Below are 57,671 nucleotides of genomic sequence, written 5' to 3' on the forward strand. Positions count from 1 at the left end.
ACTCTTTTAAAAAGAGTTGGACTTTACGACAAAAAAGATACTTATCCAGCACAGTTATCAGGTGGTCAGAAACAGAGAATTGCTATAGCAAGAGCACTTGCTATGGAACCAGATATGATGTTATTTGACGAACCTACATCAGCACTTGACCCAGAAATGGTTAAAGAAGTTCTTGAAGTTATAAAAGAACTAGCACAGGATGGTATGACAATGGCAATAGTAACTCACGAAATGGGATTTGCTAAAGAAGTAGCGGATAGAGTTATATTTGTAGATGAAGGAAAAATAATAGAAGATAATACTCCAGAAGAGGTATTTAATAACCCAACACATGAAAGAACAAAAGAGTTCTTTGCAAAAGTATTATCTTAATGATCAGTTAATTACTCTCTTGAGTTAATTATATAAAATCAGCTAGGAGGACAGTATCAAAGATACTGCCCTTCTTTTTGTATATATCAGAATGAAAGAACTAAAAAATTCTTAAATGTATTAAAAAATAGAGATGAATTAATATAATTAAAAATTTAAAAATAGGCATGAAAAAAGAAGCTCGGGGTAAGCTTCTTTTTTCTTGTGTGAAAACTTCCGTAATTTTCACACTAAATTCAATAAACATAAAATATATCCCTTTGAAAGGGTACTGGGAATAGATATATTAACTAACTGGGGTTACCAGGGGGATAACCTTAATTAAATTTTAACAAAAAATCATTAAAAAATCAATGAATATTTATTATAAAGTTAAATAAATATAAATTTGTCAATTAGAGTAAGAAAAATTTAATATTGTATTTATCTATAGATGATAAAATACAAATAGTATATTTGTATAATAATGTATACAAGATTAACGTTTTCTTGTAAAGAATTTAAAATTTATATCTAAATGTTGAAATTTAAACAAATTTAGTATGAAAAATTTAAAAAGGTATAGGTTGTAACAAGAAAATTATCTATAATAAAATATTATTATATACGTTTTAAAAGATATAAAAATACCTGTAATTATGTTAAAAAAATAACTCTTTTAAAAATGAATTTAATAAGAAGAAATTTAATTGCATTAAAAATAAAATTCAAATAAGAAAGTGATAAATATTATAATCGTATATTTTTAAAAGTAAAAATATGCTATAATAAAATGATATACGTTTTAAATACTTTTTAAGCGAGGAAAGGTGTTATCAATGGGAATATATTTAGATAATAGTGCGACTACAAAACCATATCAGGAAGTAGTTGATAGTATGGTTAAAGCACTTACAGAAGACTATGAAAACCCATCTGCAGCGCACAGAATGGGTATGAAAATAGAAAAGAATATAAAAGATATAAGAAGAAATATCGCTAAGACTCTTGGAGCTAAGGAAAAAGAGATTGTGTTTACTTCTGGTGGAACAGAATGCAACAATATGATTATCAGAAGTTGTGCAAATCTCAATAAGCAGAGAGGAAGACATATAATATCTACTTCTATAGAGCATCCATCAGTTTTAAACACTTTAGAGGATTTAGAAAAGGATGGATTTGATGTTACATATCTACCTGTAGATTCTGAAGGAAAGATAAGTATAGAGGATGTAGAGAAGAGTTTAAGAGAAGATACTATTTTAGTCAGTGTTATGTTTGTAAATAACGAGGTTGGAAGTATTCAGCCGATAAAGGAAATAGGCAACTTACTAAAAAATAGAAAGAATAAAGTATTTTTCCATGTAGATGCTGTTCAGGGATATGGAAAGGTAGAATTTAGACCATCTAGGTACAATATAGATTTTATGAGTGTCAGTGCCCATAAAATACATGGTCCAAAGGGAATAGGATTTATGTATATGAAGGATGGAAATAATTTTAAGCCACTTGTAACTGGTGGAGGTCAGGAAAGTAATTTAAGATCTGGAACAGAAAATGTGCCTGGAATATACGGCATGGGAGCTGCAGTATCAAAATTATTCTCTGATTTAAATGGATCTATAGAAAAAATGAATTCGTTGAAGAATCTTTTAAAAGAAGAGATATTAAAAAATATAGAGGGTGTTAAGATAAATTCTCCAGAAGATGGAGTTTGTCATATATTAAATGTATCTTTTGAAGATGTAAGAGGAGAAGTGCTTTTACATTATCTTGAACAGAAGGAAGTATATGTTTCTACAGGTTCTGCTTGCTCATCAAAGAAAAAGGGAAGTCATGTGCTAAATGCTATGGGACTTACACCAGATGAGATAGAAGGAGCAATAAGATTTAGTTTATCTGATATGAATACAGAAGAAGAAATAGTTAAGGCTGTAGAGATATTAAGGGATTCTGTTGAAGATTTAAGAAAGATAATCAGAATAAGAAAATAATTAAAATACAAAGGTTAGAGAGAATATAAAAAATAATTGAAAAGAGGTGCCGATTTGTACAATATATTAATAGTTAAATACGGAGAAATAGGAGTAAAAGGAAAAAATAGATACCTTTTCGAAAATAAGCTTATAAAAAATATAAAAAATATGCTTAAACCACTAGGTGAATACAATGTTTACAAAGAATATGGAAGAATATACGTTGATGTAAATGACGACAATTATGAAGAAGTAATGGAAGAAGTTAGAAAAGTTTTTGGTATAGTAGGAGTTTGTCCAGGAGTAAAAGCTGAAAAAGACTACGATGTACTAAAAGCTACAGCTTTAAAATTAATCGAACAGAAGATAGAAGAAGGTGCTAAGACTTTCAAAGTTGAATCAAGAAGAGGAGATAAATCTCTTCCACTTACATCTCAGGAAATGAGTATAGATATCGGAGGATATATACTTTCTAATGTTAAGGACAGAATAAAAGTTGATGTTAGAAATCCAGAAGTTAAGGTTAGATGTGAATACAGAGAGTTAAATACAATGGTTTATACAGACTCTGTACCAGGTTATGGTGGATTACCAATGGGAACTGCTGGTAAAGCTATGTCACTTCTTTCAGGAGGGATAGACAGCCCAGTAGCTACTTGGATGGTTGCTAAGAGAGGTATGGATATAGAATGTATACACTTCCACACATACCCATTCACTAGTGAAAGATCTAGAGAAAAAGTTTTAGACTTAGCTAGAACTCTTTCAAGATACTGTGGACCAATAAAAGTACATTGTTGCAATATACTTGAAATAGAAAAAGAAATAACTGAAAAATTAAATAGAGAAGAGACTACTATACATTCAAGAAGATTTATGATGATGATAACTCAGAGATTAGCAGAGCAGAGACATTGTCAAGCTATAGTTACAGGTGAAAGTATAGGACAGGTTGCATCTCAGACTATATATGGATTAACTTGTACTAATGCAGTTTGTAGTTTACCAGTGTTTAGACCACTTATAGCTATGGATAAATCAGATATAATAGATATAGCTCAGGAAATAGGGACTTATGATATATCAATAGTTCCAGAAGAGGATTGCTGTAGTGTATTTGCTCCTAAGAAACCTATAACAAAACCTAAATTAGAAAGAATAGAAAAATCAGAAGAAAAATTAGATATAGAAGCACTTATAGAAGGTGCTATGGCAACTATTGAAACAATAGTTTGTGAAGTAGAATAATATAAAAATAAAAGACTCATCGTCCAAAATTAATTGGATTGATGAGTCTTTTTGTAATTATTTAAAAGAAACTAAATCTTTAACTTCTAATCTTTCTGGAGCAGCTTTAGCTTCACCATCTCTGTATCCAACAGCTATAAGTGCCATTACATTTTCTTCTTCTGGAATTTCGCATATTTCTTTAACTTTTTTATCGTCAAATATTCCAAGAACAACACTTCCAACACCTTCATTATAAGCAGATAAGCAGAATGTCTGACAAGCTATACCTGCATCAAATACTTCCCAACGGTCTTCTTTAGAAGTAGAGAAGCTACCATCTTCTTCGTATCCGCTTTTTTTACCTACAGCAGTAAGTACTACTAGAGCAGGAGCTCTTTTTATTGTTTTCTCGTTAAATACAAAGTTCATAACAGCTTCTTCAGCTACTTTAGTTTTTATATCAGTATCTTCTATTATATGATATCTTGCAGTCTGAGAATTTTTCCATGATGGAGCAAATCTAGCTAATTCAATTATTTTTTCAAAAGTTTCATGAGAAATCTTTTCTTCAGTAAATTTTCTGACACTTCTTCTTTCTTTTACACAGTTTTCAAAGTTCATATAAATATCCCCTCTCTATTTTAAATATATAATTGTTTACTTCTAATTATAATTATATTATAAATTTCTGATAAAAACTATTATTATAGATATAAAAAATCCCCAACCAAAAGTAGATTGGGGATTAAAATTAATCAAATTTGTTGTATACTTCGACACCATATTTTTCTATGATATCTTTAGCTCTTTTTACATCTTCATCCTCAGCCTGAGGAACTCCCTCAAGAGGATATTTTAGTCCAAGTTCTTCCCATTTGTGAACACCTAAAGTGTGATAAGGAAGGATTTCAAAACGGTCTACATTGTGTAGAGTAGATACAAATTCACCCATTTTGTTTAGGTTTTCTTCTGAATCTGTAACCCCTGGAACAAGAACATGTCTTATCCAAACAGGGATGTTTTTTTCATCAAGATATCTAGCAAATTCTATAGCTGAATTTATATCGATTCCAGCAAGTGATTTTGCATCTTCAGGAATCATATGTTTTAGATCTAAAAGAACTGTGTCAGTTAGTTCTAGTATATGTGCTATATCAGTTGCTTTAGTGCATCCTGATGTATCTAAACAAGTATTTAATCCATTTTTCTTTGCTTCTTTAAAGAGCTCATATAGGAATTCAGGCTGTGCAGTAGCTTCACCACCAGAGGCAGTAAGTCCACCACCAGAAAACTCCATATATGTTTTATATTTTAAAGCATCTTGAACAACTTCTTCGGCTGTCTTTTCAGTACCGCCATTTTTATTCCATGTATCTCTATTGTGGCAGTATTTACATCTTAAAGGGCAGCCCTGTAAAAATACTATATATCTTATTCCGGGACCGTCTACGGTCCCGAAAGTTTCTATTGAATGTATTCTTCCTTTTACCATTTAAACCAAGCCTTTCTGCCAATCAGAAAGGATAAGTTACTTCTGATTAAGCCATTTTGTTGTGGAATGTTCTGTTTATAACGTCTAACTGCTGTTCTCTAGTTAATTTTATGAAGTTAACTGCGTATCCAGAAACCCTAACTGTTAACTGTGGGTATTTTTCTGGGTGTTCCATAGCATCTTCAAGAGTAGCTCTATCAAATACGTTAACATTTAGGTGATGAGCTTTCTGAGCAAAGTATCCATCTAACATAGCTGAAAGGTTAGTTACTCTTTCATCCATGTCTTTACCTAAAGATTTTGGTACTATTGAGAATGTATTTGATATACCATCCTGAGAGTATTCGTATGGAAGTTTAGCAACTGAAGCTAGAGAAGCTAAAGCACCGCTGTTATCTCTTCCGTGCATTGGGTTAGCACCTGGAGCAAATGGTTCACCAGCTCTTCTTCCGTCTGGAGTGTTACCAGTTTTCTTACCGTAAACAACGTTTGAAGTTATTGTTAATATTGACTGAGTTGGGTAAGAGTTTCTGTAAGTTTTGTTTTTCTTTATTTTTTCCATTACGTCTTTAACTATGAATACAGCTATTTCATCGGCTCTATCATCGTTGTTTCCGTATTTTGGATAATCTCCTTCAACTTCGAAGTCAACAGCTATTCCTTCTTCATTTCTTATAGTTTTAACTTTAGCGTATTTTATAGCTGATAATGAGTCAACACAAACTGATAAACCAGCCATACCACAAGCCATAGTTCTAAATACATCTCTATCATGAAGAGCCATTTCTAATGCTTCATAAGAGTATTTATCATGCATGTAATGTATAACATTTAATGTATTTACATATAATTTTGCTAACCAATCAGTGAATAAGTCGAATTTTGACATTACTTCATCGTAATCTAAGTATTCAGAAGTTATTGGTTCGAATTTAGGTCCTACCTGAGCACCTGATTTTTCATCAACCCCACCGTTTATAGAGTAAAGTAGAGTTTTAGCTACGTTAACTCTTGCTCCGAAGAACTGCATCTGTTTACCTATTCTCATTGCAGATACACAACAAGCTATACCGTAGTCATCTCCCCAGTATTCTCTCATTAAGTCATCATTTTCGTACTGTATTGAACTAGTGTCTATAGATACTTTTGAGCAGAAATCTTTGAATCCCTGAGGAAGTCTAGTAGACCAAAGTACTGTTAAGTTTGGTTCTGGTGATGGTCCAAGAGTGTAAAGAGTGTTAAGAACTCTGAATGAGTTTTTAGTTACTAATGTTCTACCATCTATTCCCATACCACCTATTGATTCAGTTACCCAAGTTGGGTCTCCTGAGAATAATTCATTGTATTCTGGAGTTCTAAGGAATCTAACCATTCTTAATTTCATAACAAAGTGGTCCATTAATTCCTGTATTTCTTCTTCTGTTATTGTTCCAGCTTTTAAATCTCTTTCAAAGTATATGTCAAGGAAAGTAGAAGTTCTACCTAATGACATTGCAGCACCGTTCTGATCTTTAACTGCTGCAAGATATCCGAAGTATAACCACTGAACAGCTTCTTTTGAGTTTTCAGCTGGTCTAGATATATCAAATCCGTAGCTTTCACCCATTCTTTTTAATGCTTCTAAAGCGTTTATCTGTTCAGATATTTCTTCTCTTAATCTTATTGTATCTTCATCTATTGTTGATAGCTCTAAAGAATTTTTCTGAGCCATTTTGTCTTCTATTAATTTGTCTACACCATAAAGAGCAACTCTTCTGTAGTCTCCTATTATTCTACCTCTTCCGTAAGCATCTGGAAGACCAGTTATTATACCAGATTTTCTGCATGCTCTCATTTCTTTAGTATAAGCATCGAAAACACCCTGGTTGTGAGTTTTTCTATATTTAGTGAATATTTTAGATACTTCTGGATCTAATTCATATCCATAAGCTTTACAAGAATTTTCTACCATTCTTATACCACCGTAAGGCATTATAGCTCTTTTTAAAGGAGCATCTGTCTGAAGCCCTACTATCTGTTCTAACTCTTTGTCTATGTATCCTGGTTTGTAAGCATCTATTGCTGTTATAGTTGTAGTGTCAACATCAAGAGTTCCACCATTAGCTATTTCTTTTTTACAAAGATCAGCAACTTCATCCCATAATTTTTTAGTTCTTTCTGATTCTCCTGCTAAGAAAGAAGCATCTCCTTCATAAGGAGTGTAGTTTAACTGGATAAAATCTCTAACGTCTATTTCTTTATTCCAGTTTCCAGTTTTAAAACCATTCCAAGCTGTAGTCATTTGGTTACCTCCATAATAAAAAAATTATATAAAAAATAAAATAATCTGCAATTGTTATATTACCATAAATTTTACATATTGTATACACGAAAATACAAATATTTTTATATATTTTTTGAAAAATGTTTACATCGTATATAGAAAAAAGTGATACATATAGTAAAAACATGTATAATTTCAGAAAACTCTGATTTTGATTATAAAAAAATATATAAGTATAAAAATAAAATTATCTGCATAAAATATGATTTTTATTTAGTAATAATAACATTGCTTATGATATACCCCTTTTAAAAAAGACTTAAACAGAAATAAATAAAAATGATAAAAGATATCAAATAATAATATGTTATATGTGATTAAAAAAAACAAAAATAAGATCTAAAAAACAAAAAAAAATAATATTCGATACGTTTCGAATTATATGGAAAACATTTTTTCTAGATATTTTAGAGTGTTATACGAAGTTTATTTTGACGTTTTAGGTTTACATAAGTTCTGTAAGGGTATATAATAGAAAAGTTAGTATTTAGATTAGAGACGGAAAGGAATTATTTATGGAAATAAAAAGATTTGAAGATTTAGACATAAATCAGAATATAAAGAAAGCAATAGCTGAAATGGGGTTTGAAGAGCCATCTCCAATACAGGCAAAGTCAATACCAGTAATATTAGAAGGTAAAGATGTAATAGGACAGGCACAGACAGGTACAGGTAAAACTGCAGCCTTCTCAATCCCTATACTTGAAAAGATAGATCCAAATGATAGATCACTTCAGGCTATAGTACTTTGTCCTACAAGAGAGCTTGCTATACAGGTATCTCAGGAAATAAGAAAACTTGCAAAATACATGCAGGGAATAAAAACTCTTCCTATATATGGAGGACAGCCTATAGATAGACAGATAAAGGCTTTAAAAGGCGGTGTACAGGTTATAATCGGTACTCCAGGACGTACTATAGACCATATAAAAAGAAAAACAATAAAACCAGAAAATGTTAAGATGGTCGTACTTGATGAAGCAGATGAAATGCTAGACATGGGATTCAGAGAAGATATAGAAACTATTCTAGAAAATGTTCCAGAAGAAAGACAGACTACATTCTTCTCAGCTACTATGCCAAAAGCAATACTTGAGCTTACTAAAAAATATCAGAACGAACCAGAACATATAAAAGTTGTTAGAAAAGAATTAACTGTTGAAAATATAAAACAGTACTACATAGAAACAAGATCTTCTAATAAAATAGAAGTTTTATCAAGATTAATAGATGTTTACAATCCAAAGCTTTCTGTAGTTTTCTGTAATACAAAAAAAGGTGCGGACGAACTTGTAGGTGAATTACAGGGTAGAGGATACTTTGCAGATGCATTACATGGAGATTTAAAACAGGTACAGAGAGATATCGTAATGGATAAATTCAGAAATGGTACTATAGACATACTAGTTGCTACAGACGTTGCAGCTAGAGGTATAGATGTTGATGATGTTGAATGCGTATTCAACTTCGATTTACCACAGGACGAAGAGTACTATGTTCATAGAATAGGTAGAACTGGTAGAGCAGGTAGAGAAGGTCTTTCATTCTCATTCGTATACGGAAGAGATATGAGAAAAATGAAAGATATAGAAAGATACACTAAATCAAAACTTGAAAAACATTCAATACCTACGGTAGGCGATGTTGAAGAGAAAAAGGTTGGAGCATTCTTTGAAGAAGTTAAGAGAGTTGCCAACGAAGGAAAACTTGCTAAACAGATACAGTGGTTAGAAAACTTCTGTGAAAATGAAGATGTAGATTATTCAATGGTTGATATAGCTGCAGCACTTCTTAAATTAGCTATGGGTGAAGAAGAAAAAGAAGAAATAGTAGAAGAAAAACCTAAGAAAAATAGAAGAAGAGAAGAATCTTCAGGTGCCAAAGATGGTATGGTAAGATTATTCATAAATGTTGGTAAAAAACAGAGAGTACAGGCTAAGGATATACTTGGTGCAATAGCTGGTGAAGCTGGAATACCAGGAAAAACAATAGGTACTATAGATATATATGACAAATTTACATTTGTTGAAGTTCCTAAGAAAAAAGCAAAAACAGTAATAGAAAAAATGAAAAATAAAAAAATAAAAGGAAACAAATTAAACATAGAAAAAGCTAATAAAAAGAAAAAATAATTAGCAATTAAAAAATTACGATAAATAAAAAAGAAAAATAAAAAACTTATATCAAAATATTAACATTAAAAAAGCTGTTGCAAATCGTGCAACAGCTTTTTATTTTTTTATTTATTTTTAAAAAAAATTAGTTACCTACTCCAGTATTATCGCCGGTATTACCACCATTATCAGGAGCATTATTTCCTCCATTGTTATTATTGGCATTATTATCTCCAGCGTTGTTATCAGAAGGATTATTATTGTTGTTACTATTATTGTTATTATCATTATTTTCAGAGTTTCCGTTATTTCCTCCGCCAGAGTTACCACCAGCATTACCAGTTGTATTATTCTGATTTTCAGCAGCAGTATCTTCTTTCTTTTCTGTAGAAGGAGCTGTAGTTACTCTAGTAGCGCTAGTACCATCGATAAATGCGGCATTAGAACCAGAAGATGATGCTCCTCCATCCTGAAGATTTATTTTAGTGAAGTATATTCCTTCTGGCTTATCAAAGTCTTTTTTCTCTAAATTCCGGTGAATTTTAGTCATTATTTTCTGCCAAAGTAGAACAGAAGAAGTACTTCCTCCACCTATATTTCTAGTTTTAACTATTTTACCTTCAGCATCTCTTACACCTGCGTCGTCAGCTATATATGTAGCACCAACATAGTAAGGTGTATATCCAACAAACCAAGCTTCTTTAGAGCTGTTTGTTGTACCTGTTTTACCAGCTGTAGGCATTCCATTTGGAAGAGCTGCTTTTTTAGCAATACCTTCATTTATAACAGCTTTTAACATGTCTGTCATAACATATGCGACCTGAGGATCGACAACTCTTTTCTTTTCTGGATTGCTATCTACAATTGACTGGTGGTCAAATGATTCTATACTAGTAAATATTGTAGGCTCTATATATTGACCTCCATTAGCTAATGCACCATAAGCAGTCGCCATTTCAAGTGGAGATATACCATAAGTTAAACCTCCAAGTGTAAGTGCAGGGAAACGTCTATCTGTATTATTAGAATCTGTAGTAGCTTTATTATCTGCAAGTGATGTTATACCAAAGTTTTTAAGGTAATCTATCATAACATCAACACAGTCGTCATATGAATCACCAAGAAGCTCAGCAACTTTAACTGCGACTGTATTAGAAGATTTAGCTAAACCTAATCTTAAACTCATAGAACCAGCACCAGCAGTAGTAGTTTTTGGATTCCATTTTCTATTTTCTTCGAATCTATATCCACCTCTGGCATCACTAAAAGCAGTTGCCTGTGTAATAGACATAGTATCTATTGCAGGAGTGTATATTGCAAGAGGTTTTATAGTAGAACCAGGCTGTCTAGGAGTAGTAGCTCTATTTAGAGTCTTTCTACCAGAGATATTTCTACCACCTACAAGCCCTTTTATCTGACCATTTCTATAGTCGATTATTACTGTAGCTGACTGAGGCTGAAGAACGCCATCAGGACCTACAATATTTCCAGGGAAGTTATTTGTATTTTTGTATTCAGCTTCAATAGCTTCTTGGATTTTAGGGTCTATTGTAGTATTTATTATAAGACCGCCATTGTAGTACATATTTTCAGCTTCTTCTCTAGTATTACCCTGATCTATAAGTGCAGAAATAACTTTGCTTTCTATTAAATCTTCTACAGAGTTAGAAACCTTATTAGATTCTTCAGGTAATTTTATAACTATTTCTTCAGCTAAAGCTTCAGTATATTCCTTCTGAGTAATGTACCCTAATTCTTTCATTTTAGCAAGAACAGTTTCCTGTCTTTCTTTAGCGTCTGGGTTATTTACAGCTTTTCTTATAACGATAGATGCTGTTTTAGCCTGTTTGTAAGTTCCTTCGTTTATAAGCCCCCATTCGTATAATTTATCTACCATTTTTAACTCAGCTTCAGTAGGTTCATCAAAGTCATCATCTTCAGTATTTACAAAAGTAAGTATACGATGGTCTAAATCTTCTTTTGTTTCAGTTCCATCTAACTTAGCACTCTTATAAGCTGAGTATTTTGAAGGGTTTTTAGTTGAACCAGCAAGAAGCGCAGATTCAGCTAAAGTAAGATCTTTTGCAGATTTATCAAAATATCCTCTAGCTCCGGCCTCGGCACCAGCTAAACCTTTACCAACGAAAAAGTTGTTTAAATATAACTCAAGTATATCGTCTTTTTTGAGCTTTTTATCCATCTCAATAGCGTAATACATATCTTTTATTTTACGAGACATTGTTTGTTCAGTACTAGTTAAAAGCATTTTAGATACCTGCATAGTTATAGTAGAACCACCCTGTCTTTTACCAAATAGTCTCATAACAACAGATCTTACCAGACCTTTAGGATCGACACCTCCATGCTGATAGAAACGCTCATCTTCTATAGATACTATAGCTTCTTTAAGATAAGGAGACATCTGTGACAGTGGAACAGGGGTCTTCTTATTTACACTAGGTGCAGTAGACATTTTTTCTCCATTTGAGTATAAAAGTGTAGTAGTTACATAAGTTCTTTTGTTTAAATCGGCAAGTGTAACAGGTTTGACATCTCTAAGTGATGAGAATATTAACCCACCAGCAGCTGCACCCAATACAACAAATAGAACTAGGCATGTCATACCAAATAACTTGACCTTAGAAACCTTTCTTTTTCTCTTACTAGATGGAACTCTTCTTTTTCTTTTTACATTTGAAGAAGATGAATTCCTAACACTTCTAGATGAACCGCTAGAACCTCTACTATTATTTGAAGAAGAGCTACTACTGCTAGCTCTAGTAGCAGAAGAATTTCTAACAGACGTCTTTGAAGAAGAACTTGAAGAAGAGGCCTTTCTCCTTCTTATTTTATTATCACTATTATTGTCGTTTTTCATAAGTAGTGTACCTCCTTATTCTAAGACATTATTATAACACAAATATAAAATGTTGGGTATTCTTACAGAAAAACAAATAAAGTGTGTGGAAGTCTTGAAATAAAGCGAAAAAAAATATATTATAATGTAAGTCGGCAATTATTGCTTACAATTATATGTGAATATAAAAATTGATATAAAAAATAAAAAAGTATTTAGAGGAGGAAAAATGTTAGTAGTTGAAAATGTTAGCCATGGATTTGGCGCTAGGGTAATACTTGAAAACGTATCATTCAGAATAAGAAAAGGTGAGCATATAGCACTAGTAGGTGCTAATGGTGAAGGAAAGTCGAGCTTCCTTAATATAATAACTAAAAAATTAATGCCAGATGCAGGTAATATAAAATGGTCATCAAGGGTTACAGTTGGTTATTTAGATCAGCACACAGTACTTGGAAAAGGAAAAACAATAAGAGAAGTTTTAAGAGAGGCATTCCAGCATATGTTCGACTTAGAGCAGGAAATGCTACAGATGTACGAAAAAATGGGAGATGCATCTGATGAAGAAATGGCTGCACTTATGGAAGATACTGCTGAAATACAGACAATACTTGAACATAGTGGATTCTATACAATAGATGCAAAAATACAGGAGGTTGCAAATGGACTAGGACTTGGAGAAATAGGACTAGACAGAGATGTAACTGACCTTAGTGGTGGACAGAGAACAAAAGTACTTTTAACTAAGTTACTTCTTGAAAACCCAACAATATTAATATTAGACGAGCCTACAAACTACTTAGATGAAGAGCACATAGTATGGCTTACTAGATATCTACAGGAATACGAAAATGCATTCGTACTAGTTTCTCACGACATAAGCTTCATAAATGATACTTGTAACGTTGTTTACCACCTTGAAAATGGTGAATTAAACAGATACAAAGGAAACTACGATGAATTTGAAAGATTAAATGAAATCAAGAAAAGACAGGAAGAACAGGCTTACGAAAAACAGGTTAAAGAAAGAGAAAAACTTGAAGATTTCATAGCAAGAAACAAAGCTAGAGTTGCAACAAGAGGTATGGCAAACTCAAGACAGAAACAGCTTGATAAAATGGAAATACTTGAAAGACCAAAGGAAAAAATAAAACCTACTTTCAACTTTAGAAATGCTAGAGCTGCAGGAAAGATAATATTTGAAACTAAAGATCTTGTACTAGGATATAATGAGCCACTTACAAAACCACTTAACTTCCAGCTTGAAAGAGGTAAAAAAATAGCATTAAAAGGTATGAATGGTATAGGTAAATCTACACTTCTAAAAACTCTTTTAGGTATGATAAAACCATATGACGGTGAAGTTAAACTAGGTGACTATCTAGAGGTAGGTTACTTTGAACAGGAAAGTTCAACAGAAAATAACAATACCGCTATGGATGAAATATGGCAGGAATATCCAGGTCTTACAAACTATGAAGTAAGACAGGCACTTGCAAAATGTGGATTAACTAATGAGCATATAACTAGCTTAGTAAGAGTACTTAGTGGGGGAGAAGCAGCAAAAGTTAGATTATGTAAGATAATGCTAAAAGACATAAACTTCCTAGTACTTGACGAACCTACTAACCACCTTGATGTGGATGCTAAGGAAGAGCTTAAAAAAGCAATAAAAGAATTCAAGGGAACAGTGCTTTTAGTATCTCATGAACCAGAATTCTACATGGACTTTGTAGATGATGTATGGAATATAGAGGACTTCACTACAAAAATAGTTTAATAAAAAATATAATAACATAAAATAAATAGATATAAATAAACTAACTAAAACCTGGGTGATAATATGAAAAATATATTTATGTATATATGCTCCTTTTTAGTAACTATATCGATAATCTCTGTAGCTGCGGTAACAGCACTTAATTTTAAAGAAGTATACTATTTAGATATAAAAAGACTTGATATTCCTGCTATGTCTGGATACACAGAGCAAGAAATAATAGAGAACTACAACTATCTAATAGATTATAATACTAGCTTTGATGATGAGGAGTTTGAATTACCGAGTATGAGATTTTCAAAAGAAGGAAAAATTCACTTTGAAGAGGTTAGAAATATTTTTCATTCGCTGTACTACATAATGGTAATTGGCTTATTTGCATTTATAGTAATTATTTATGAGGCATTTAAGGGTAGAACTAAACCACTAAAAAACGTATTGAGGATGTTGATAATTCTTCCTGTTATTGTGGCAATACCTATGCTTGTAGTATTTGATAAGGTATTTGTACTTTTCCACAAGATAATGTTTAGAAATGATTACTGGATATTTGATCCAGTACTAGATCCAGTAATAAACATACTTCCAGAGGAATTTTTCTATCACGAAGCTCTACTTATAGTCAGCTTAGTTGTGATTATGTGGATAGCATTACTTATAGCATATAGGATTTTTTCTGATAGAACTGAAAAATAGGGATAAATTTAGTAAAAATACAAAAATTGTTGATAAAAATTATGGGATTGTTGCAAAAACGCAACAGTCCCATTTTTATATATTTACAAAAGTAAAAACAAAAATTTATTTTTTTCTTGCAAGTTCAGATATTTCACTGAATTTTTTCATTATATAATCGAAATTCTTTTTATTGTGTGGCAACATACAGTTGCTACAGTCCTTTATTCCTTTTTCTGTGTATTTAAAATTTCCACCGCAGTTTTCTCCAAGTGCATAAAGTGGACAGTAGCAGAAAAGACAGTTAAACTCATCAGGTTTGTCTGTCTTATGGCATGGGAAAAATTCACAATTCTTGTGGCAGAAAAACTTATAATTTTCGCTCATAATATCCTCCTAATTAATTTATAAGATAATAATTATTATAGATTTAAAGTTTGATAATTTACAACGCTATTTTATAAATTTGTTGACATTTTATACTATCATAATATATACTTATCTTAATTTTGAAAATGGAAGGAGGCTTACGAATGTTCATTTTTGTACGCTAATAAACAACAAAAGTCGGTTTACCGCTCTACTCTGTAGGGATTTTTTGTCGTGCGTACATATGCTACACGTAAGTCAGATATTATATGATTATTGATTTTGTAGTACTATATTAGATAATTTAGTATACAAGAGTATCATATTTTTTAGCGTGTCTTTTATGATGCAGGTAAATATCCTTTGTGGAGCATTTACCTGCTTTTTTGTTGTCAAAAATTACAATAAAAATAAAGGATAAAATTTACATAGCTAATTTAAAAATTAGACTAAAAGAGGAGGTAAATAATGGCTAAAAAAGAAACTGTAACTAAAGAAGATTTATTAAATATTATTGATTTATTAGAAACTACTAAAATTACGTATTGGATTGATGGTGGTTGGGGAGTTGATTTATTATTGGGTAAACAAACAAGAGATCATAGAGATATAGATATTAATTTTGATGCAAAATTTACAGATGAATTAATAGAATTTCTTTTAAGTAAAGGATACAAAATAGATACAGATTGGCTTCCAGCTAGAATGGAGTTATATAGTGAAAAATATGGATATTTAGACATACATCCATTTATTTTAAATGAAGATGGAACGTCAAAACAAGCTGATTTAGAAGGTGGTTGGTATGAATTTGAAAAAGATTATTTTAGTAGTGTAAACTTTGAAAATAGAATAATCCCATGTATATCTTTAAAAGGACAACTTATTTTTCATTCAGGATATGAATTGAGGGAAAAAGATATACACGATATAGATATTCTTAAAAGTTTATAATATATATTATATAAAGCTTAATATATATTTATATGGAGATTATAAATATAGTAGTAATAATTTTTTTAGGATATAATATAATTAAATTTAATTATTTGCTAAAAGAATAAACAAAGATAATTAAGGAGGAAATTATGACGACTGAATTAGATATAAATTTACATGAACAGGTAGTTGAAAGAGCACTTCTTGTTGGAATGAACATAACTACTGTATCAAAAAGAATAGATGATATAGACATAAATGATTCTATGGAGGAATTAAAAGAACTAGCAAAGGCAGCAGGTGCGGAGGTAGTTGGATCTGTAATACAGAATAGACCTGCTGTAGACGCTGCTTACTATATAGGAAAAGGGAAGGTTGAAGAGATAAAAGGATATTGTGAAGGTCTTGATGCGACATTAATAATATTCAATGATGAATTATCTGGTGCCCAGACTAGAAATATAGAAGACCTTACAGGAATAAAAACTATAGACAGAACAACTCTAATCCTTGATATATTTGCACAGAGAGCTAAGAGTAAAGAAGGTAAACTTCAGGTAGAATTAGCTCAGTTAAAATATAGACTACCAAGACTTTATGGAATGGGTGGATCTATGAGTAGAACTGGTGCAGGTATAGGTACAAGAGGACCAGGGGAACAGAAGCTTGAAATAGACAAAAGACACATATTAAATAGAGCTGCGGATATAAGAGCAGAACTAAAACTAGTTAAGAAAAATAGGGAAACTCAGAGAAATCAGAGAAAGAAATCTAATATACCTATAGTGGCATTAGTTGGATATACAAATGCTGGTAAATCAACACTACTAAACGAACTTATAAAAACTCATAAAGACTACGAATGTGAAAAAGAGGTATTTGTAAAAGATATGCTTTTTGCAACACTAGATGTAACTTTAAGAAAAGCAGTACTTCCAAATAAAAGAGACTTTTTAGTAGTTGATACTGTTGGGTTTGTAAGTAAGCTACCACATGATTTAGTAGATGCATTTAAATCTACACTAGAAGAAGTTAATTATGCAGATTTAATACTACATGTAATAGATGCTACAAATGAGAGCTACGAAATTCAGAAAAAGACTACAGAAAAAGTATTAAAAGAACTTGGAGCAGACGATAAAAAGACTATACTTGTGTACAATAAAGTGGATAAACTAGAACTTGATATATATCCAAAGAATCAGGATGATGTTGTATATATATCTGCAAAACAGGGAATAAATATGGACAAACTGCTTAATATGATAGAAAAAGCAGTTATGGAAAATACTTATGATGTAGAGCTTTTAATTCCTTATGATAGAGGAGATATATTCAGCAAATGCAAAGATAAGTACAATATAGATGAATTTGAATATCTTGGAGAGGGAACTAAGTTTAGAGTTGCACTTGATGAGGAAGACTTTGGAAAATATAAAGAATACATTGTTGAAAAATAAATTTATTTTAGATTGGGATGATTAGATGGAGATAAGCTGGGAAAATATTGATGAGCTTGAGGATTATCAGATAACCTATCTTTTGTATAAAGAATCTTTAAACGTGAATCAGATTGCAAAGGTTAGAAATCTATCTCCTCAAGACATAGCCGATCATTTAATAAAAATTCAAATTGAAAAAAGAGAAGAAGACAGAAAAAAGGATACACTTGAACTATATCTAACATTAAATAAAGAGGAAAGGCTAGAGTATTTGGAGCAGCTAGACTCAGATGAGTTAACGTATTTTAAGCGAAAAATACTCAGACTTATCCCTATTGAAAAAGATATAAGAAATCTTATGATTTTGGCATGGACTGCTGGAGAAATGAGAGATACAGAGTTTTTAGATTTTTTAGAAGGACTTGTAAATCATGAAAATGAGGATATGAAAAAAGTAGCAAATACAGCTATAAAAAAAATAAAAAATAAATCAAAAGAATCCAATAAAAGTGAAAAAGATAAAAAGCTTGAAGAAAATAAACCGATTAATCTAAATGAAAAAAATTTTGATAACAATACTCAAAAAGACGATGAATTACAAAGTTTTTTAGGTTTAGATAAAAATAAAAGACTTGATTTTTTAGATAGATTAAAACCGGAAAAAATGATATACTTTAAGAGAAAGGTGTACAAACGTATTCTTACAGAATATAACACAGATGACTTAATTGTTCTGATTTGGACAACTGGAGAATTAAAGGATGAAAACTTCTTAAAAATCCTACATAATCTCACTGAGCATAGAAATTCCGACGTCAGAAGAATTACATATTCTGCAATCAGAAAGATTGGTTCACCAAAGAGTCGAGAGGTTTTAGAACTAGGGCTTCTTGATTCAAATCCACAGACTAGACAGTACTGTGCGAAGGCTCTTTTAAAAGTTGGTAATAGACACAGTCTAAATATATTGAGAAATCTATATAGAGCAAGACAAGGTGTCGAAAAAGATTATGTACTTCGTGCATATAGAGAAGCGATAATCGAGTTAGAAAAGTCAGTTTAAGTTCTGACAATTATATTTTTCAAATCATACGCAGGTGCGTATATTTATAGGAGGGATTCGATATGATAGTAAGACGTTGTGCAGGTGGTGTGGTATTCCACGCAAATCAGGTGTTATTAGTGAAAAATGACAGAGGTGAATGGACTCTTCCAAAAGGAAAAATATCTGGAATGTACATGGCTCAGGAAAGCGCTATAGCAAGAGTAAAAGATGAAACTGGTATAGATGCTAAATTACTAGATATAGCTGGAGATACTATATATGAGTTCTTCTCAAGAAGTAGACAGCAGAGAGTTTGTAATGCCATAAACTGGTTTATAATGGACGCTCCTAACACAGAATGCAAAATAAGTTCTGAATTTTTAGAAGGCGGATTCTACAAAGTTAAAGATGCTCTTGAAATGTTAAATCATAACAAAGAAAAATCTTTAGTTGAAATCTCATACAAAAAATATAAAGAAGTAAAGAAAATAGCAGACTAATCATATCTAACCGAAAGGCTGATATCAACTTTGAAGCGGAAAACTACCACGCAGTTGCGTGGTAGTTTTTTTATGCGTTCACATATTTATAAAACTAATATATAATAAAATATAGTAGTTAAATATAAAAAAGAGGAGATGTTTCAAAATGGAATATATAAAATCAGGAAACACAATAGCAGTTCGCATAGACTATGATGAAGAGGTAATGGAAAAGTTAACAGAACTTTGTAAAAAAGAAAATATTACTTCAGCAGCAGTTTCTGGAATAGGTGCTACAAAATTAGCAGAATTAGGATTATATAATATAGAAACAAAAGAGTATAAAGTAACTTCTTATACTGGACTTTATGAAGTTGGTTCATTTATGGGTAATATAACTCAGAAAGATGGAGAACCATATTTACATATGCATATAACTATAGGTGATCCAGAAAAAAATGAGGTGCATAGTGGCCACTTAAATAAAGCAGTCATAGGTGCTACAAGTGAAATATTTGTAACTGTATTTGATAAAAAAATAGGTCGTCAGCTTGATGAAAAAACAGGAATAAATATTTTTGAATTTGAAAAATAAGAATTTGAAAGGGGATTTCTATGAATTCGTATAGAACTATCTACGAATATGGATGTGATGAATTCACAGAAGAGAGATCGAGATTTATAGGATATGCAAAACCTATAAATAGTGAGGAAGAAGCTGTTGAATTTGTCGACGAAATAAAGAAAAAGCATAAAGATGCAACTCATAATGTATGGGCTTATACAGTAGGACCTACTATGAATATTCAGAGATACAGCGATGACGGAGAACCACAGGGAACAGCTGGAATACCAGCACTTGAGGTTATTAAAAAAGAAGATTTAAGAGATGTTGTAGTTGTAATAACTAGATATTTTGGTGGAATCAAGCTAGGAGCAGGCGGACTTGTAAGAGCATATACAAGAGGAGCAAAAATAGGTTTAGAAGCAGGAAAAATAATTGATAGAATATGGTATCAAGAAGTTAAAATAAAAGTAGACTACAATCAGATAGGTAGAGTTCAGAATGAAATAATGAACTTAGGATATTTTGTAAAAGATACTATATATCTTGAAGATGTAGAATTTATAATATATTCTAAACCTGAAGATACACAAAAGCTTACAGATAGAATAACTGATATAACAAATGGTACAGCAAATATTTCATTTGGTGAGGAATTCTATTTAAGTGAAAATAATGGAGAAATAATACTTGATTAATGGGGGAAAAAATGAGTACTAGAGCAGAACAGATTGAAAAAACAGTAGAATGGTTACAGGACAAAGTAAAAGAAGCACATGCTAGAGGATTAATAGTTGGTGTATCTGGTGGTATAGACTCTGCAGTTGTGGCATATCTTATTAAAAAAGCATGCCCAAATGATTCTATGGGTGTAATAATGAGTATAAAATCAAATCCAGCAGATAGAGTAGATGCTATGAAAGTTATAGATGGATGTGGAATAGAATACATGGATCTTGAATTAGCAGAACCACACAAATTAATATTAGATACAGTGACAGATAATCTAAAAGAAAAAGGATTATTTAAAGAAGAATATCTAAGAATGACTGATGCTAATCTTAGAGCTAGAATAAGAATGAGTACAATATATACAATAGCAAATGATTTAGGATATCTAGTTGTAGGAACAGACAATGCAGCAGAACTTCACACTGGATACTTTACTAAACATGGAGATGGTGGTGTTGATATACTTCCACTTGCAAATCTTACAAAGGGTGAAGTATTTGAATGGGCTAAAGAATTAGGAATACACGAAGATCTAATAAATAAAGCTCCATCAGCTGGACTATGGGAAGGGCAGACTGACGAAAATGAAATGGGAACTACATACAAATATATAGATGCTGTTTTAGAAGGCAGAAGAGATGAAGTTCCAGCAGAACATCTTGAAATAATAGACAGACTACACAGAAATAGTGAACACAAAAGACATACTGCTGCAAAACCACCTAAATTCTAATTTACTATTGCAAAAATTTATGATAGAATTTTAAGGTGAGTAAATAACAGAAGGAGTGGAATTATGGGACGTATAGGAAACATAATAAATAGAAAAGGAAAACAGGATGCTCAGAGAGCAAAAGTATTTACAAAACATGCTAGAGCAATAGCAGTTGCTGCTAAAGATGGTGGAGGAGATCCAGAATACAATGCAGCTTTAAAAACAGCTATAGAAAAAGCTAAAGCTGACAACATGCCTAATGATAATATAGATAGAGCTATAGCAAAAGGTACAGGTGCTGGAAACTCTGAAAGCTACGAAACAATAGTATACGAAGGATATGGACCAGGTGGGGTTGCAGTAATAGTTAACGCACTTACTGACAACAAAAATAGAACAGCTGGTAACATAAGATACTACTTCGATAAAAATGGTGGTAACTTAGGTACTTCAGGATGCGTATCTTTCATGTTCGATAGAAAAGGACAGATATTAGTTGCAGCTGAAGATGGTGTAAGCGAAGAAGAATTAATGGATGCAGCTTTAGAAGCTGGAGCAGAAGATTTCATAGTTGAAGAAGATGGATTCGAAGTAATAACTGAACCTAATGACTTCGCAGCAGTTAGAGATGCATTAAAAGAAGCTGGATATGAATTTATATCAGCTGACGTTAAAATGATACCTCAGACAACTACTGCATTAACAGAAGATGGTCAGTGCAATGCTATGGAAAAATTAATAAACATGCTTGAAGATGATGACGATGTTCAGGACGTTTACCACAACTGGGAAATAACTGAATAATTTAAAGACTATTTTAAAGAGATGTTGCAGAAAATTTCTGTTTGCATCTCTTTTTTTATTAAAAAAATAAATTATAGTAATAAAAAATAGATATAATAATATGCTGAAAACGATTGACAAAATAAAAAACTTATATTACAATAAAAAAAGATTCAGTAGGATGGTAATTGTTAAATCAAGCTAGACCTATTTACATATATAGAAAATAATATTCTTTTAATAAAAAAGAAATGCTAATTTTTCTACATATGTAAATAGGTCTTTTTTGTTAAAAAAAAAGCAAATCTTATCGAAAGGAGAGATTTAAATGATTATAGATAGAGTTTTAAATAACAATGTAGTTATTATAAAAGATGAAAATGGAATAGAACAAGTTGTATGTGGCAAGGGAATAGCTTTTAAGAAAAAAAGTGGAGATTTTGTAGATGAAAAAGAAGTAAATAAAGTATTTATTTTAAAGGATAAAGTTAAGAATAAAAGATTCCAGGAAATAGTATCAGATATACCTCTTCCATATTTAGAAGTAGCTGATGAGATAATAGATATGATTAAACTTGAATCTGGTAAAAAAATAAGTGACACAATATATATTTCTTTAAGTGACCATATTCATATGGCTGTAAATAGATTTTTAGATGGTATTACAATAAAAAATTATATGATTTGGGATATCAAGAGATTTTATCCAGAAGAGTTTCAACTTGCATTAAAAGCACTGAATATAATCAATGAAAAACTGCATGTATCTCTACCAGAAGATGAGGCAGGATTTATAACACTGCATATAGTGAATGCAGGTATGGAAAATGATGATATGCATCAAACTATTGAAATAACAAAGATAATGCAGGAAATATCAAATATAGTGAAATATCATTTTTCAGTAGAATTTGATACAGATTCTGTATATTATTATAGATTTATAACACATTTAAAATTCTTTGCACAGAGATTGCTTTCAGACAAAATAATAAAGGATACAGATGAGGATGATCTATTAGATATTGTAAAAGTTAAATATGCATCTTCATACGCTTGTGTTGAAAGAATTACAGAGTTTATATCACGTAAATACAAATATGAATTATCAAAGGAAGAACAGTTATACCTTACTATTCATATAGAGCGTGTTATATATAAAAGTCAAAATGAAGAGTAAAAAATAAATTCAAACAGGTGACTTTATTTTGACAAAGGATGGTAACATTAAGTTGGCTAAACCTTCAGATAAGTTTTTATACTTAAGACGGAGGAGAAAAAATGAAAAACTACACAAAATTAGCAGCAGACATAATAGAAAATGTCGGCGGAAAAGAAAACATTGAGAGTTTAACACATTGTGTTACTCGTCTAAGATTCAAATTAAAAGATGAATCAAAAGCAAATGATGAAGTACTAAAAAATATGGATGGAGTTGTTACAGTTGTAAAATCAAAATCTATAGATCAGTATATGGTTGTAATAGGTGAACATGTAACAGATGTATACAACGAAGTTCTAAAACAGCTTGGAATGAGTCCAGATGCTATTGTTGATAATAGCAAGTCAGACAAAAAGAAACAGAGTTTATTAAACAGAGCTCTAAATGTTATATCTGGAGGGATTGGACCAGTACTAAATCTTCTATGCGCTTGCGGGATTATAAAAGGTTTAACAGTTGTACTAACTATATTAGGAATTAGTCCAGAATCTGGACCATATATGTTATTAAATGCAGCGGGAGATTGTTTCTTCTACTTCCTACCATTAATGTTAGGATACAACTTAGCTAAAAAATTCGAAATAGACCCATTCTTTGGATTAATACTAGCAGCTGCTATGTGTTATCCAACTATACAGAATGTAGATTTAAACTTCTTTGGGCATAATATAAATACTACTTATACATCAACATTTATGCCAATTCTATTTGGTCTATTATTTGCAGCACCTTTATATAAATTTATAGATAGAAATATGCCTAAAATGGTAAAAGGATTTATGACTCCTTTACTAACATTATTAATAAGTTTCCCAATAACTTTCATAATAATAGGGCCAGCAGCTAATTTAATAGGTACAGGATTAAATGTAACTCTTACTTCTATATGTGACTTCTCTCCATTAATAGCAGGAATAATAATGGGTGGATTATGGCAGGTATTTGTTATGTTTGGAATACATGGTGTTCTAACAGTTGTAGCATTTATGGATCTAGTTGCAGGAAATCCAAGCCAGATGCTAGCACTTTCATACCCAGCTACATTTGCTACAGTAGGTACAGTATTAGCAGTTTATCTAAAAACTAAAAATATTAAATTAAAAGAAGTATCATTACCAGCATTTATATCAGCTATATTTGGTGTAACTGAGCCAGCTACATATGCGGTAACACTACCAAGAAAGAAAATATTTGTAGTTAACTGTATAGGTGGTGCAGTAGGTGGTATAATCGTAGCTTTAATGGGAATAAAAATGTATTCTTATGCAGGGATGGGTGTTATAGGTTTATTAGGATTTATAAGTCCAACTGATGCAAATCTAATAGGAATAGCTATGATGGTTGTTATACCTCTTCTAGTTTCATTAGTATTAGGAATGGCAATATACAAAGACTCAGATTACGATTACTTAGAAGGAAATAACTCTGGTAAAACAGATGCAAATAAAAAAGAGAAAACAGATGAAGAAAAAATAGTAAATATTAAAGAAACAATATTAATGCCTATGGATGGAACTATAAAGCCATTATCAGAATCAGAAGATGATGCTTTTGCAAGTGAAGCACTTGGAAAAGGATGTGTAATAGTTCCAGATAATGGTGAAGTTTGCTCTCCAGTTAATGGTGAAATAAAAACTATTTTCCCAACTAAACATGCTATAGGAATATTAAGTGATGATGGTTGTGAAATATTAATACATATAGGGATAAATACAGTATCTCTAGAAGGAAAATATTTTGAATCTCATGTAAAAGCAGGAGATAAGGTAGAAGCAGGACAGCTATTAGTTTCTTTTGAAAAAGAAAATATAGAAAAAGAAGGATATTCTTGTGAAATACCTGTAATAATAACTAATACATTTGATTATTTAGACGTTTTAGAAATAGATAATGAGCATCACAAAAAAGGTGAAGCTATGTTAAAAATAGTGAAATAAGGAGCGTGAATTAAAATGGCATTTCCAAAAAATTTCTTATGGGGTGGCGCAGTAGCTGCCAATCAGTGTGAAGGAGCATGGAATGTAGGCGGTAAAGGAATGACAGTTTCTGATGCGGTTACAGCAGGGACTGTATCTGAGCCTAGATACACAACATATATATCAAAAGATGGTGAACCTGGTAAAGCTTCAATGTTTGAACAGTTACCTGAAGGAGCACGCAGAACAGTATTTGAAGGTTATTACTATCCTTCACATGAGGGAATAGATTTTTACAATAGATATAAAGAAGATATAGCATTATTTGCAGAAATGGGATTCAAAGTATTCCGTATGTCTATATCTTGGTCTAGAATATTCCCAAAAGGAATAGAAGAAGAACCAAATAGAGAAGGATTAGATTTCTACAGAAGAGTATTTGAAGAATTAAAGAAATACGATATAGAGCCATTAGTAACTTTATTCCACTACGATATGCCTTTATACTTAGAAGAAGAATTAGGTGGATGGAGCAATAGAGAATTAATAGATTTATTTGAAAAATACACAAAAGTGCTATTTAAAGAATATAAGGGATTAGTAAAATATTGGCTAACATTCAACGAAATAAACAGCCCAATATTAATGCGTACATTTATACCAAATTATCCTGATTCTAAAGTTCGTGAAGCAATGCAGATATTACACAACCAGTTTGTAGCGAGTGCAAGAGCTGTTAGAGCAGCACATGAAGTAGATTCAGAAATGGTAGTTGGAGCTATGTTAGGTGGAGTATGTAATTATCCATTAACATGTAATCCAGACGATATAATATCTTGCCAGAAACATTGGCAGGAAGATTGCTACTACTGCTTAGATACAATGGCAAGAGGAGCATATCCATACTATGCACAGAGACTTTGGAAAGAATATGATTTTAAACTAGAAGCCGAAGAACAGGACTTCATAGATTTAAAAGAAGGTACAGTTGATATGATCACATTCTCTTACTATTCATCAGGATGTGTCACAGAAGATGAAAATGCTGAAAAAGCAAAAGGGAACTTTACAACTGGAGCTAAAAATCCTTATTTAAAATACAGTGAATGGGGATGGAGTATAGACGGACAGGGACTTAGATATTTCTTAAATGAAGTATATGGACGCTATCAGTTACCACTGATGGTAGTGGAAAATGGTCTTGGAGCTATAGATAAATTAGAAGAAGATGGAAGCATACACGATCAATATCGTATAGAATACACAAAAGAGCATATAAAAGCAATGAGCGATGCTATTGAAGATGGTGTAGATTTAATAGGATACACATACTGGGGATGTATAGATTTAATAAGTGCATCTACTGGTGAAATGAAAAAGAGATATGGATTTATCTATGTAGATAAAAACAATGATGGAAGCGGAACATTAAAACGTTATAAAAAAGATTCTTTCTATTGGTATAAAAAAGTTATAGAGTCTAATGGAGAAGAATTATAATAATAAGAATTTATAATAATTAAACATATTAAGGTAGATTAGATGATTTTTTATGTCATCGAGTCTACCTTAATATTTTACCTAAAATAAGGAATAAAACAGTAAAATATTATAAATTACTTAATTTAGATAGGAGAACTTATGGAAAATAAAGATGATTTTTTAGGAACAGAGCCTATAAAAGGTTTATTATTTAAATTGGCATTACCGACTTTAGTAGCTCAAGTTATAAATATGTTATACAACATAGTGGATAGAGTATATATAGGACATATAAAGGATGTAGGAGCTTTAGCTCTTACTGGAGTTGGGGTTTGTATGCCGATAATTTTAATTGTATCTGCTTTTGCTGCATTAATAGCGAGTGGAGGAGCACCACTTGCAAGTATTTCTATGGGAGAAGGAAATTCAGAAAAGGCTGAAAAAATATTAGGAAATTGCTTTTCAACACAGATAATAATATCAATAATACTAACTACGATATTATTGATTTTTAATGAAAAAATATTGCTTTTGTTTGGAGCAAGTAAAAATACTATTAAATATGCAACGGAGTATATGGATATATATTCAATAGGAACAATATTTGTTCAGCTTACATTGGGAATGAACGCATTTATTACAGCGCAAGGATTTGCAAAAATAGGAATGTTATCCGTTTTAATAGGTGCGGTATCAAATATAATACTAGATCCAATTTTTATATTTGCTATGAATATGGGAGTAAAAGGAGCAGCTTTAGCCACTATAATTTCACAGTCGCTTTCTTGTATATGGATTATGTATTTTTTAATAGGGAAAAAGACAAAGATAAAATTAAAAAGAACATTCTTAAAAATAGAAAGAGATATAATAGTACCATGTATGACATTAGGTCTTTCAACATTCATAATGCAGGCTAGTGAAAGTGTTATAGCTGTATGTTTTAACTCATCTTTATTAAAATACGGAGGAGATATAGCTGTAGGTTCTATGACGATATTAACTAGTGTTATGCAGTTTGCATTGTTACCACTTCAAGGAATAGGACAGGGAGCACAGCCTATAATAAGTTTTAACTTTGGTGCCAAAAATAAAAATAGAGTAAAAGAAACATTTTTACTTTTAGTAAAAATAAGTGTTGGATACTCTGCTCTTTTATGGCTACTTGTAATGATTATGCCACAAGTATTTGTAAAAATGTTTACAACAAGTCCAGAATTAATAGCATTTACAGAAACATCTCTTCGTGTATATATGGGAGGGTTAATGTTATTTGGTATACAGGTTGCTTGCCAGATGACATTTACATCTATTGGAAATGCAAAGGGATCTATAATGGTAGCGGTTATGAGAAAATTTGTACTTCTAATACCGCTAATATATATTATGCCTAGATTTTTAGAAAATAAAACTATGGCTGTATATATGGCGGAACCAATAGCGGATATACTAGCTGTGTTATTTACTAGTGTATTATTTATATTCCAATTTAAAAAAATACTTAGAGATATGTAATAAATTATAAAAAGCTGCATAGTTCAATCTATGTAGCTTTTTTATTGAAGGAAATATTTTAAAAATTCTAAAAAAACGTTTACCTTAATAAAAATAAATGAGATAATAAAAAAAAGAGATAAGTTCGGGGGAATTGATATGCTTAAAATAGGATTACTTATTATTGGATTAGGAATTTTTATAATAGCTATGTCTAGCAGTAAATACAGCAAAAGTGAAAAGGACTCTAGGAAAGTTGGGATTGCTATTACGGTATTTGGAATAGTATTTCTTGCAACTGGACTAGATAGTTCTGGAAGGGCGAGTTTTGCACTTATTGGAATAACTTTTGGTGGATTTATGGTATATGCAGGTGTAGAGGAGATAAAAACTATATTGAAATGTAATCAAACAGTTGATGCAAAATTAGAAGGATTTATAGAGAAAACAGGAAGAAGTAGTATTTATTTTCCTATAATGAGCTTTAATTACAATGGTAGAAAATACAAAATAAAATCAGATAATTCTATGTATGAAGGAGCTATGAAATTATATCAAGATAGTGAAATTCATACTGTTTATATAAACCCAAATGATCCAAGTCAAATGAGATATAATAGAAAGCCTTCTATATACATGTACACAGGATTTATATTAGGATGTTTATTTTTAATAGCGAGTATAAAAGTTTTATTAATAGGTAGAATATAGAATATAAAATAAAATTTTATAAATTAAGTAAAAATAAAATTTCAAGAAAAGGAGAGTTGATATTATGTCTGTGATAGGTATAGATTTAGGAACTACAAATAGTATAGCTGTTGTTTTTAGGGATGGAGAAGTAGAGATGATACCTAATTCATTTGGCGAATATCTAACTCCGAGTGTAGTTACAATAGAAAACAACGAGCTTATAGTTGGAAAAATAGCTAAACAAAAGTTAGTTACAAATCCAGAAAATACAACGTCTCTTTTTAAAAGAGATATGGGTACTAACAAAACAATAAAGCTTGGTAAAAATAAATATCTTCCACAGGAATTATCGGCCTTAGTGCTAAAACAGTTGGTAGATGATGCAGAAAAATACTTAAAAGAAAAAGTAGAAGAAGTTGTAATAAGTGTACCTGCGTATTTCAATGCAAAGCAGAGAAGGGCTACAAAACTAGCAGGAGAAATTATAGGAGTAAAGGTTGATAGATTAATAAATGAACCATCTGCAGCAGCAATTGCTTGTCATGAAGATGAATTTGAGACATTTATAGTATTTGACTTTGGAGGAGGAACTCTAGATGTTTCTGTTGTTGATTGTTTTGAAAATGTAGTTAGTATATGCTCGATAGCTGGAAACAATCAATTAGGTGGGATTGATTTTGATAGGGCAATTGCAATGTATTTCTGCCAACAAAATAAATTTGACTACAATTCTCTATTAAGAGCAGAAAAAGAAAGTTTATTCTTAGCAGCAGAAAGAGTGAAAATAGCATTACAAGATAATGAAGAGGCAACAATGAGCCTATCTATAAGAGGAAAATTATATTCGGTGAAAATTACAAATGAAATACTATCTCTAATATCTAAACCGATTTTAGATGAGATAAGAGAGGTTATAAGAAGGGCTGTAAAAGACAGTGGATTTACTCCATCTGAGATAGATAGAATGATAATGGTAGGTGGTTCTAGCTATATGCCTATAGTTAGAGAATATTTAGAAAAACTGTTGAAAATACCAGTAGAGTCAGCTGTAGATATAGACTGTATGGTTGCTATGGGGCTTGGAAAATATTTGGGAATAAAACAAAGATGTAGTGAAGTAAAAGATTTAGTTGTTACAGATATTTGTCCATTTTCACTTAGTACACCTATTGTAAATGAATCTGATTCAAGTAAACCTTTAGCAAAAGTTATAATACCTAAAAATACAGTGCTTCCTTCAAGTAGAACTGTAACTCTTCAAGCATATAGAAGAGGTCAAAATAATATAAGTATATCTGTTTATCAAGGAGAAGAAATGTACGAAAATGACAATATTCTTCTTGGGCATACAAAGGTAAAAATACCTAGAAATTATAAAGAAAATGAGCAGTTCAATATAACATATTCATACGATATAAATAGTATGCTATATGTAGAAGTAGAAATAATATCAACAGGTGAAAAAAGTGTATTTATAATAGGTGATGATAAAAAACTAGAGTCTATAAAAGAGGGTAACCAGTTAAATGCTATTAAGGAGATATCTATAAAATTAAATAGCAATCCAGAGTATGAAGCATGTATTGAAAGAGCAAGGAGAATATATAAAGAATTATCTCCAGAATTGAAACGTATGCTTCAAGAAAGAATGGAATCTCTTGAAATTATGTACAAAGATTGTGTAAATAATATACAGAAAAAGAGAGAAATTGTAGAAGAAATGGATAGACTATTAGATGTATTTGATAGTATTTCAGAGTTTAATGAATCAGATATATTCTCAGATTTTGATATAGATAATGAAAAAGAAACGAGCGATGAAAATATTGATAAAAAAGATAATAAAGAAAAAAATATTAAAATAATAGATGGTACAGGAGGTCGATTGTCGTGATAGAAAGTATTTGGGATATTTTGGGGATAGATCCGACAACTGACAAGAAAAAAATTAAAAAGGCGTATGCAGAAAAAACAAAGGTATATCATCCTGAGGATTATCCAGAAGAATTTAAAATAGTTCAAGAAGCGTATCAATGGGCTATGAAATATGCTAGTAAATCTGTGTTAGATGATAAGAATCTAGAAATTGGTATAAATACAAATAAAAGTACTGATGAAGTTATTGAAGTTAATAAGAAAGAAGAAAATAAATCTATAGAGCTTGACTATTCAAATTTAGAAGAAGATTTTAAAATAAAAGATAATCGTAAAGAAAAAACTAATAAAAAATCTGAAACAAATAGTTCTAATAATAAAAAATCAAAAGACGGAGAAATCTTTAATGAGATATATAACGAAAGAACTAGAGATGATGAAGTAGATCAGATGAGGTATTTCTTGGATTATATAGAAAAGAAAATTCCTAAAAAAATAAACATGGAAATGTTTAAATTGATTTTATCAAACTCATATATAAAATCATATCTAGAGCATCCTGATTTTAAAACTAGATTTGAGGAAATAATGGTAAATAAATCTTATGCTGATACACTATATACAGAAAAGAAAATGTCTGAAATAGCTAGAAAATATAATTTATACAAGGTTGCAAGAGCTATAGATAAAGATACAAAGCGGAGATATATAGTTGGAATTAGGACGCCGGTATTTATGTTGGGTATAGCGGTGGCTGTATCTGGGATGTTTTTAAAAGTAGAGAGTAAAAAAGCAGAAAAAGCAGAGCAAATATCAAAGAGTATAAATCAGAGTATAGAAAAAAGTGGTGAAACAGTACATAAGATAAGAGAATCTATGCTGAATACATCATTGATTGTAAATAAAGATTTTATTAATGGATATGATGTAACTGTAGATGAAGAAGATGGATATTATTCTATATTAGATAAAGATAAAAATACTGTTTTAGGCAATGTAAGCAGGGTAGAATTTACAATGTCAAACTTAATAATAGCATATCAAGCTGGTGAGTACAGCATAATTAATACAAGCAATGGAAATATAGCAAAAACAAAATACGCAGATATAAAATCAGCGGATATAATTAAAGATAATGATAAAAAATATGGAATAGTTGGTATGGAAAAGGATAAAAGTTGGTATATAATCGACGAAAATGGAAATAAAGTACAAAAGATTAGTGGAGAACCTAATGTTGGAAAAATAAATGTCGAAATAAAAGATGGAAAAACTAGTTTTGTGAGTGAAAAGTAAAGAAGTTAATTTAGTGAGATAACTATAAATTGGAAAAATCTATAGTTATCTCTTTTTTTATAGAAAAATGTTTATAGGTATAAAGAGGGGGTATAAGCTAAATATAATCGAAACAGTATATTTTAATATATTTGTTTAAATAAGGGGGAGAAGTATGATTCAGGTAATATTAATTGTCTTCGTTGCAATGCTTATTTATTCATTTATGAAAGCAAAAAGAGAGGCAAGTATAATACAAGCGCAAAGAGATGCATTAAATGAAAAGAAAAACAAGGCTATAGAAAGCTTAAATATCAAAGAAAAAGTGTCTACTATAGACAAAGAAGATAGAGTGTTTATATTCACAGAAGATAAGGAAGTGTATGTATATAACTCAAATGATGGGTCAGTTGAAAAACTAGAAGGAATAAGAAAAATACTTTCAAAAAGAAGATATGAAAGTGTACAAGCTGGTTGAGCCACTTGTACACAGCTACGAGACGTAGTTTTAGCAATAAAATTATCAAATAGCGAATATAAAAGTGAATTTGATCCAAGTGAAGTAAAAAATGTTGAAAGATTTGAGGAATTAGTTCAGCAGGAATTAGGAATCTAATTATTTAAATTAGATAAATTAAAAAGATTGAAAATGCAAAATAGCATTAAATATATATAAATATTAAAAACTTATAAAAACCTTATTGTCAAACACATATGATTTACTTTCGTATGTGTTTCTTTTTTTAGATTGTTGTAATATTTTTTGAATGTTATAATAAAATCATAGTAAAAAACAATATATAGAAAGAGGATTTAATTATGAAAATAGCTTTAGATGAAGTGGAATCACTTTTAAATATGATAGAAAAAATAGAAATGCATGAAAATAGAAAACTTATAAGAGTAGGTGCTGGTATAAAGGTACTTTATCGTGGATATAAAAAAGGCAGCAAAGATAAAACTTTTTTAGAGGATGCTAGAGTAGATCTATTTTTAATATATGAAGAAGATGGAGAAGAGTACTTAACTAAGCTTACTCAGAAAGTTGGATACAGCACAATAAAATACACAAATAGTGCATTTAAAGTAGATGATTTATACGATGCCACAATAACAATAGACGATACTGAAAAATGGCGGTTAAATAAACAGATTAAGGATTTTATAGAAGAATTTAAAAAAGAGAATTTCTTTAGTCGAGTTAGATATTTTACAGACAAAAATAGTGTAAATATGCTTGTTCAGGATATTTCTAAACTAAAGGAAATGACAATGTTTAGTAGATATACTGGTGAAGATATGACAAAAATAGAGTATATGACTAACTTTATGTATTATATAGAAAAAGAATTTAATTGTGTGAAAACTAGAGATATAGATAAGTATAAAATGGAAGAATTTGAAAATATGGACTTTATAGGATGGCTTATAAAATCTGGAGAAATGGGAGATTACTTAGAATGGAGAAGTGAAAAAACAGATCTAGGTGGATGTATAATTCAGGTAGATGAAGGCAAAGTAAATCCTAAAGTATTTGAAAAAATGCTTGAAAATGAAAATATAAGAGAATTAAATATAAAATTTAGACGGTAATATTTATAGAATTAGCGCATATTAATGGGGGAAGATTATGATAAAAATAGAAATTCCAGGAAGAGGAGATTACGAAATAGAAAATGCTGTATTTGATTACAATGGTACAGTTGCTGTAAATGGAGAGATGAACGAAAATACTCAGAAAAACTTAAAAAAGCTTAGTGAGTATGTAAATATTTATATATTAACTGCAGACACATACGGTACTGTTAAGAAAAAATGTGAAAATCTTCCTGTATCTGTGGAAGTATTTCCAACTCACGATGCAGCAGACTACAAAGAAAAAATAGTAAAATCTCTTTCAGGGCAGAGTATATGCTTTGGAAATGGATACAATGATATAAAAATGTTTGATATAGCTGATTTATCTGTCTGCATAATAGAAGGAGAAGGATGTTCAGGAAAATTACTATCTCACAGCGATATTGTAGTTAATTCTATTGATGATGCATTTGGATTAGTGTTTAATACAGATAGAATAAAAGCAACTTTAAGAGGTTAAATGATTAAAGTTAAATACATTGGGTATTAATATAATATACAAATAATTAACTTCAATATAATTAAGTTTTAGCGACAAAAGTATATAGATAATTTGTAAACTAAACAAATATTAAAAAATGTTTTTAAAAATTATTGATTATATTGCAAAAAAAGTTTTTTAGTGTTATCATAATATTAATAAAAGAATTTTTAGTAAATTTAGAAAACTTATTCTAGATTTTTGAAAGGAAGATGTGTTATGGCTAAAAAGAAAATATTAGTACCAATAGATGGAACTGAAAGAAGTATGCATTCTCTAGAGTTTATAAAAGGAATATTTGACAAAGATTCTGTAGATATCGAGATAATGAATGTCAAAGAACTAGTATTTATAGATGGCATATCACTATCTGAAGAAATTAAAAATTCTGAAGCATTAGGTAGAAAAATTCTAGATAAAGCAGAAGAAATAATGGAAGGATACAATGTAAGTGTTTACTTCACATTTGGATACCCAGGTGATGAAATAATTAGAAAAGCAAAAGAAGACGATATAGACATAATTGTTATGACTAAATCAACTAAGAAGGGACTAACTAGAATGATAGGATCTGTTACAGCAAGTGTTGTAAAACAGGCTAAATGTATAGTTATGATAGTTCCAGAATAGAATATGAGAATATTAAATTAAGTGTAATATAGTAAATTTAACCCCATATTTTTAATATGGGGTTTCTATAAATTTAAAATAAAAAATAAGGGGGTTTTACAATGGAATTAAAAGGAAGTAGAACTGAACAGAACTTATTAACTGCATTTGCAGGAGAATCACAGGCAAGAAACAAATACGATTATTTTGCATCAAAAGCAAAAAAAGAAGGTTACAACGAAATAGGTGCAATATTTGCTGAAACTGCAGGCAATGAAAAAGAACACGCAAAAATATGGTTTAAATTATTAAATGGAATAAATTCAACTGAAGAAAACTTAAAAGCAGCTGCTGCAGGTGAAAACTACGAATGGACTGATATGTATGCAGGATTCGCTAAAGTAGCTAAAGAAGAAGGATTTGATCACATAGCATACTTATTTGAAGAAGTAGCTAAAATAGAAAAAGAACATGAAGAAAGATATCTTACTCTATTAAAGAACTGCGAAGAAGAAAAAGTATTCGAAAAAGACGCAGAAGTTATAGCTTGGGTATGTACTAACTGTGGACATATACACTTTGGTAAAAAAGCTCCAGAAATGTGTCCAGTATGTGAACATCCAAAAGGATACTTCAAAGTTAAAGATGAATCTTACAAATAAAAACTAATATAAAAAAGCTGTTGCGATTTGCAACAGCTTTTTATATGAAATAAATTATTTTTCTGTATCGTCAAATCTTACTTTTATTTTAAATCCTAGTTTATTTTCTACATCTTCAAGTACTTTTATATTTTTATCTGTTACAAAAGCACAAGTATCTCCATTTTCACCAGCACGTCCAGTTCTTCCTATTCTGTGGATATAGTCCTCTGCAGTTTCTGGAAAGTCGTAGTTATATATATGTGTAACCCCAGTTATATCAAGTCCTCTAGATGCAACATCTGTTGCTATTAGGTACTGTGTTTTCATATTTCTGAAGTTCTTCATAATTCTTTCTCTCTTTGCCTGAGAAATATCGCTGTGTATTTTTTCGCAGTTATATCCTCTAGAACCCATATCTTCCTCTAATTTATCAGCTCTTCTTTTAGTTCTACAGAAGATTATAGCCATAAAAGGATTGTCTTCATCTAAAACTTTGCATAAACTGTCGAACTTTCTTCTATCTGTAGTTTTTACAATAGATTGGTTTATTTTTTCTAATGTTACTTCCTGGCTTTTTATTTCGATAAAAGCAGGGTCATTTGTATATCTATAGGCAAGTTTTTTAACTTGTGAATCCATAGTAGCAGAGAAGAAAAGAGACTGTCTTTTCTTATTTGTTTCTTTGAGAATTGCATCTATTTCATTTTTAAATCCCATAAGTAGCATCTGATCTGCTTCATCTAATATAAAAACGTCAAGATTTTTTAAACTTATTGTTTTTCTATCTAAGTGATCTAAAAGTCTACCAGGTGTAGCGATTACTAAGTGAATATTTCCTTTTAGTTTATTTACCTGAGATTTTATATCCTTTCCACCATAAGCAGATAGTATATTTAATCCTAGAGGTTCTGCTAGTTTTTCAGCTTCATTAGAAATCTGAAGTGCAAGCTCTCTTGTAGGCGTTAGTATAAGTGCAGAAACATCCTTTTTATTTTTGTTTATTTTTTCAAGTGTTGGAATTAAGAAAGCAAGAGTTTTTCCTGTTCCAGTCTGTGACTGGGCTATAACATCTCTTCCATCCTTTATTATTCCAATACATTCCTCTTGAACTGGAGTAGGCTTTGTTATTCCAGATTTTTTTAAAATATCTATAATCTCCTCTTTTATGTTTAAATCTTTAAATTCCATAATTGATGTCCTTTCAAAATAATATTATTTAATAAAATTTTAATAAATTAAAAATTACTTACTACGCATTATAGATTATTATAACACGAAATATAGTTATTTAATTAAAATGAGTCAAAAAATGAATAATTGAGAGAAAATTATTTGTTTGAATGTGAAAACTATGTTCTAATATACAGTTAAATTTTGGTAAATTGATTAAAAAAATATGACGAATTATCAAAAAAATACAACTAATTGCAATTGAAAATATAAAATATGTCAAAAAAAGGGTTTTAAAATGTATTTTTTAGAAAAAAATGCAAGAAATTAAAAATAAAATTCAAAAAGGTATTGATTTATTTTTGTTAAAGGATTATTATATACCCAAGAGATAAATGCAAGATTTAAAAAATAAATTGCATAATTCAAAAAAGTTATAAATTAGTGTAAAATCTAAAAAATAAATCAATGCACTAAAAAGGGAATTTATTAGGGAAAATAAAAAAGGAATTTAGTTTGAATTTTTAGGAGGTATTTAAAATGTGTGTAATTGATAAGTTAAAAAATAGAGAGATAAAGATAGTAGATACAACACTTAGAGACGGTGAACAGACAGCAGGAGTTGTTTTTGCAAATAATGAAAAGATAACAATAGCACAGATGCTTAATGATTTAGGCGTTGACCAGCTTGAAGTAGGAATACCTGCAATGGGTGGCGACGAAAAAGATGCAATTAAAAGAATTTGCAAGAGAAATTTAAAATCAAGCATAATGGCTTGGAACAGAGCTGTTATTGGCGATATAGAACAGTCTATTGATTGTGGTGTTGATGCTGTAGCAATCTCTATTTCAGTATCAGACATACACATTCGGAATAAACTAAAAACTTCAAGAGAATGGGTTATAGAAAACATGGTAAAATCTGTTGAATATGCTAAGAAAAACGGACTTTATGTATCTATAAACGGTGAAGATGCTTCTAGAGCAGACGATGATTTCTTAATACAGTTTATAGAAGCGGGTAAACGGGCTGGAGCAGATAGATTTAGATTCTGTGATACAGTTGGAGTTATGGATCCATTTACAATAAGAAATAAAATAGAAAAAATTCATAAAGCAACTAATTTTGATATAGAAATGCATACTCATAATGATTTTGGTATGGCTACAGCAAATGCAATAGCAGGGGCTATAGGTGGAGCAAATCATATAGGTGTTACAGTGAATGGGCTTGGAGAAAGAGCTGGAAATGCTGCATTAGAAGAAGTACTAATGGCATTAAAACATGTTTTCAAATATGGTATGGACATAGATACTAAAAAATTCAAAGAGTTATCAGAATATGTATCAAATGCATCAGGAAGAGAATTACCAGCTTGGAAGGCAATAGTTGGAAGCAATATGTTCAAACATGAATCTGGAATACATGCAGATGGAGCTTTAAAAGATCCTAAAAACTATGAAGCTTTCGAACCAGAAGAAGTCGGACTACAGAGACAGATAGTTATAGGAAAACATTCAGGAAAAGCAGCTATAATAAATAAATTCCTTGAATACGATATAGAATTATCTCCAGAAATGGCTTCAAAAGTATTAGAAGAAATAAGAGCAGTATCAGTTAGAATGAAGAGATCTTTATTCGACAAGGAAATAGTTGGAATATACTACGATTTATTAGCTGACGAAGAAAATGCATAAGTAGAAAATAAATTCAATAATTAGAAAATAGATTAAGAGGGTGAAAAAATGGGAGAAAATCTCGTATATAAAATATTAAAAAAACATGTAGTAGATGGAGAACTTAAAGCAGGAAATACTATAAGTATTAAAATAGATAACACACTTACACAGGATTCAACAGGAACAATGGCATATCTTCAGCTTGAAGCAATGGGAATAAAAAAAGTTAAGACAGAAAAAAGTGTAGCATTTATAGACCACAATATGCTTCAGCAGGGATTTGAAAATGCAGACGACCATAGATATATACAGACTGCAGCAGATAAATACGGGATATATTTCTCAAGACCTGGAAATGGAATATGCCATCAGGTATATCTTGAAAGATTTTCTAAACCAGGAAATACTTTACTAGGCTCAGATAGCCACACTCCAACAGCAGGTGGTGTTGGTATGATAGCTATAGGTGCAGGTGGGCTAGACGTAGCTCTTGCAATGGCAGGAAAGGCATATAGTATAAAAGCACCTGAAGTAGTAAAAGTAAACTTAGTAGGAAAATTAAACAATATGGTAGCTTCAAAAGATATCATATTAGAAGTATTAAGACGTGAAACTGTAAAAGGTGGAGTAGGAAAAGTATATGAATACGGTGGAGAAGGATTAAAATATCTTTCTGTACCACAGAGAGCGACAATAACAAATATGGGTGCAGAACTTGGTGCTACAACATCTATATTCCCAAGTGACGAAAAAACTTTAGAATTCTTTAAAGCACAGGGAAGAGAAGATGAATGGATGGAATTAAAACCAGATGCTGATGCTGTATACGATAGAGTAATAGATATCAATTTAGATGAATTAGTTCCAATGGCAGCAAAACCTCACAGCCCAGACAATGTAGATACAATAAAAAATATAGGAAAGATAAAAATAAATCAGGTAGCTATAGGAAGTTGTACAAACTCTTCTTATGAAGACTTAATGAAAGTAGCTCAGATACTAAAAGGAAAGAAAGTTCATAAGGATGTAAGTTTAGTAATTGCGCCTGGATCAAGACAGGTTATGGAAATGATATCAAGAAATGGAGCTTTAGCAGATATTATATCTTCTGGAGCGAGAATACTTGAAAATTCATGTGGACCATGTATAGGTATGGGACAGTCTCCAGGAACAGATGCAGTATCTTTAAGAACATTCAATAGAAACTTCTACGGAAGAAGCGGAACACTATCAGCTAAAGTATATTTAGTTAGCCCTGAAACAGCAGCTGTAAGTGCAATAACAGGTGTACTTACAGATCCTATGGAAATGCCAGTTGATTTTGAAAATCTATCAGTAGACAGATTTATAACTGACGACAGTATGATAATCAAACCAGCAGAAGATGGAGATAAGGTAGAAGTGGAAAGAGGTCCAAATATAAAACCATTCCCACTAAATACAGAACTTGCAGATTCTGTATCAGGAAAGGCAGTTCTAAAAGTAGGAGATAATATAACTACAGACCATATAATGCCATCAAATGCAAAATTATTACCATACAGAAGTAATATTCCATATCTTTCTGGATTCTGCTTCAGCACAATAGATGAAGATTTTCCAAAGAGAGCTGAGGAAAATGGCGGTGGATTTATAGTAGGTGGAGATAACTACGGACAGGGATCTAGTAGAGAACACGCAGCACTTGCACCACTTTATCTAGGAATAAAAGGTGTAATAGTTAAGAGTTTTGCAAGAATACACAAAGCAAATCTTATAAATAGCGGAATAATACCTATGGTATTTGAAAATCCAGACGATTACGGCAGAATAGACCAGATGGATGAACTTGTAATAGATGACGCCATAAATAAAGTAGAATGTGGAAAAATAACAGTTAAGGATGTTACAAAAGGATTTGAATTTGATGTAATAGTTGAATTATCAGATTCAGATGTAGAAGTAATAAAAGCTGGTGGAAAATTAAATTACACAAAAAAGACAGCTAACTAAAATATATTATGATTGGGAAGTGAAGCTAATGTATAAAATAACACTTATACCTGGGGACGGAATAGGACCTGAGGTAACTGCAGCTATGAAAAAAGTAGTAGCAAAAGCAGGAGTAGAAATAGATTGGGAAGAAGTAAAAGCTGGTATGGAGGTAATAGATGAATACAATACTCCTCTACCAGACTATGTAATAGATAGCATAAAGAAAAATAAAATTGCTATAAAGGGGCCTATAACAACTCCTGTTGGAAAAGGATTCAGAAGTGTAAATGTTGCACTTAGAAAAACACTAGACCTTTATGCAAATGTAAGACCTGTAAAAAGTTTTAAAGGAATAAAAAATAGATACGAAGATGTAGATTTAGTTATAGTGAGAGAAAATACAGAAGGTTGCTACACAGGAATAGAACACAAAATAGGTGACTATGGTGCAGAAACAATAAAAATAATAACAAGACCAGCATGCGAAAGAATAGTAGACTTTGCTGTAGATTATGCTAAGAAAAATGACAGAAAAAAAATAACTGGCGTTCATAAAGCAAATATAATGAAATTAACTGATGGATTATTCTTAGATGTATATAGAGAAAAAGTAGAGGGACTAGATATTGAAGCAGATGATCTGATAGTAGATGCAGCTGCGATGAATTTAGTTTTAAATCCAGAAAAATACGACGTAATGGTTATGCCAAACCTTTATGGAGATATACTTTCAGACTTATGTTCAGGACTTGTTGGAGGACTTGGATTAATACCTAGTGCAAATATAGGTAAAGACTATGCTGTATTTGAAGCTGTACATGGAAGTGCACCTCAGATAGCAGGTCAGAATATAGCGAATCCAACAGCAATAATACAGTCTGCAGTTATGATGCTTAGATACATAGGAGAAAATGATGCAGCAGATAGAATCACAAATGCTTTAGAAAAAGTATTTGAAGACGGAACAGTTTTAACTGTTGATTTAGGCGGAGATGCAAGTACTGACAAATTCGCCGATGAAATTTGCAAATATCTTTAATAAACTAAATTCCCTATATTAAAGGAGCTGTTACAATTATTGTAGCAGCTTCTTTTTTGTTACTTTAAAAGTTTTGTTTATAAATAATGCATGAATAAAGAATCTATAATTATAGATAAAAACTATATGATTATAGATAAAAACTATTCGAAACTTGTAAATGAAAGATGATACAATAAAATCGGATATTTTATATATAATACATTTAATAAGTTTAAATGTAATAGAATATTCATACGGGGGGAAAATTTTAAGAAAAGAGGGACATTTATGAAGTTCAAGAAGTATTTAAGCTTAGCATTAGCAGCAGTACTATCAGTATCACTAATAGGATGTACACCAAAAGAAGAAGAGGCTTCTAAAGGCGGAGAACTAGAAGAAAGTCTAGTAATATACTCTACACATCCAGAAGATTTATTAGAATCAGTAGCAGCTGGATTTGAAGAAGAAACAGGTGTAAACGTAGAATTCATAAACTTAAAGGGTGAATTAGCAGAAAAAGTTGAAGCAGAAAAAGAAGATCCACAGGCTGATATAATGTACGGAGGTTCTTCAGCAACTTACCTAGAATTATCAGCAAAAGATTTATTCGAAAAATCAGAACCATCATGGGCAAAAGACCTTGATCCAATGTTCAAAGATGAAAATGGATTATGGTACGGAACTATACAGACTCCAGTAATGATGTTCTACAACTCAGAAGTAATAAGCAAAGAAGATGCTCCAAAAGATTGGAAAGATTTAACAGATGAAAGATTTGCAGATCAGTTAGTATTCAGAAATGCTGAATCTTCATCAGCTAAAGCAACTTACTCAAGCTTATTATATCAGTACGATAAAGAAGGAAAAATAGAAGAAGGTTGGGATTACCTAAAAGCTTTAGATAAAAATACTAAAAAATACTTTGGAAATGAATCATTATTATTCCAGGCTATAGGAAGAAAAGAAGCTGGTGTAAGTTACTCAGTTCTTAGCTCAATAGTAGAAAACAAAGAAAATGGTCTACCATTAGAAATAGTTGACGCTGAAAGTGGTTCAGTAGTTATAACTGATGGTGTTGCACAGATCAAAAATTGTAAAAACCCTAATGCAGCAAAAGCATTTATGGAATATGTAGGTAGTGCAGAAACTCAGGCTAAAATAGCTAACGAATTTAACAGAGTTCCTACTTTAAAAGCAGCTTTAGAAAACTCTCCAAAATGGATGAGCGAAACTACTTACAAAGCAATGGATGTAGATTGGTCAGTTCTTGCTAAAAATCAGAGTGACTGGATGCAGAAATGGGATTCTGAAATAAAAAATACAGCAAAAGACGTTAAAGAAGATAAATAATATAAATTAGCTTTAATATCTAAAATTTATTAATTAAACATAAAATACCAAGTTGGGAAATTGGTGATATATTATACAAAAAAATAGCAGAGTCTATTTATCAGGGAAAAGATTAGAATTTAAAAGAGAGGTATTTTATGCCTCTCTTTTATTTTGGATGAAAGGAGAAAAAGTTTGGAAGGTCTTACTATAAAAAATTTAAAGAAAGTATTTGATGGAAAAGCAGCTATAGACGATGTGTCTTTTGAGATACAGAAGGGGGAATTCTTCACATTTTTAGGGCCATCAGGATGTGGAAAAACTACATTACTTAGAAGTATTGCTGGATTTAATAAACCAGATGAGGGAGCTATATATATAGGTGATAAGGAGATAACCAATATACCAGCAGAAAAAAGAGAAGTTGGATTAGTTTTCCAGAACTATGCATTATTCCCGCATATGAACGTATTTGACAATATAGCTTATGGATTAAAGGTAAAGAAACTACCAAAAGATGAGATAAATAAAAAGGTTACAGATGTATTAAAATTAATACGTCTTGATGGATATGAAAAGAGAAAAATTACAGAGTTATCAGGTGGAGAACAGCAGAGGGTTGCACTTGCTAGAGCTCTTGTAATAGAGCCAGAAGTATTGCTTCTTGATGAACCTCTTTGTAACCTAGATGCAAAACTTAGAGATGAAATGAGGTTTGAAATAAAAGAACTACAGAGAAAACTAAAAATAACTACAATATTCGTAACTCATGATCAGAGTGAAGCTCTTACAATGTCTCAGAGAATTGCTGTATTTAGAAGTGGAAAATGTGTACAGATAGGTACTCCTCAAGAAATATATGCAAATCCTAAAAATAGATTTGTTGCAGATTTTATAGGTGTTACAAATTTATTTGAAATAAAGAATATAAATTCTAACTCTGAATACGATGAAATAGAGATAGAAGGAAATATAAAATTAAATATAAATAAATCAGATGTGGCAAAATACATATCTATAAGACCAGAACATATAGTGATATACGAAGAAAATAATGGAAATGAAAACACAATAGAAGGTGAAATAAAAGAAGTACACTTCAATGGAAATATAAGTGATTATGTAATAGACATAGGAGGATGTACTATAAAGGCGAGCAGAATAAATTCATTTACAGGAGCTATTTTTGAAAAGGGAAGTAAAGTATTTTTAGAAATTCCTAGAAATGCTATAAAAATACTTCGGGAGTAGTGGATATGAATCAGATTAAAGATAAAAAATTAAGTATATTTAAAGGAATTGTTCTGTTTGCGATTTTATGGATTTTACTTGGGTATATTTTATTCCCAGCTATAAGAACTATAATGCTGAGTGTTATGGGTGAAGGTGGATTCACTCTAGACTATTATAAAGAATTTTTTGCAGTTGAAGCTAATAGAGTAGCTGTAAAAAATACACTTATTATTGGATTTGCATCAGTTTTTGTATGTGGAGTTATAGGTACATTCTTAGCGTTTATGGTTACTTATTTTAAATTTCCATTCAAGAGGATAGTTAGCAAATTACTTTTAACTCCAATAATGGTACCTGGGGTAATAATAGTACTTGCTTTTATACAGCTTTATGGAGAAAGTGGAATAATAACGGAATCACTAGAAATAATTTTCAAATTAGCTGATGAACCATATGCGTTTACAGGATTCTGGGGAATATTATTTGTGCATGCATATACACAGTATGTTTATTTCTTCATGAATGTATCTGTAGCAATAAAACAGATGGATTATTCATCAATTGAAGCAGCAAAAAACTTAGGTGCAGGAAAATGGGAAATATTTAAAACAATAATAATACCATTTATAAAACCAGCACTTATTGCATCTGCATTAGTTACATTTATATCTTCAATAGGATCGTTCTCAGCTCCAAGTCTTATTGGAGATAGCTACAAGGTAATAACTACTCAGATGTTATTTGCAAAATCAAATAACCATATGGACATAGCATCTGTACAAGTTGTAATACTTACGTTTATGGCTATAGTATTCCTTTTAGTTTCTAGATATTATGAAAAGAAAAGCGCAATAGAAGGAATTATAAAGGGACGTCCTATGCAGGAAGTTGAAATAGAAAATAAATTTTTAAAGGCAGTATTTATAATAATAAGTGCAGTTACTATTATATTTATAATGCTACCTGTAATAACAATATTTATACTATCATTTGTTACACCAGGAAGTTGGTTAGTAGATATATTCCCTAAAGATTTTTCAATGGAAAACTATATAGATATATTTACAAAGAAAAGAGCTATGAAGCCATTTATAAACAGTATAAATATGTCTATGATAGCAGCTTTAATGGGGGCATTTGTATCTATACCATGTTCTTATATAATAGTTAGAACAAAAAATAAGTTAAAAGTAATAATCGAAATTCTTGCAATGCTACCACTTGCAATACCTGCCAGTGCAATAGCAGTAAACTTAATAAATGCATTTAACAAACCTAATATATTTGCTTTTAATCAGCATCTAGTTGGAAGCTATATAATACTTCCATTAGCGTATTTTGTAGGAATTTTACCATTAGTACTTAGAAGTACAAATATATCTATGTATAATTTAAACCCTACATATGAAGAAGCATCAAAGAGTTTAGGTGCAGGATTTTGGTATACGATAAGAAAGATAACTGTACCTATAATAAAACCAGGTATAATATCTGGGGCTGTTTTAGGATTTGTAAGATGTGTAGGTGAATATACAAGTTCTGCTTATTTATATAATATAAATAATAGACCAGTATCTATAGCAATGGTAAGTGGAGTCTTTGAATACAAGATAGGGCTTGCTATGGCCTATGGTGTATTAGTAATTATAATTACAACAATATTGAGTATAGCTATACAAAAAGTGGGAACTCCAGAGTAAAAAATAATTGTTATTTTTTTAATTAAAGTTATTTTTTATAAATATATATGAAAAAATTTCAATTACAGTATAATGTAATTAAAGGAATTAATTATTTCAAAAATGAAGGGGGTATTTTTGTGATAGATTTTGTAAAAACTAGAAGAAGTTGTAGAAAATATTCTGATCTTCCAGTTCCAGAGGATAAGCTTAAAAAAGTTTTAAAGGCTGGGCTTTTAGCTCCATCAGGAAGATCTAAAAAACCTTGGGAATTTGTAGTTACTACAGATTCAAAAAAATTAGAATTATTATCTAATTGTAGAACAAAGGGTGGAGGATTTTTCTTAAAGGATGCTCCAGCAGCAATTGTTATAGTAGCAGATCCAGAACTAACTGATGTTTGGACTGAAGACTGCTCGATAGCAGCATCTTATATGCAGCTTGAAGCTCATAGCTTAGGTCTTGCTACTTGTTGGGTTCAGGTTAGAGAAAGAGCACACGATGAAAATCAGACAGCTGAAGATTATATAAAGAATGTTATGGGAATACCAGAAAACTACAAAGTTCAATGTATACTAGGTCTTGGATATTCAAATGAAGAAAAAGATGCATACAATGATTCAGATGTGGTTTGGGAAAAAGTTCATTTTGAAAAATTTTAATACGAAATATAAAAAAAGAGTCTAATTAGGCTCTTTTTTATTGCAATTTTGGATAAAAATTTTACAAAATATATCTCTATTGTAGTAGAATAGAAAAGTAAAGCTTTATATAGAAAAAAACTAATAAGAAGAAAATTATAATAGAAAAAATAAATACTATCATAAAAAATATAGTGTTATACTGATTTGTATAGAAAATATAATTTAACATATTGATAAAAGAAATAATTTAAATATATAAATCCAAAAAGGAGGATTGTCTATGAGGCTAAAAATAAAAAACTGTAGCCTTTTATGTAATCAAGGAACAGCACCTTATAATGAAGATGCAGCTGGTATAACACCTTTTGGAGTATGGGTACTTGACGGAGCAACTGGACTTAATGGTAAGAATATAGTATCTGATGAGAGTGATGCAAGATGGTACTCTCAGTGGTGGAATAACTTTTTACATGAAAATATATACAGAAGTGATTCATTAAAAGAAATTATGTTAGATGGAATAAGAAGTATAAAGGAAGAGTATAAGGAGCTTGTAGAGGGAAAAGATGTAAAAAAATTAGATTTACCATCTAGCTCTATAGCTATAGTAAAATTTAGAGATGATATGATAGAGTATTTTCTTTTAGGAGATTGCTCTTTCTTCTATAATGATGGAGAAAGAAAAATTATAAAAGATAGAAGCATATGTCATCTTGATGATAAAGTATACGATGAAATGATTAGAATACCTAACTTAGAAAAGCTTTCATTTAATGAAATAAAAGCGAGGGTTATGAATACCATAATAGATAATAGAATGAAGAAAAATACTAAAGATGGATATTGGATTTTAGATTTTAGTGAGGAAGCAATAGAAAATTCTATACATGGATATATTCAGGTAGAAGAAGAGATGAAAATAATGCTTGCTAGTGATGGATTTACATGTGCATCTGATAGATATGGTATTTTAAAAGAGGATGAATTAATATATATAGCTGAAAAAATGGGAATAGAGTATATTTTTAATCAGGTGAGAGAATTTGAGGAAGACGACTACAAGGCAATAAAAATGCCAAGATTTAAGGTTATGGACGACTCAACAGCTGTATATGTAGAGCTTTATAATAAAAAAGAAAAGTAATTATATAGAGAAGGAAAGGATTAGAAATGAGAATATTACACATAACTACCCAAAAACCTAACAGTACAGGAAGCGGAATATATATGTGTGGAATGATAAAGGGGTTTGAAAAATTAGGATATGAGCAATCTGTTATAGCTGGAATTGATGTAGATGACAGCATAAAAGAATTAGAAGAACATTTTGGAGCGACAAAATTTTATCCAGTTGTATATAATACAGAGGAGTTAGATTTTAATGTCGTTGGTATGAGCGACTCTATGCCTTACAAGAGTACTAGATATAGAGATATGGATGCTGAAATGGTTGAAAAATTAAAAAGAGCATTTGAAAAGCAGATAAATAAGGCATTAGAGGAATTTAATCCAGATATAATAATATGTCATCATTTATATTTACTTACTGCATTTGTAAGAGAAGTGGTAAAAGAAAAAGATATAAAAATTGCTGCAGTATGTCATGGAACTTGTCTAAGACAGTTAAAAACTATCCCATTAGAAAGGGATTATATAAAAGAAAATATAAGAAATTTAGATATGTTATTTGCACTTCATGAAGAACAGAGAAGAGATATAATGTCTACTTTTAATGTTGGAGAAGATAAGGTTAAAGTAATTGGAAGTGGATTTAACGACAATATATTTAAAAATAAAAATTACAACGTTGAAAGAGGTTATATAGAACTAGTATTTGCCGGAAAAATATGTAAATCAAAAGGACTTATACCGTTTATAGATTGTTTAGATAGACTAGATTACAAAGATGATTTCATCAAAATTAGACTTGCAGGTACTGGAAGCGATAAAGAATCTTATGACGAAATTGTAGAAAAAGCTAAAGAAAGTAGATTTGATATAAAATTTTTAGGAAAATTAAATCAGGATGATTTAAGTGAGGAATTCAACAAAGCAGATATATTTGTATTACCTTCATTCTATGAGGGTCTACCTGTTGTTGTACTAGAGGCTATGGCATGTGGTACAGATGTTGTAGTTACTGATATACCTGGCGTAAAAGAGTGGATTGGAGAAAAAATAAATACATCTGGAAAAATAAAATATGTTGAACTTCCAGAAATGAAATCTGTTGGTGTACCAGCAGATGAAGCTATAGCGCCATTTGAAGATAGATTATCTAAAGCTTTAGATCAGATGATAAAAGAAAATCTAGATACTACAAATCATAAAAGATTTATAGATATGTCAGAAAAAACTTGGGATGGACTTGCTAAAAGAATGGAAGAAATGATAATAAAAACAAAATAGTATAACGTTTACAAATAAAATTTTAAGTTTGACCAATATGTGTTACAATTAAGTTAAATATAAAACTAAAACTGACTTAAAGCAGATTGGAGTGATGAGTTATGAAATGGAAAGAATATGCTGAGGATATAAAACTGTTTGAAGAATTAGATAAAACAGTTAAGCCACTAACAGAGGAGCAGAAAAATAAGAATATAAAAACATTAATTACTTATTTTTCATCTGATGTTCCAGCAAAAGTGTATAGCTCAAAAGTTGAATTAGAACCTATAGAAAAATTAAAAGCATTATTAGCAGCTTATCCGGTTAAAAAAATTACTCCGGAAATATTATCAATGCTTGAAAATATTCTTCTAATGGAAAATGATATAGAAAATGCAGTTGATGCAAATTCAATAGAAGAAAAAGAAGATAGAATCGCTGTTTGGAAAGGCGATATAACAAAAATAAAAGCTGATGCTATTGTAAATGATGCAAACAGCTCATTATTAGGAAATAAACAGCCATTCCACAAAGGAGTAGATAGTAAAATTCATGCAGTGGCAGGACCAAGACTTAGAGAAGACTGCAATACAATAATTGAAAAACAGGGACATATTGAATACGCAGGAGATGCTAAAATAACTAGAGCATACTGCCTACCTTCAAAATATGTTGTTCATACTGTAGGACCAGTTGTTTTAGGTGGAAATCCTAGTAAAGAGCATGAAAAGCAGCTACTTCACTGCTATAAATCAGTTCTAAATACTGTAAAAGATATAGACGGTATAAAAACTATAGTATTCTGTGGTATATCTACAGGATCTTCAGGATATCCAAAAAAAGAAGCTGCACAGCTTGCAGTAGATAGAGTTAGAATTTGGTTAAAAGAAAATCCAGAAAAAGATATAAAAGTTATATTTAACGTATACGATGATGAAGAAATGGAAAAATATCTAAAAGCATTAGAAAGATAAATTTTTCTTAATAAAAATAGAATTAAATTATATTAAAAGTAAGGCAGTATGAATTTCGTACTGCCTTTTATTTTGAGGTGAGATATTATGAAATTTGCAGAAAGTCCGTTTTGTTTTGAGGGAAAATTAAAGACTTGTATAGTTGATGGAAGGATTGAAGATGAACTAGAAAAAAGTCTTTTAGATAGAGATATTAGAGTTATAAAAACTACAAAATGCAAAGATGTATATGATGCTATATCCTATCATCCAGATATTCAATTTTTTAATTGTGGAAATGGAAAAATAATAGTAGCACCTAATTTATATGAAGAGTATATTGAACTTTTGGATGGTTTAGGGATAGAAGTCATAAAGGGAGGTAAGTGTCTTAAAAGAAAATATCCCGAGGATATTGCATATAATGTATGTGTAGTTGGAAAGTACGCACTCCATAATTTTGAATATACAGATAAAGAAGTATTAAAATATTTAGATGAAAATGGGTTTGAGAGAATAAGTATAAAACAAGGATATTCTAAATGTTCTATATGCGTTGTTGATGATAAATCAATAATAACTGCTGATAAAGGTATAGTAGATAGTATAGAAAAAAGTGGAGCTGATATAGATTATCTACTTATAGAACAAGGAAATATAGATTTGTTTGATATGAATTTTGGATTTATTGGAGGTTGTACAGGGATATTATCAGATTCAGAAGTTGGATTTTTAGGGAATGTAGAAAATCATCCGGATTTTGAAAAGATTAAAGAGTTTTTAAATAAATATGGAAAAAGATATGTATCTCTTTCTAAGGAGAAACTTATAGATTTAGGATCTATAATACCAATTGTAATCGAATAGTGAATTTAAAGTGAAATTATAGATTGAAATGATTAAGGTGTTGAATAAATTAAATAGATAGGTATATAATAATATTCTGATGTAGCATAGAAATAGATAAGTCTAGATTATGCATATATAAAAATTAAAACGAAATTAATTAGATTGATTAAAAAATATTAAAAGGGAAAGGATGTTTGTTATGAATATATTTTTAAGAATATTATTTATGGCGATAATTGGGGGGCTTATAGGATATATTACGAATGTTGTTGCTATAAAAATGCTATTTAAACCGTATGAACCTATAAAAATACCACTTACTAACATAGAAATAATGGGGTTAATACCTAAGAGAAGAGCTGAAATAGCAAAAAATGTAGCTGAGACAGTAAAAAGAGAGTTACTTAGTGAAGAAGACATATTCAATGGAATAATAAAAGATGAAGATAAAGCAGAAATAGCGGGATATATAAATTCAAAAGTATCTAATATAATAGCTGAAAAAGCAATATTCCTACCTTCATCTTTAGTTAATAAAATAAACGGATATATATCAGATATAGTAGAAAAAGAAGTTGGAAATGCTATAGATGATTTAAGTAGTAGCTTTATAGAAAAAGCTAAGAATAGAGTAGATATAGAAAAAATTATAGAAGATAGAATAAATGAGTTTGATATAGAGTATCTAGAAGAAATGACTGTTAGAATAGCTAAGAAAGAATTAAAGCATATAGAGGTTTTAGGGTTACTCCTAGGATTTTTAATTGGTATAATTCAGGGCTTAATAACATTAGTTATATAATATTTCAGAAAATTAAAAGCTTTGTATTGTAATATGCAAAATGATGTGGTAGAATGAAATCAGAGTTTTATATTAGCGATGAAAAGACAGAGTAGGATAAAGATCGTCTTACAGAGAGATTGGGTCACCGGCTGAGAGCCCGATAGAAATGAGTTATCTGAAAACTAGCTTGGAGCAGGATTTAGTAGCGAAAGTGAAAGTATCCGGGTGATTACCTTATAATCTTCAAGAGGGTGTTTATTTTGATAAATACCAACTTGGGTGGAACCGCGAGCATACTCGTCCCAATTTTATGGGACGAGTTTTTTTATTTTCATGAAAAGCAAAATATAAAATTAATATGTAAATTATAATCAATTAATATAAAAAAGGGGAGGACACAATAATGATAAAAGTATCTTTAAAAAACGATGTAAGAGAATTTGAATCAGGTGTATCAGTTTTAGATGTTGCTAAGTCAATAAGTGAAGGTTTAGCAAGAAGCATAGTTGCAGCTGAAGTAGATGGGGAAGTAGTTGGATTAGATGCAGTATTAGACAAAGACTGTTCAGTTAATCTTCTAAAATTTGAAGATAAAGAAGGTAGAGAAGTATTTAGACATACTTCATCTCATATACTAGCTCAGGCTATAAAAAGATTATATCCAGATGCTAAATTAGCTATAGGACCTGCTATAGACAATGGATTCTATTATGATATAGATTTAGAACATAGTTTAGTTCCAGAAGATCTTGAAGCTTTAGAAAAAGAAATGAAAAAAATAGCTAAAGAAGATTTAAAAATAGAAAGATTTGAACTTTCTAGAGAAGAAGCTATAAAATTAATGCAGGAAAAAGGTGAAGACTACAAAGTAGAATTAATAGAAGATTTACCAGAAGATGCAGTAATATCATTCTACAAACAGGGTGATTTCACAGATTTATGTGCAGGACCACACCTTCTTTCTACTAAGAAAGTAAAAGCAGTTAAGCTTACAAGTGTAGCTGGTGCTTACTGGCGTGGAGACGAAAATAGAAAAATGCTTCAGAGAATATACGGTGTATCTTTCGAAAAGAACAAAGACTTAGAAGAACATTTACACATGTTAGAAGAAGCTAAGAAAAGAGACCACAGAAAATTAGGTAAAGAATTAGGATTATTCATGATACCTGAAGAAGGACCAGGATTCCCTCTAATGTTACCAAAAGGTATGGCTCTTAAAAATGCTTTATTAGAATACTGGAGAGAAGTACATAGAGCAGCTGAATACGTTGAAATAGAAACTCCAATAATATTAAATAGAAAATTATGGGAAACTTCAGGACATTGGTATCACTACAAAGAAAATATGTATACTGTAAAAATAGATGAAGAAGATTACGCTATAAAACCAATGAACTGTCCAGGAGGAATGTTATACTATAAGAGCGAAATGCACTCTTACAGAGATTTCCCAATGAGAGTTGCTGAACTTGGTAGAGTTCATAGACACGAATTATCTGGAGCACTTCACGGATTAATGAGAGTTAGAGCATTTACTCAGGACGACGCTCATATATTCATGTTACCAGAACAGATAAGAGATGAAATAAAAGGTGTAATATCTTTAATAGATGGTATATATAAAACATTTGGATTTGAATATCACTTAGAATTATCTACTAGACCAGAAGATTCTATGGGATCTGATGAAGAATGGGAAGCAGCAGAAAATGGTTTAAGAGGAGCTCTTGAAGAATTAAATCTTCCATTCGTTGTAAATGAAGGAGATGGAGCATTCTACGGACCTAAGATAGACTTCCACTTAACTGACTGCATAGGAAGAACTTGGCAGTGTGGTACTATACAGCTAGATATGCAGCTTCCAAGACAGTTCGATGCTACTTACATAGGACAGGATGGAGAAAAACATAGACCAGTTATGATACACAGGGTTGCATTCGGAAGTATAGAAAGATTCATAGGAATACTTATAGAACAATATGCTGGTAAATTCCCAGTTTGGTTAGCTCCAACTCAGGTTAAAATAATACCTATATCTGACAAATACGCTGATTACGCTGAAAAAGTTAGAAAAGAATTATTCGATAATGGATTAAGAGTTGAAGTTGACGGTAGAGTTGAAAAAGTTGGATTCAAGATAAGAGAAGCTCAGCTTGAAAAAGTTCCTTACATGGTAATAGTAGGTGAAAAAGAAGAAGCTGAAAACAATATATCTGTAAGATCTAGAGATGAAGGTGAATTAGGTAATGTTGAATTAGCTAAATTCATAGAAGAAGTACAGGCTAAAGTTGCATCAAGAGAAAATATAGTAATGGAATAAATATAGTATGGGGCTGTTACAAGGATTGTAGCAGCCCTTTCTTTGACTTAACACAAGTATTCGCTCTCCAGGCTTCAGCGCCCCAACCATTTGTTTAACACATTTCAAGGTTTTGGGGCGCTTGCAGAATTGTCGGTGCGAGCTACTTGTGTTTAAGTCTTAAAAGAAAAGGTCTACTAAACAATCCTTGATAACAGCATACTATTTATCTTAAGGAAGTGAGGATAATATTTTATAATTGAAAAAGTGAGATTATATTGATATAAGTATTTATGATATAATTATTACTAATTAATGGTTTAATTTAATTTTTTATTTGAGGAGGTAATTGTATGAAGTTTGGATTTTTAGGTGTAGGTAATATGGCAGCAGCTATTATGAAGGGGATGTGTTTAGGTAAGTCTTTTGATAATGCTGATGTTCTAGGATATAATAGAACAGCATCTAAGGTAGAGAAGTTATCTGAGCAGTACGGTTTAACTACTTGTTATTCTGTTAAGGAGCTTATGGAAAATTCTGATGTTGTGGTTTTATCTGTTAAGCCACAGGTGCTACCAGATGTTATGCCAGAGGTTAAAGAGCTTTTAAGAGAGGGGCAGTTAGTTATATCAATAGCAGCAGGTAAGGAAATAAGTTATTTACAGGAAAATTTAGGTGAAGATGTGCATATAGTTAGAGTTATGCCAAATGTAAATGCACAGGCTTTAATGTCTACTAGTTGTTTTACTTGTAGTGCTAATGTTACTGATGAAGAAAAAGAAGTTGTTAAGACAATGTTTGGTGAAGTTGGAAGTATAGTTGAGATAGAAGAACATCAATTTGCTGTATTTACTGCAGTTGGATGTGCATCTCCAGCGTTTACTTACATATATATAGATGCTTTAGCAAGAGCTGGTGTTAAATGGGGGCTTCCAAAAGATGTGGCATTAGATATAGCAGCAAGCTCAGTTTTTGGATCAGCTAAGATGGTTATGGAGTCTGATAAACATCCATTTGGATTAATGGACGAGGTTTGTTCTCCTGGTGGAACAACAATAGAAGGTGTTTGTCAGCTTCAGGACAATAATTTCATGAGCACAGTTGAAAAAGCAGTTAGTGCAGTTATAGAAAAAGATATGTCTTTAAAATAGAAAATATAAAAAAATGTAAAAACGGGCTGTTGAAATGAATCAATAGCCCATTTTTTATTATAAAAATTAAAATAGTCCGAGATGTTCTAGTAATATTTTTGTTCCTAGTAGTATAAGTACTATACCACCGGCAAATTCAGCTTTAGATTTGAATCTTATCCCAAATAAAGTACCTATTCTTATCCCAAATGCAGATATTATAAATGTAGTTATACCTATTAATATAGCAGCATAGACTATGTTTACTCCTAAGAATGCAAATGTGATACCAACAGCCATTGCATCTATGCTAGTGGCTATAGCTAAAACAACCATAGTTTTAAAATCAAAAGAAGAACTTTCTATATCGCAACTTTCCTCTCTAGATTCTTTAATCATATTTGCGCCTATAAGTGCAAGAAGAACAAATGCAACCCAGTGATCTATAGACATAATTCTTTCTTTAAAGCTACTAGCTAGAATATAACCCATTACAGGCATGAGTGCCTGAAAACCACCAAAGTATGTACCAGTTAAAAGTGATTTTTTTACATCCCTTTCTCTAAGTGTAAGTCCCTTACAAATTGCAACTGCAAAAGCATCCATTGAAAGTGCTACAGCAGTTATAAATAATTCAAATAAACTCATAATTTCCTCCTTAAAAATTTATAAAATCAGCAACTCAGAACAGTTTAATTTAAAATGGGAATAAAAAAAGACCTATCTACAGCCTAAGCTGCAGATAAGTCTCGTCATTCAAAATAAAGCCAGACAGTCAAACTGCCAGTATGTTGACTAAATTACAATCTTAAAAGATTGCCAACTACTCCCTTATTGCTAAAAATTATCATATAAATATCTTCTAATATTATAAGTGAAATTATTTGTAATTGTCAATTAGAAATGAATGATAAAATTCTTTTGTAAAAATAAATAAACCTTCACATATTAAAAATAAGTGTTAAAATATAAATGTAGATTTAAAATAATTAAAAATAATTGGAAGGAAGGATAACAAATGACTACTAATAGAAATGATAAATGCTGGTGTGGAAGCGGATTAAAATATAAAAAATGCCATATGGACTTTGATGAAAAATACAATGAAATGGCGGCAAAAGGACACATAATGCCACCAAAATCTTTAATAAAAAATAAAGAACAGATAGAAGCAATAAAAGAAAGTGGAAAAATAAATACAGGAGTACTTGATGAAGTTGCAAAACATATAAAAGCTGGAATGAGTACAGCTGATATAGATAAAATAGTTTACGATTATACAATAGCTCATGGTGCAACTCCAGCCCCTCTTGGATACGGTGGATTCCCTAAGAGTGTTTGTACTTCTATAAATAGCGAAGTATGCCATGGTATACCAGATGAAAATATAATCTTAAAAGAAGGAGATATTGTCAATGTAGACGTATCTACTATAAAAGATGGATATTTCTCAGATGCATCAAGAATGTTCAAAATAGGAAAAGTTAGTGAAGCTGCTGATAAAATAACTGATGTAGCTAAAGAATGTTTAGAAGCAGGAATAAAAGCAGTTAAACCTTGGGGACATCTTGGAGATATAGGTGCTGCAGTACAGGAATTAGCTGAAAAAAATGGATACTCAGTAGTAAGAGCTTTTGGTGGACATGGAATAGGATTAGAATTCCACGAAGATCCATTTGTAGCACATGTTGGTAAAAAAGGTCAGGGAATGGTATTAGTTCCGGGAATGATATTTACAATAGAGCCAATGATAAATGAAGGTGAATACGATGTATATGTTGACGATGTAAATGAATGGACAGTATACACAGCAGATGATTCTCTATCAGCTCAGTGGGAACATCAGATACTAGTAACTGAAGACGGAATAGAAATAATAACACGGTAATAAAAAATAAATTTAAACTTTTTCAAAAAAAGACTTGCATTAAGTTACAATAAGTAATATAATAAACAAGTAAGTTAAAAGACAGCAAGTAGAAATCCGTTTCTCACCTTACGACGAGAGTTAGTAAGTGTTAATATGAGTTAGAGAAGCTTTAGGTAAAAGCTTTATTAGTAATGAGAACTTATATGGCGGATGATAATTTATCATTCGCCTTTTTTAATATAATGATGGAGGTGGACTACCATTAGTAAGGAAGTCGCAATAAACGAACAGATAAAAGAAAAGGAAGTAAGAGTTATCTCTGCAAACGGAGAACAGCTTGGAGTTATGCCTACAAAAGAAGCTCAGGGATTAGCAAACAATAAGAATTTAGACTTAGTTCTAATATCACCAAACGCTAAACCACCTGTTTGTAAAATAATGGACTATGGAAAGTACAGATACGAACAGGCAAGAAAAGAAAAAGAAGCAAAGAAAAAACAGAAAACTGTTAATGTTAAAGAAGTAAGATTAAGACCAGGTATAGAACAGAACGACCTTAATACTAAAGCTAAACAGGCTATGAAATTCTTATCAAAAGGAGATAAGGTTAAAGTAGAACTTAGATTTAGAGGTAGAGAATTAGGTCACAAAGACCTTGGTAAAGATGTAATGCTTAAATTCATAGAAGCAGTGAAAGAGTTTGGAGAACCAGCGAAAGCCCCTACATTTGAAGGGAACAACATGGTTGTAATAATAGATCCAAAAAAATAGATAAATATTCGAGAGGAGGAACTTTGTCATGCCAAAAATGAAAACTCATAGAGGTGCAGCAAAAAGATTAAAAAGAACAGGAAATGGAAAATTAAAAAGAGCTAAAGCTTACAAAAGCCATATATTAACTAAAAAATCTGCAAAAACTAAAATGAACTTAAGACAGTCAACTTTAGTTTCTGAAGGTGATGCTAGAAGAATAGCTCAGTTATTACCATACAAATAAGAATCGTAATAAAAGAAACGGAAAATATAAGAAGATTTTAAATAATAAATAATGGAGGATAAGAATAATGGCAAGAGTAAAAAAAGGTATGAATGCCCGTAAAAAACATAAAAAAGTTTTAAAACTTGCAAAAGGATTCAGAGGATCTAGAAGCAAATTATTTAGACCAGCTAATGCATTCGTTATGAAAGCATTAAGAAATGCATACATAGGTAGAAAATTAAAGAAAAGAGATTACAGAAAACTTTGGATACAGAGAATAAATGCAGCTGCTAGAATGAACGGAATATCTTACTCAAGATTAATGAACGGTTTAAAATTAGCAGGTGTTGAAGTTAACAGAAAAATGTTATCTGAAATGGCTATAGCTGATCCAGCTGGATTCGCTAAACTTGTAGAAGTTGCTAAAGCTAAATTAGCTTAATTAACATTATACTACCGTAAATACAGACTGTTTTGCATAAGCAAG

At 30.8% G+C, this 57,671-nt stretch carries 51 protein-coding genes and 1 other annotated feature (1 of these 52 cut by a window edge); of the genes, 44 read left to right on the plus strand and 7 right to left on the minus strand.

The genetic code is table 11. The features are described 5' to 3' along the window. From DWX74_RS02850 to thiI, 3 genes are all read left to right on the plus strand, one after another. Positions 1-372 carry the 3' portion of an amino acid ABC transporter ATP-binding protein gene (locus tag DWX74_RS02850; RefSeq protein ID WP_118548627.1) on the plus strand. 354 nt of this gene lie to the left of the window's left edge, so 372 of the gene's 726 nt are visible here — the last part of the coding sequence; its start codon lies off the left edge, out of view; it ends in the stop codon at positions 370-372. 818 nt (positions 373-1,190) lie between these two features. Beyond that, positions 1,191-2,345: a cysteine desulfurase family protein gene (locus DWX74_RS02855; RefSeq protein WP_118548628.1), complete on the plus strand. Its 1,155-nt coding sequence runs from the start codon at positions 1,191-1,193 to the stop codon at positions 2,343-2,345. A gap of 54 nt (positions 2,346-2,399) precedes the next feature. After that, entirely contained in the window at positions 2,400-3,575 is a 1,176-nt protein-coding gene (thiI, locus tag DWX74_RS02860) for a tRNA uracil 4-sulfurtransferase ThiI (protein WP_118548629.1), read from the plus strand. A gap of 57 nt (positions 3,576-3,632) precedes the next feature. Here thiI and DWX74_RS02865 read toward each other — a convergent pair whose 3' ends face one another. The 3 genes from DWX74_RS02865 to pflB all read right to left on the minus strand — a co-directional run bounded on the left by DWX74_RS02865 (position 3,633) and on the right by pflB (position 7,330). Next, positions 3,633-4,178, minus strand: coding sequence for a nitroreductase family protein (locus DWX74_RS02865; protein ID WP_006440713.1), 546 nt, complete (start codon positions 4,176-4,178; stop codon positions 3,633-3,635). Positions 4,179-4,308: 130 nt separating this feature from the next. Beyond that, positions 4,309-5,049 (minus strand): pyruvate formate-lyase-activating protein, encoded by a 741-nt coding sequence (pflA, locus tag DWX74_RS02870; protein ID WP_118548630.1) that lies wholly within the window; start codon positions 5,047-5,049, stop codon positions 4,309-4,311. A 46-nt stretch (positions 5,050-5,095) separates the two neighbouring features. Then, the gene (gene pflB / locus DWX74_RS02875) at positions 5,096-7,330 is read right to left on the minus strand and encodes a formate C-acetyltransferase (protein WP_118548631.1); all 2,235 of its coding nucleotides are present in this window, start codon (positions 7,328-7,330) and stop codon (positions 5,096-5,098) included. 557 nt (positions 7,331-7,887) lie between these two features. On the opposite strand from pflB, the gene DWX74_RS02880 reads away from it, so the two are divergent. Next, positions 7,888-9,504, plus strand: coding sequence for a DEAD/DEAH box helicase (locus DWX74_RS02880; protein WP_118548632.1), 1,617 nt, complete (start codon positions 7,888-7,890; stop codon positions 9,502-9,504). Between the two features lie 127 nt (positions 9,505-9,631). Here the strand turns inward: DWX74_RS02880 and DWX74_RS02885 are convergent, their stop codons facing one another. Further along, on the minus strand, positions 9,632-12,364 hold the full coding sequence (locus DWX74_RS02885; RefSeq protein WP_286164164.1) for a transglycosylase domain-containing protein: 2,733 nt from the start codon (positions 12,362-12,364) through the stop codon (positions 9,632-9,634). A gap of 208 nt (positions 12,365-12,572) precedes the next feature. Here DWX74_RS02885 and DWX74_RS02890 point away from each other — a divergent pair, with 208 nt between their 5' ends. Then, positions 12,573-14,123, plus strand: coding sequence for an ABC-F family ATP-binding cassette domain-containing protein (locus DWX74_RS02890; RefSeq protein ID WP_006440719.1), 1,551 nt, complete (start codon positions 12,573-12,575; stop codon positions 14,121-14,123). 63 nt (positions 14,124-14,186) lie between these two features. Continuing rightward, positions 14,187-14,819 (plus strand): TIGR01906 family membrane protein, encoded by a 633-nt coding sequence (locus DWX74_RS02895; RefSeq protein WP_118548633.1) that lies wholly within the window; start codon positions 14,187-14,189, stop codon positions 14,817-14,819. Positions 14,820-14,924: 105 nt separating this feature from the next. Here DWX74_RS02895 and DWX74_RS02900 read toward each other — a convergent pair whose 3' ends face one another. After that, positions 14,925-15,185, minus strand: a complete 261-nt coding sequence (locus DWX74_RS02900; protein WP_118548634.1) for a cysteine-rich small domain-containing protein — start codon at positions 15,183-15,185, stop codon at positions 14,925-14,927. Positions 15,186-15,635: 450 nt separating this feature from the next. Here DWX74_RS02900 and DWX74_RS02905 point away from each other — a divergent pair, with 450 nt between their 5' ends. From DWX74_RS02905 to rbr, 20 genes are all read left to right on the plus strand, one after another. After that, positions 15,636-16,121, plus strand: a complete 486-nt coding sequence (locus DWX74_RS02905; RefSeq protein WP_118548635.1) for a nucleotidyltransferase domain-containing protein — start codon at positions 15,636-15,638, stop codon at positions 16,119-16,121. A 134-nt stretch (positions 16,122-16,255) separates the two neighbouring features. Next, entirely contained in the window at positions 16,256-17,566 is a 1,311-nt protein-coding gene (gene hflX, locus DWX74_RS02910) for a GTPase HflX (RefSeq protein ID WP_118548636.1), read from the plus strand. A gap of 25 nt (positions 17,567-17,591) precedes the next feature. Continuing rightward, a complete protein-coding gene (locus DWX74_RS02915; RefSeq protein WP_118548637.1) occupies positions 17,592-18,611 on the plus strand; it encodes a HEAT repeat domain-containing protein in 1,020 nt (339 codons plus the stop codon). A 62-nt stretch (positions 18,612-18,673) separates the two neighbouring features. Beyond that, complete coding sequence (locus tag DWX74_RS02920; protein ID WP_006440724.1) at positions 18,674-19,093, plus strand: NUDIX domain-containing protein; 420 nt, start codon at positions 18,674-18,676, stop codon at positions 19,091-19,093. Positions 19,094-19,241: 148 nt separating this feature from the next. Then, complete coding sequence (locus DWX74_RS02925; protein WP_006440725.1) at positions 19,242-19,670, plus strand: PPC domain-containing DNA-binding protein; 429 nt, start codon at positions 19,242-19,244, stop codon at positions 19,668-19,670. Between the two features lie 20 nt (positions 19,671-19,690). Next, positions 19,691-20,338, plus strand: a complete 648-nt coding sequence (locus DWX74_RS02930) for a YigZ family protein (protein WP_118548638.1) — start codon at positions 19,691-19,693, stop codon at positions 20,336-20,338. 11 nt (positions 20,339-20,349) lie between these two features. Further along, entirely contained in the window at positions 20,350-21,105 is a 756-nt protein-coding gene (gene nadE / locus DWX74_RS02935; RefSeq protein ID WP_040410655.1) for an NAD(+) synthase, read from the plus strand. Positions 21,106-21,168: 63 nt separating this feature from the next. Further along, positions 21,169-21,891, plus strand: a complete 723-nt coding sequence (locus DWX74_RS02940) for a YebC/PmpR family DNA-binding transcriptional regulator (RefSeq protein ID WP_118548639.1) — start codon at positions 21,169-21,171, stop codon at positions 21,889-21,891. Between the two features lie 307 nt (positions 21,892-22,198). Then, positions 22,199-23,050 (plus strand): BglG family transcription antiterminator LicT, encoded by an 852-nt coding sequence (licT, locus tag DWX74_RS02945; RefSeq protein WP_118548640.1) that lies wholly within the window; start codon positions 22,199-22,201, stop codon positions 23,048-23,050. 101 nt (positions 23,051-23,151) lie between these two features. Further along, positions 23,152-25,029 (plus strand): beta-glucoside-specific PTS transporter subunit IIABC, encoded by a 1,878-nt coding sequence (locus tag DWX74_RS02950; protein ID WP_118548641.1) that lies wholly within the window; start codon positions 23,152-23,154, stop codon positions 25,027-25,029. Between the two features lie 15 nt (positions 25,030-25,044). Further along, a complete protein-coding gene (locus DWX74_RS02955) occupies positions 25,045-26,508 on the plus strand; it encodes a glycoside hydrolase family 1 protein (RefSeq protein WP_118548642.1) in 1,464 nt (487 codons plus the stop codon). A gap of 141 nt (positions 26,509-26,649) precedes the next feature. Beyond that, on the plus strand, positions 26,650-28,005 hold the full coding sequence (locus DWX74_RS02960; RefSeq protein WP_118548643.1) for an MATE family efflux transporter: 1,356 nt from the start codon (positions 26,650-26,652) through the stop codon (positions 28,003-28,005). 138 nt (positions 28,006-28,143) lie between these two features. Continuing rightward, positions 28,144-28,695 (plus strand): DUF3592 domain-containing protein, encoded by a 552-nt coding sequence (locus DWX74_RS02965; protein ID WP_118548644.1) that lies wholly within the window; start codon positions 28,144-28,146, stop codon positions 28,693-28,695. A gap of 64 nt (positions 28,696-28,759) precedes the next feature. Continuing rightward, on the plus strand, positions 28,760-30,571 hold the full coding sequence (locus DWX74_RS02970) for an Hsp70 family protein (RefSeq protein WP_118548645.1): 1,812 nt from the start codon (positions 28,760-28,762) through the stop codon (positions 30,569-30,571). Next, positions 30,568-31,848, plus strand: a complete 1,281-nt coding sequence (locus DWX74_RS02975) for a J domain-containing protein (RefSeq protein WP_158573227.1) — start codon at positions 30,568-30,570, stop codon at positions 31,846-31,848. The genes DWX74_RS02970 and DWX74_RS02975 overlap by 4 nt, the downstream gene beginning before the upstream one ends. Positions 31,849-32,002: 154 nt before the next feature. Then, positions 32,003-32,305 (plus strand): hypothetical protein, encoded by a 303-nt coding sequence (locus tag DWX74_RS02980; protein ID WP_006440732.1) that lies wholly within the window; start codon positions 32,003-32,005, stop codon positions 32,303-32,305. Between the two features lie 341 nt (positions 32,306-32,646). Then, entirely contained in the window at positions 32,647-33,420 is a 774-nt protein-coding gene (locus tag DWX74_RS02985) for a hypothetical protein (RefSeq protein ID WP_118548647.1), read from the plus strand. A gap of 37 nt (positions 33,421-33,457) precedes the next feature. Continuing rightward, positions 33,458-33,925 carry an HAD family hydrolase gene (locus DWX74_RS02990; protein ID WP_118548648.1) on the plus strand — a complete coding sequence of 156 codons (468 nt, stop codon included), beginning with the start codon at positions 33,458-33,460 and terminating at the stop codon, positions 33,923-33,925. Positions 33,926-34,165: 240 nt separating this feature from the next. Next, a complete protein-coding gene (locus DWX74_RS02995; RefSeq protein ID WP_006440735.1) occupies positions 34,166-34,576 on the plus strand; it encodes a universal stress protein in 411 nt (136 codons plus the stop codon). Between the two features lie 101 nt (positions 34,577-34,677). After that, positions 34,678-35,217 (plus strand): rubrerythrin, encoded by a 540-nt coding sequence (gene rbr, locus DWX74_RS03000; RefSeq protein ID WP_118548649.1) that lies wholly within the window; start codon positions 34,678-34,680, stop codon positions 35,215-35,217. A 54-nt stretch (positions 35,218-35,271) separates the two neighbouring features. Here the strand turns inward: rbr and DWX74_RS03005 are convergent, their stop codons facing one another. Next, on the minus strand, positions 35,272-36,387 hold the full coding sequence (locus DWX74_RS03005; protein ID WP_118548650.1) for a DEAD/DEAH box helicase: 1,116 nt from the start codon (positions 36,385-36,387) through the stop codon (positions 35,272-35,274). Between the two features lie 522 nt (positions 36,388-36,909). Between DWX74_RS03005 and nifV the strand changes: the two genes are divergently transcribed. The 14 genes from nifV to proC all read left to right on the plus strand — a co-directional run bounded on the left by nifV (position 36,910) and on the right by proC (position 54,356). Then, positions 36,910-38,067, plus strand: a complete 1,158-nt coding sequence (nifV, locus tag DWX74_RS03010) for a homocitrate synthase (RefSeq protein ID WP_118548651.1) — start codon at positions 36,910-36,912, stop codon at positions 38,065-38,067. A gap of 48 nt (positions 38,068-38,115) precedes the next feature. Further along, complete coding sequence (locus DWX74_RS03015) at positions 38,116-40,041, plus strand: aconitate hydratase (RefSeq protein ID WP_118548652.1); 1,926 nt, start codon at positions 38,116-38,118, stop codon at positions 40,039-40,041. Between the two features lie 28 nt (positions 40,042-40,069). Next, positions 40,070-41,062 (plus strand): isocitrate/isopropylmalate dehydrogenase family protein, encoded by a 993-nt coding sequence (locus DWX74_RS03020; protein ID WP_006440740.1) that lies wholly within the window; start codon positions 40,070-40,072, stop codon positions 41,060-41,062. A 270-nt stretch (positions 41,063-41,332) separates the two neighbouring features. Further along, the gene (locus DWX74_RS03025; RefSeq protein WP_118548653.1) at positions 41,333-42,394 is read left to right on the plus strand and encodes an extracellular solute-binding protein; all 1,062 of its coding nucleotides are present in this window, start codon (positions 41,333-41,335) and stop codon (positions 42,392-42,394) included. A gap of 174 nt (positions 42,395-42,568) precedes the next feature. Beyond that, the gene (locus DWX74_RS03030) at positions 42,569-43,624 is read left to right on the plus strand and encodes an ABC transporter ATP-binding protein (protein ID WP_118548654.1); all 1,056 of its coding nucleotides are present in this window, start codon (positions 42,569-42,571) and stop codon (positions 43,622-43,624) included. A gap of 5 nt (positions 43,625-43,629) precedes the next feature. Further along, positions 43,630-45,306 (plus strand): ABC transporter permease, encoded by a 1,677-nt coding sequence (locus DWX74_RS03035; RefSeq protein WP_286164166.1) that lies wholly within the window; start codon positions 43,630-43,632, stop codon positions 45,304-45,306. 119 nt (positions 45,307-45,425) lie between these two features. After that, positions 45,426-45,947, plus strand: coding sequence for a nitroreductase family protein (locus DWX74_RS03040; RefSeq protein ID WP_286164167.1), 522 nt, complete (start codon positions 45,426-45,428; stop codon positions 45,945-45,947). 262 nt (positions 45,948-46,209) lie between these two features. Then, entirely contained in the window at positions 46,210-47,073 is an 864-nt protein-coding gene (locus tag DWX74_RS03045; RefSeq protein ID WP_118548657.1) for a hypothetical protein, read from the plus strand. A 26-nt stretch (positions 47,074-47,099) separates the two neighbouring features. Next, a complete protein-coding gene (locus DWX74_RS03050; RefSeq protein ID WP_118548658.1) occupies positions 47,100-48,338 on the plus strand; it encodes a glycosyltransferase family 4 protein in 1,239 nt (412 codons plus the stop codon). Between the two features lie 101 nt (positions 48,339-48,439). Continuing rightward, on the plus strand, positions 48,440-49,294 hold the full coding sequence (locus DWX74_RS03055; RefSeq protein ID WP_118548659.1) for a protein-ADP-ribose hydrolase: 855 nt from the start codon (positions 48,440-48,442) through the stop codon (positions 49,292-49,294). An 87-nt stretch (positions 49,295-49,381) separates the two neighbouring features. Next, entirely contained in the window at positions 49,382-50,140 is a 759-nt protein-coding gene (locus DWX74_RS03060) for a DUF6873 family GME fold protein (RefSeq protein ID WP_118548660.1), read from the plus strand. 181 nt (positions 50,141-50,321) lie between these two features. Further along, the gene (locus DWX74_RS03065; protein WP_199647527.1) at positions 50,322-50,924 is read left to right on the plus strand and encodes a DUF445 domain-containing protein; all 603 of its coding nucleotides are present in this window, start codon (positions 50,322-50,324) and stop codon (positions 50,922-50,924) included. 69 nt (positions 50,925-50,993) lie between these two features. Further along, positions 50,994-51,214, plus strand: a binding site (T-box leader). A gap of 95 nt (positions 51,215-51,309) precedes the next feature. Further along, positions 51,310-53,226, plus strand: a complete 1,917-nt coding sequence (gene thrS, locus DWX74_RS03070) for a threonine--tRNA ligase (RefSeq protein ID WP_118548662.1) — start codon at positions 51,310-51,312, stop codon at positions 53,224-53,226. Between the two features lie 332 nt (positions 53,227-53,558). Beyond that, a complete protein-coding gene (gene proC, locus DWX74_RS03075) occupies positions 53,559-54,356 on the plus strand; it encodes a pyrroline-5-carboxylate reductase (RefSeq protein WP_118548663.1) in 798 nt (265 codons plus the stop codon). 66 nt (positions 54,357-54,422) lie between these two features. On the opposite strand, the gene DWX74_RS03080 is transcribed toward proC, so the two are convergent. Next, on the minus strand, positions 54,423-54,983 hold the full coding sequence (locus DWX74_RS03080; RefSeq protein ID WP_118548664.1) for a manganese efflux pump MntP: 561 nt from the start codon (positions 54,981-54,983) through the stop codon (positions 54,423-54,425). 370 nt (positions 54,984-55,353) lie between these two features. Here DWX74_RS03080 and DWX74_RS03085 point away from each other — a divergent pair, with 370 nt between their 5' ends. The 4 genes from DWX74_RS03085 (at position 55,354) to rplT (ending at position 57,626) form a co-directional block, all read left to right on the plus strand. Next, the gene (locus tag DWX74_RS03085; RefSeq protein WP_118548665.1) at positions 55,354-56,223 is read left to right on the plus strand and encodes a methionyl aminopeptidase; all 870 of its coding nucleotides are present in this window, start codon (positions 55,354-55,356) and stop codon (positions 56,221-56,223) included. A gap of 261 nt (positions 56,224-56,484) precedes the next feature. After that, complete coding sequence (infC, locus tag DWX74_RS03090; protein ID WP_330360548.1) at positions 56,485-56,976, plus strand: translation initiation factor IF-3; 492 nt, start codon at positions 56,485-56,487, stop codon at positions 56,974-56,976. A 28-nt stretch (positions 56,977-57,004) separates the two neighbouring features. After that, positions 57,005-57,202, plus strand: a complete 198-nt coding sequence (gene rpmI, locus DWX74_RS03095; RefSeq protein WP_006440755.1) for a 50S ribosomal protein L35 — start codon at positions 57,005-57,007, stop codon at positions 57,200-57,202. 67 nt (positions 57,203-57,269) lie between these two features. After that, positions 57,270-57,626, plus strand: coding sequence for a 50S ribosomal protein L20 (gene rplT / locus DWX74_RS03100; RefSeq protein WP_006440756.1), 357 nt, complete (start codon positions 57,270-57,272; stop codon positions 57,624-57,626). Positions 57,627-57,671: the final 45 nt, after the last annotated feature.

The sequence above is a fragment of the Peptoclostridium sp. AF21-18 genome, assembly GCF_003478825.1.
In the GTDB taxonomy this organism is placed as follows: Bacteria; Bacillota; Clostridia; order Peptostreptococcales; family Peptostreptococcaceae; genus Peptacetobacter.

Bases quoted from the DNA above. Each gene is read 5' to 3' on its own strand.
- DWX74_RS02990 (WP_118548648.1), top strand. From the start codon at position 33,458: ATGATAAAAATAGAAATTCCAGGAAGAGGAGATTACGAAATAGAAAAT.
- DWX74_RS02950 (WP_118548641.1), top strand. From the start codon at position 23,152: ATGAAAAACTACACAAAATTAGCAGCAGACATAATAGAAAATGTCGGC.
- rplT (WP_006440756.1), top strand. From the start codon at position 57,270: ATGGCAAGAGTAAAAAAAGGTATGAATGCCCGTAAAAAACATAAAAAA.
- DWX74_RS02855 (WP_118548628.1), top strand. From the start codon at position 1,191: ATGGGAATATATTTAGATAATAGTGCGACTACAAAACCATATCAGGAA.
- thrS (WP_118548662.1), top strand. From the start codon at position 51,310: ATGATAAAAGTATCTTTAAAAAACGATGTAAGAGAATTTGAATCAGGT.
- DWX74_RS02960 (WP_118548643.1), top strand. From the start codon at position 26,650: ATGGAAAATAAAGATGATTTTTTAGGAACAGAGCCTATAAAAGGTTTA.
- DWX74_RS02900 (WP_118548634.1), bottom strand. From the start codon at position 15,185: ATGAGCGAAAATTATAAGTTTTTCTGCCACAAGAATTGTGAATTTTTC.
- DWX74_RS03080 (WP_118548664.1), bottom strand. From the start codon at position 54,983: ATGAGTTTATTTGAATTATTTATAACTGCTGTAGCACTTTCAATGGAT.
- DWX74_RS03025 (WP_118548653.1), top strand. From the start codon at position 41,333: ATGAAGTTCAAGAAGTATTTAAGCTTAGCATTAGCAGCAGTACTATCA.
- DWX74_RS02865 (WP_006440713.1), bottom strand. From the start codon at position 4,178: ATGAACTTTGAAAACTGTGTAAAAGAAAGAAGAAGTGTCAGAAAATTT.
- DWX74_RS02925 (WP_006440725.1), top strand. From the start codon at position 19,242: ATGGAATATATAAAATCAGGAAACACAATAGCAGTTCGCATAGACTAT.
- rpmI (WP_006440755.1), top strand. From the start codon at position 57,005: ATGCCAAAAATGAAAACTCATAGAGGTGCAGCAAAAAGATTAAAAAGA.
- DWX74_RS02895 (WP_118548633.1), top strand. From the start codon at position 14,187: ATGAAAAATATATTTATGTATATATGCTCCTTTTTAGTAACTATATCG.
- DWX74_RS02970 (WP_118548645.1), top strand. From the start codon at position 28,760: ATGTCTGTGATAGGTATAGATTTAGGAACTACAAATAGTATAGCTGTT.
- DWX74_RS02880 (WP_118548632.1), top strand. From the start codon at position 7,888: ATGGAAATAAAAAGATTTGAAGATTTAGACATAAATCAGAATATAAAG.
- DWX74_RS02955 (WP_118548642.1), top strand. From the start codon at position 25,045: ATGGCATTTCCAAAAAATTTCTTATGGGGTGGCGCAGTAGCTGCCAAT.
- DWX74_RS03050 (WP_118548658.1), top strand. From the start codon at position 47,100: ATGAGAATATTACACATAACTACCCAAAAACCTAACAGTACAGGAAGC.
- DWX74_RS02980 (WP_006440732.1), top strand. From the start codon at position 32,003: ATGATTCAGGTAATATTAATTGTCTTCGTTGCAATGCTTATTTATTCA.
- DWX74_RS03060 (WP_118548660.1), top strand. From the start codon at position 49,382: ATGAAATTTGCAGAAAGTCCGTTTTGTTTTGAGGGAAAATTAAAGACT.
- DWX74_RS02905 (WP_118548635.1), top strand. From the start codon at position 15,636: ATGGCTAAAAAAGAAACTGTAACTAAAGAAGATTTATTAAATATTATT.
- DWX74_RS03035 (WP_286164166.1), top strand. From the start codon at position 43,630: ATGAATCAGATTAAAGATAAAAAATTAAGTATATTTAAAGGAATTGTT.
- DWX74_RS02940 (WP_118548639.1), top strand. From the start codon at position 21,169: ATGGGACGTATAGGAAACATAATAAATAGAAAAGGAAAACAGGATGCT.
- rbr (WP_118548649.1), top strand. From the start codon at position 34,678: ATGGAATTAAAAGGAAGTAGAACTGAACAGAACTTATTAACTGCATTT.
- DWX74_RS02985 (WP_118548647.1), top strand. From the start codon at position 32,647: ATGAAAATAGCTTTAGATGAAGTGGAATCACTTTTAAATATGATAGAA.
- DWX74_RS03065 (WP_199647527.1), top strand. From the start codon at position 50,322: ATGAATATATTTTTAAGAATATTATTTATGGCGATAATTGGGGGGCTT.
- pflB (WP_118548631.1), bottom strand. From the start codon at position 7,330: ATGACTACAGCTTGGAATGGTTTTAAAACTGGAAACTGGAATAAAGAA.
- licT (WP_118548640.1), top strand. From the start codon at position 22,199: ATGATTATAGATAGAGTTTTAAATAACAATGTAGTTATTATAAAAGAT.
- DWX74_RS02920 (WP_006440724.1), top strand. From the start codon at position 18,674: ATGATAGTAAGACGTTGTGCAGGTGGTGTGGTATTCCACGCAAATCAG.
- DWX74_RS03015 (WP_118548652.1), top strand. From the start codon at position 38,116: ATGGGAGAAAATCTCGTATATAAAATATTAAAAAAACATGTAGTAGAT.
- DWX74_RS02885 (WP_286164164.1), bottom strand. From the start codon at position 12,364: ATGAAAAACGACAATAATAGTGATAATAAAATAAGAAGGAGAAAGGCC.
- nifV (WP_118548651.1), top strand. From the start codon at position 36,910: ATGTGTGTAATTGATAAGTTAAAAAATAGAGAGATAAAGATAGTAGAT.
- hflX (WP_118548636.1), top strand. From the start codon at position 16,256: ATGACGACTGAATTAGATATAAATTTACATGAACAGGTAGTTGAAAGA.
- proC (WP_118548663.1), top strand. From the start codon at position 53,559: ATGAAGTTTGGATTTTTAGGTGTAGGTAATATGGCAGCAGCTATTATG.
- DWX74_RS02915 (WP_118548637.1), top strand. From the start codon at position 17,592: ATGGAGATAAGCTGGGAAAATATTGATGAGCTTGAGGATTATCAGATA.
- DWX74_RS03005 (WP_118548650.1), bottom strand. From the start codon at position 36,387: ATGGAATTTAAAGATTTAAACATAAAAGAGGAGATTATAGATATTTTA.
- DWX74_RS03045 (WP_118548657.1), top strand. From the start codon at position 46,210: ATGAGGCTAAAAATAAAAAACTGTAGCCTTTTATGTAATCAAGGAACA.
- pflA (WP_118548630.1), bottom strand. From the start codon at position 5,049: ATGGTAAAAGGAAGAATACATTCAATAGAAACTTTCGGGACCGTAGAC.
- DWX74_RS03085 (WP_118548665.1), top strand. From the start codon at position 55,354: ATGACTACTAATAGAAATGATAAATGCTGGTGTGGAAGCGGATTAAAA.
- DWX74_RS03055 (WP_118548659.1), top strand. From the start codon at position 48,440: ATGAAATGGAAAGAATATGCTGAGGATATAAAACTGTTTGAAGAATTA.
- DWX74_RS02995 (WP_006440735.1), top strand. From the start codon at position 34,166: ATGGCTAAAAAGAAAATATTAGTACCAATAGATGGAACTGAAAGAAGT.
- DWX74_RS02890 (WP_006440719.1), top strand. From the start codon at position 12,573: ATGTTAGTAGTTGAAAATGTTAGCCATGGATTTGGCGCTAGGGTAATA.
- DWX74_RS02930 (WP_118548638.1), top strand. From the start codon at position 19,691: ATGAATTCGTATAGAACTATCTACGAATATGGATGTGATGAATTCACA.
- DWX74_RS03020 (WP_006440740.1), top strand. From the start codon at position 40,070: ATGTATAAAATAACACTTATACCTGGGGACGGAATAGGACCTGAGGTA.
- nadE (WP_040410655.1), top strand. From the start codon at position 20,350: ATGAGTACTAGAGCAGAACAGATTGAAAAAACAGTAGAATGGTTACAG.
- DWX74_RS02965 (WP_118548644.1), top strand. From the start codon at position 28,144: ATGCTTAAAATAGGATTACTTATTATTGGATTAGGAATTTTTATAATA.